62 protein-coding genes and 1 pseudogene (2 of these 63 only partly in view) are annotated in these 55,637 nt (G+C 60.7%); 35 read left to right on the forward strand and 28 right to left on the reverse strand.

Features of this window, described 5'->3' with window-relative positions:
- On the forward strand, positions 1-388 hold the 3' portion of the coding sequence (locus NL532_RS17835) for a Crp/Fnr family transcriptional regulator (RefSeq protein ID WP_023830196.1). The gene continues 314 nt to the left of window position 1, outside the view; 388 of the gene's 702 nt are visible here — the last part of the coding sequence; its start codon lies beyond the left edge, outside the window; it ends in the stop codon at positions 386-388.
- A gap of 3 nt (positions 389-391) precedes the next feature.
- Here the strand turns inward: NL532_RS17835 and NL532_RS17840 are convergent, their stop codons facing one another.
- The 3 genes from NL532_RS17840 to NL532_RS17850 form a co-directional block, all read right to left on the reverse strand.
- On the reverse strand, positions 392-607 hold the full coding sequence (locus NL532_RS17840; RefSeq protein ID WP_023835436.1) for a DUF1858 domain-containing protein: 216 nt from the start codon (positions 605-607) through the stop codon (positions 392-394).
- A gap of 170 nt (positions 608-777) precedes the next feature.
- The gene (locus NL532_RS17845; RefSeq protein ID WP_023830194.1) at positions 778-1,473 is read right to left on the reverse strand and encodes a VIT1/CCC1 transporter family protein; all 696 of its coding nucleotides are present in this window, start codon (positions 1,471-1,473) and stop codon (positions 778-780) included.
- A gap of 4 nt (positions 1,474-1,477) precedes the next feature.
- Positions 1,478-2,047 (reverse strand): cytochrome b, encoded by a 570-nt coding sequence (locus NL532_RS17850; RefSeq protein WP_245270432.1) that lies wholly within the window; start codon positions 2,045-2,047, stop codon positions 1,478-1,480.
- 164 nt (positions 2,048-2,211) lie between these two features.
- Here NL532_RS17850 and NL532_RS17855 point away from each other — a divergent pair, with 164 nt between their 5' ends.
- The 3 genes from NL532_RS17855 to NL532_RS17865 are packed head-to-tail and all read left to right on the forward strand — an operon-like array spanning position 2,212 to position 5,235.
- Entirely contained in the window at positions 2,212-2,979 is a 768-nt protein-coding gene (locus tag NL532_RS17855) for an FMN-binding protein (RefSeq protein ID WP_245270431.1), read from the forward strand.
- A 25-nt stretch (positions 2,980-3,004) separates the two neighbouring features.
- Complete coding sequence (locus tag NL532_RS17860) at positions 3,005-3,727, forward strand: FAD:protein FMN transferase (RefSeq protein WP_023830190.1); 723 nt, start codon at positions 3,005-3,007, stop codon at positions 3,725-3,727.
- Positions 3,724-5,235 (forward strand): RnfABCDGE type electron transport complex subunit D, encoded by a 1,512-nt coding sequence (locus NL532_RS17865; RefSeq protein ID WP_023830189.1) that lies wholly within the window; start codon positions 3,724-3,726, stop codon positions 5,233-5,235. The genes NL532_RS17860 and NL532_RS17865 overlap by 4 nt, the downstream gene beginning before the upstream one ends.
- 7 nt (positions 5,236-5,242) lie before the next feature.
- Here NL532_RS17865 and NL532_RS17870 read toward each other — a convergent pair whose 3' ends face one another.
- The 3 genes from NL532_RS17870 to NL532_RS17880 form a co-directional block, all read right to left on the reverse strand.
- Positions 5,243-6,505, reverse strand: a complete 1,263-nt coding sequence (locus tag NL532_RS17870) for a sensor histidine kinase (protein ID WP_245270429.1) — start codon at positions 6,503-6,505, stop codon at positions 5,243-5,245.
- An 80-nt stretch (positions 6,506-6,585) separates the two neighbouring features.
- Positions 6,586-7,251, reverse strand: a complete 666-nt coding sequence (locus NL532_RS17875; protein ID WP_023830187.1) for a response regulator transcription factor — start codon at positions 7,249-7,251, stop codon at positions 6,586-6,588.
- Positions 7,251-7,520, reverse strand: a complete 270-nt coding sequence (locus NL532_RS17880; RefSeq protein WP_245270427.1) for a PepSY domain-containing protein — start codon at positions 7,518-7,520, stop codon at positions 7,251-7,253. The genes NL532_RS17875 and NL532_RS17880 overlap by 1 nt, the downstream gene beginning before the upstream one ends.
- 185 nt (positions 7,521-7,705) lie before the next feature.
- Between NL532_RS17880 and NL532_RS17885 the strand changes: the two genes are divergently transcribed.
- The 3 genes from NL532_RS17885 to NL532_RS17895 all read left to right on the forward strand — a co-directional run bounded on the left by NL532_RS17885 (position 7,706) and on the right by NL532_RS17895 (position 9,354).
- A complete protein-coding gene (locus NL532_RS17885) occupies positions 7,706-7,939 on the forward strand; it encodes a hypothetical protein (protein ID WP_023830185.1) in 234 nt (77 codons plus the stop codon).
- Positions 7,940-8,058: 119 nt separating this feature from the next.
- Positions 8,059-8,526, forward strand: a complete 468-nt coding sequence (locus NL532_RS17890; protein WP_023830184.1) for a DUF2231 domain-containing protein — start codon at positions 8,059-8,061, stop codon at positions 8,524-8,526.
- Between the two features lie 129 nt (positions 8,527-8,655).
- The gene (locus NL532_RS17895) at positions 8,656-9,354 is read left to right on the forward strand and encodes a CBS domain-containing protein (protein WP_023830183.1); all 699 of its coding nucleotides are present in this window, start codon (positions 8,656-8,658) and stop codon (positions 9,352-9,354) included.
- Positions 9,355-9,472: 118 nt separating this feature from the next.
- Here the strand turns inward: NL532_RS17895 and ccmE are convergent, their stop codons facing one another.
- The 5 genes from ccmE to NL532_RS17920 all read right to left on the reverse strand — a co-directional run bounded on the left by ccmE (position 9,473) and on the right by NL532_RS17920 (position 14,316).
- On the reverse strand, positions 9,473-9,916 hold the full coding sequence (gene ccmE / locus NL532_RS17900; RefSeq protein WP_023830182.1) for a cytochrome c maturation protein CcmE: 444 nt from the start codon (positions 9,914-9,916) through the stop codon (positions 9,473-9,475).
- Positions 9,917-10,050: 134 nt separating this feature from the next.
- Positions 10,051-10,320 carry a DUF6455 family protein gene (locus NL532_RS17905; RefSeq protein ID WP_023830181.1) on the reverse strand — a complete coding sequence of 90 codons (270 nt, stop codon included), beginning with the start codon at positions 10,318-10,320 and terminating at the stop codon, positions 10,051-10,053.
- Positions 10,321-10,382: 62 nt separating this feature from the next.
- Positions 10,383-10,856, reverse strand: coding sequence for an NUDIX hydrolase (locus NL532_RS17910; protein WP_023830180.1), 474 nt, complete (start codon positions 10,854-10,856; stop codon positions 10,383-10,385).
- 23 nt (positions 10,857-10,879) lie between these two features.
- Positions 10,880-13,504 carry a magnesium-translocating P-type ATPase gene (mgtA, locus tag NL532_RS17915; protein ID WP_023830179.1) on the reverse strand — a complete coding sequence of 875 codons (2,625 nt, stop codon included), beginning with the start codon at positions 13,502-13,504 and terminating at the stop codon, positions 10,880-10,882.
- Positions 13,504-14,316 (reverse strand): universal stress protein, encoded by an 813-nt coding sequence (locus tag NL532_RS17920; RefSeq protein ID WP_023830178.1) that lies wholly within the window; start codon positions 14,314-14,316, stop codon positions 13,504-13,506. The genes mgtA and NL532_RS17920 overlap by 1 nt, the downstream gene beginning before the upstream one ends.
- Positions 14,317-14,518: 202 nt before the next feature.
- Here NL532_RS17920 and NL532_RS17925 point away from each other — a divergent pair, with 202 nt between their 5' ends.
- From NL532_RS17925 to NL532_RS17940, 3 genes are all read left to right on the forward strand, one after another.
- Positions 14,519-16,075 (forward strand): PAS domain S-box protein, encoded by a 1,557-nt coding sequence (locus NL532_RS17925; RefSeq protein WP_023830177.1) that lies wholly within the window; start codon positions 14,519-14,521, stop codon positions 16,073-16,075.
- Positions 16,062-16,679: a response regulator FixJ gene (fixJ, locus tag NL532_RS17930; protein ID WP_023830176.1), complete on the forward strand. Its 618-nt coding sequence runs from the start codon at positions 16,062-16,064 to the stop codon at positions 16,677-16,679. Before NL532_RS17925 ends, fixJ begins: the two co-directional genes overlap by 14 nt.
- A 682-nt stretch (positions 16,680-17,361) precedes the next feature.
- Complete coding sequence (locus NL532_RS17940) at positions 17,362-17,748, forward strand: hypothetical protein (protein WP_023830175.1); 387 nt, start codon at positions 17,362-17,364, stop codon at positions 17,746-17,748.
- A 123-nt stretch (positions 17,749-17,871) separates the two neighbouring features.
- On the opposite strand, the gene NL532_RS17945 is transcribed toward NL532_RS17940, so the two are convergent.
- Positions 17,872-18,219 carry a c-type cytochrome gene (locus NL532_RS17945; protein WP_031203596.1) on the reverse strand — a complete coding sequence of 116 codons (348 nt, stop codon included), beginning with the start codon at positions 18,217-18,219 and terminating at the stop codon, positions 17,872-17,874.
- A gap of 295 nt (positions 18,220-18,514) precedes the next feature.
- On the opposite strand from NL532_RS17945, the gene NL532_RS17950 reads away from it, so the two are divergent.
- From NL532_RS17950 to NL532_RS17970, 5 genes are all read left to right on the forward strand, one after another.
- Complete coding sequence (locus NL532_RS17950) at positions 18,515-19,339, forward strand: universal stress protein (RefSeq protein ID WP_023830173.1); 825 nt, start codon at positions 18,515-18,517, stop codon at positions 19,337-19,339.
- A gap of 271 nt (positions 19,340-19,610) precedes the next feature.
- Positions 19,611-20,888, forward strand: a complete 1,278-nt coding sequence (hemA, locus tag NL532_RS17955; RefSeq protein ID WP_286487396.1) for a 5-aminolevulinate synthase — start codon at positions 19,611-19,613, stop codon at positions 20,886-20,888.
- Positions 20,889-20,976: 88 nt separating this feature from the next.
- Positions 20,977-21,441 (forward strand): DUF2267 domain-containing protein, encoded by a 465-nt coding sequence (locus tag NL532_RS17960; protein ID WP_245270365.1) that lies wholly within the window; start codon positions 20,977-20,979, stop codon positions 21,439-21,441.
- Positions 21,442-21,444: 3 nt separating this feature from the next.
- Complete coding sequence (locus NL532_RS17965) at positions 21,445-22,173, forward strand: phosphoribosyltransferase (RefSeq protein ID WP_023829805.1); 729 nt, start codon at positions 21,445-21,447, stop codon at positions 22,171-22,173.
- Between the two features lie 11 nt (positions 22,174-22,184).
- A complete protein-coding gene (locus NL532_RS17970; RefSeq protein WP_023829806.1) occupies positions 22,185-22,631 on the forward strand; it encodes a pyridoxamine 5'-phosphate oxidase family protein in 447 nt (148 codons plus the stop codon).
- 71 nt (positions 22,632-22,702) lie between these two features.
- Here NL532_RS17970 and NL532_RS17975 read toward each other — a convergent pair whose 3' ends face one another.
- Positions 22,703-23,539, reverse strand: a complete 837-nt coding sequence (locus NL532_RS17975) for a universal stress protein (RefSeq protein ID WP_023829807.1) — start codon at positions 23,537-23,539, stop codon at positions 22,703-22,705.
- Between the two features lie 185 nt (positions 23,540-23,724).
- Between NL532_RS17975 and NL532_RS17980 the strand changes: the two genes are divergently transcribed.
- From NL532_RS17980 to NL532_RS18000, 5 genes are all read left to right on the forward strand, one after another.
- Entirely contained in the window at positions 23,725-25,578 is a 1,854-nt protein-coding gene (locus tag NL532_RS17980; protein WP_023829808.1) for a heavy metal translocating P-type ATPase, read from the forward strand.
- Positions 25,579-25,606: 28 nt separating this feature from the next.
- A complete protein-coding gene (gene trxC / locus NL532_RS17985; RefSeq protein WP_023829809.1) occupies positions 25,607-26,056 on the forward strand; it encodes a thioredoxin TrxC in 450 nt (149 codons plus the stop codon).
- Between the two features lie 13 nt (positions 26,057-26,069).
- Positions 26,070-27,323: an MgtC/SapB family protein gene (locus NL532_RS17990; protein WP_023829810.1), complete on the forward strand. Its 1,254-nt coding sequence runs from the start codon at positions 26,070-26,072 to the stop codon at positions 27,321-27,323.
- 86 nt (positions 27,324-27,409) lie between these two features.
- Entirely contained in the window at positions 27,410-27,796 is a 387-nt protein-coding gene (locus tag NL532_RS17995) for a hypothetical protein (protein ID WP_023829811.1), read from the forward strand.
- Positions 27,797-27,826: 30 nt separating this feature from the next.
- Complete coding sequence (locus NL532_RS18000; RefSeq protein ID WP_023829812.1) at positions 27,827-28,417, forward strand: NAD(P)H-dependent oxidoreductase; 591 nt, start codon at positions 27,827-27,829, stop codon at positions 28,415-28,417.
- A gap of 180 nt (positions 28,418-28,597) precedes the next feature.
- Here the strand turns inward: NL532_RS18000 and NL532_RS18005 are convergent, their stop codons facing one another.
- Positions 28,598-29,074: a plastocyanin/azurin family copper-binding protein gene (locus NL532_RS18005; protein WP_031203498.1), complete on the reverse strand. Its 477-nt coding sequence runs from the start codon at positions 29,072-29,074 to the stop codon at positions 28,598-28,600.
- Positions 29,075-29,515: 441 nt separating this feature from the next.
- Positions 29,516-29,745, reverse strand: a pseudogene (locus NL532_RS18010) (alcohol dehydrogenase); the annotation flags it as partial.
- 108 nt (positions 29,746-29,853) lie between these two features.
- Here NL532_RS18010 and arcD point away from each other — a divergent pair.
- The 6 genes from arcD (at position 29,854) to NL532_RS18040 (ending at position 35,743) form a co-directional block, all read left to right on the forward strand.
- A complete protein-coding gene (arcD, locus tag NL532_RS18015) occupies positions 29,854-31,320 on the forward strand; it encodes an arginine-ornithine antiporter (protein WP_023829814.1) in 1,467 nt (488 codons plus the stop codon).
- A gap of 13 nt (positions 31,321-31,333) precedes the next feature.
- The gene (locus NL532_RS18020; protein WP_023829815.1) at positions 31,334-32,548 is read left to right on the forward strand and encodes an arginine deiminase; all 1,215 of its coding nucleotides are present in this window, start codon (positions 31,334-31,336) and stop codon (positions 32,546-32,548) included.
- 16 nt (positions 32,549-32,564) lie between these two features.
- A complete protein-coding gene (gene argF / locus NL532_RS18025) occupies positions 32,565-33,566 on the forward strand; it encodes an ornithine carbamoyltransferase (RefSeq protein WP_023829816.1) in 1,002 nt (333 codons plus the stop codon).
- A 1-nt stretch (position 33,567) separates the two neighbouring features.
- Complete coding sequence (arcC, locus tag NL532_RS18030) at positions 33,568-34,488, forward strand: carbamate kinase (RefSeq protein ID WP_023829817.1); 921 nt, start codon at positions 33,568-33,570, stop codon at positions 34,486-34,488.
- A gap of 132 nt (positions 34,489-34,620) precedes the next feature.
- Positions 34,621-35,511, forward strand: coding sequence for a putative universal stress family protein (locus NL532_RS18035; protein WP_245270366.1), 891 nt, complete (start codon positions 34,621-34,623; stop codon positions 35,509-35,511).
- A gap of 55 nt (positions 35,512-35,566) precedes the next feature.
- Positions 35,567-35,743 (forward strand): hypothetical protein, encoded by a 177-nt coding sequence (locus NL532_RS18040; protein ID WP_023829819.1) that lies wholly within the window; start codon positions 35,567-35,569, stop codon positions 35,741-35,743.
- Here the strand turns inward: NL532_RS18040 and NL532_RS32405 are convergent.
- Positions 35,703-36,098, reverse strand: a complete 396-nt coding sequence (locus NL532_RS32405) for an exopolysaccharide production repressor protein (RefSeq protein ID WP_081726219.1) — start codon at positions 36,096-36,098, stop codon at positions 35,703-35,705. The genes NL532_RS18040 and NL532_RS32405 overlap by 41 nt on opposite strands.
- Positions 36,099-36,310: 212 nt before the next feature.
- Between NL532_RS32405 and NL532_RS18045 the strand changes: the two genes are divergently transcribed.
- Complete coding sequence (locus NL532_RS18045) at positions 36,311-36,958, forward strand: helix-turn-helix domain-containing protein (protein ID WP_023829820.1); 648 nt, start codon at positions 36,311-36,313, stop codon at positions 36,956-36,958.
- A 67-nt stretch (positions 36,959-37,025) separates the two neighbouring features.
- A complete protein-coding gene (locus NL532_RS18050; protein WP_023829821.1) occupies positions 37,026-37,541 on the forward strand; it encodes a GNAT family N-acetyltransferase in 516 nt (171 codons plus the stop codon).
- On the opposite strand, the gene NL532_RS18055 is transcribed toward NL532_RS18050, so the two are convergent.
- The 6 genes from NL532_RS18055 to NL532_RS18075 form a co-directional block, all read right to left on the reverse strand.
- Positions 37,530-37,808 carry a hypothetical protein gene (locus tag NL532_RS18055; protein WP_023829822.1) on the reverse strand — a complete coding sequence of 93 codons (279 nt, stop codon included), beginning with the start codon at positions 37,806-37,808 and terminating at the stop codon, positions 37,530-37,532. The two genes, NL532_RS18050 and NL532_RS18055, sit on opposite strands and share 12 nt — an antisense overlap.
- Positions 37,805-38,236, reverse strand: coding sequence for a DUF2493 domain-containing protein (locus tag NL532_RS32220; RefSeq protein ID WP_081731065.1), 432 nt, complete (start codon positions 38,234-38,236; stop codon positions 37,805-37,807). The genes NL532_RS18055 and NL532_RS32220 overlap by 4 nt, the downstream gene beginning before the upstream one ends.
- Positions 38,237-38,345: 109 nt before the next feature.
- Positions 38,346-38,897 (reverse strand): terminase small subunit, encoded by a 552-nt coding sequence (locus NL532_RS18060; RefSeq protein WP_023829824.1) that lies wholly within the window; start codon positions 38,895-38,897, stop codon positions 38,346-38,348.
- A 133-nt stretch (positions 38,898-39,030) separates the two neighbouring features.
- A complete protein-coding gene (locus tag NL532_RS18065) occupies positions 39,031-40,236 on the reverse strand; it encodes a helix-turn-helix domain-containing protein (RefSeq protein WP_155923872.1) in 1,206 nt (401 codons plus the stop codon).
- A 562-nt stretch (positions 40,237-40,798) separates the two neighbouring features.
- Entirely contained in the window at positions 40,799-41,989 is a 1,191-nt protein-coding gene (locus tag NL532_RS18070; RefSeq protein WP_023829825.1) for a tyrosine-type recombinase/integrase, read from the reverse strand.
- A 314-nt stretch (positions 41,990-42,303) separates the two neighbouring features.
- On the reverse strand, positions 42,304-42,465 hold the full coding sequence (locus tag NL532_RS18075) for a hypothetical protein (protein ID WP_023691300.1): 162 nt from the start codon (positions 42,463-42,465) through the stop codon (positions 42,304-42,306).
- A gap of 186 nt (positions 42,466-42,651) precedes the next feature.
- On the opposite strand from NL532_RS18075, the gene NL532_RS18080 reads away from it, so the two are divergent.
- Positions 42,652-42,843, forward strand: a complete 192-nt coding sequence (locus NL532_RS18080) for a DUF3606 domain-containing protein (RefSeq protein WP_023668952.1) — start codon at positions 42,652-42,654, stop codon at positions 42,841-42,843.
- A 347-nt stretch (positions 42,844-43,190) separates the two neighbouring features.
- Here NL532_RS18080 and NL532_RS18085 read toward each other — a convergent pair whose 3' ends face one another.
- The gene (locus NL532_RS18085) at positions 43,191-43,919 is read right to left on the reverse strand and encodes a hypothetical protein (RefSeq protein ID WP_023829826.1); all 729 of its coding nucleotides are present in this window, start codon (positions 43,917-43,919) and stop codon (positions 43,191-43,193) included.
- A gap of 431 nt (positions 43,920-44,350) precedes the next feature.
- Here NL532_RS18085 and NL532_RS18090 point away from each other — a divergent pair, with 431 nt between their 5' ends.
- The 6 genes from NL532_RS18090 to rimO all read left to right on the forward strand — a co-directional run bounded on the left by NL532_RS18090 (position 44,351) and on the right by rimO (position 49,825).
- A complete protein-coding gene (locus NL532_RS18090) occupies positions 44,351-44,740 on the forward strand; it encodes a sugar 3,4-ketoisomerase (protein WP_023696117.1) in 390 nt (129 codons plus the stop codon).
- A 64-nt stretch (positions 44,741-44,804) separates the two neighbouring features.
- Positions 44,805-46,004: an FAD-dependent oxidoreductase gene (locus NL532_RS18095; protein ID WP_023726567.1), complete on the forward strand. Its 1,200-nt coding sequence runs from the start codon at positions 44,805-44,807 to the stop codon at positions 46,002-46,004.
- Positions 46,005-46,931, forward strand: a complete 927-nt coding sequence (locus NL532_RS18100) for a glycosyltransferase family 2 protein (protein WP_023829827.1) — start codon at positions 46,005-46,007, stop codon at positions 46,929-46,931. It abuts the gene before it with no gap.
- Positions 46,932-47,041: 110 nt separating this feature from the next.
- Positions 47,042-47,449 (forward strand): DUF930 domain-containing protein, encoded by a 408-nt coding sequence (locus NL532_RS18105; protein WP_032894508.1) that lies wholly within the window; start codon positions 47,042-47,044, stop codon positions 47,447-47,449.
- A 262-nt stretch (positions 47,450-47,711) separates the two neighbouring features.
- Entirely contained in the window at positions 47,712-48,371 is a 660-nt protein-coding gene (locus NL532_RS18110) for a TerC family protein (RefSeq protein ID WP_023668959.1), read from the forward strand.
- Between the two features lie 140 nt (positions 48,372-48,511).
- Positions 48,512-49,825: a 30S ribosomal protein S12 methylthiotransferase RimO gene (rimO, locus tag NL532_RS18115; protein ID WP_023691314.1), complete on the forward strand. Its 1,314-nt coding sequence runs from the start codon at positions 48,512-48,514 to the stop codon at positions 49,823-49,825.
- Positions 49,826-49,964: 139 nt separating this feature from the next.
- On the opposite strand, the gene NL532_RS18120 is transcribed toward rimO, so the two are convergent.
- From NL532_RS18120 to NL532_RS18140, 5 genes are all read right to left on the reverse strand, one after another.
- A complete protein-coding gene (locus tag NL532_RS18120) occupies positions 49,965-51,032 on the reverse strand; it encodes a BMP family ABC transporter substrate-binding protein (RefSeq protein ID WP_023682527.1) in 1,068 nt (355 codons plus the stop codon).
- Between the two features lie 50 nt (positions 51,033-51,082).
- Positions 51,083-52,003: an ABC transporter permease gene (locus NL532_RS18125; protein WP_023829828.1), complete on the reverse strand. Its 921-nt coding sequence runs from the start codon at positions 52,001-52,003 to the stop codon at positions 51,083-51,085.
- On the reverse strand, positions 52,003-53,127 hold the full coding sequence (locus NL532_RS18130; RefSeq protein ID WP_031193354.1) for an ABC transporter permease: 1,125 nt from the start codon (positions 53,125-53,127) through the stop codon (positions 52,003-52,005). Before NL532_RS18130 ends, NL532_RS18125 begins: the two co-directional genes overlap by 1 nt.
- On the reverse strand, positions 53,124-54,701 hold the full coding sequence (locus tag NL532_RS18135) for an ABC transporter ATP-binding protein (protein ID WP_023682524.1): 1,578 nt from the start codon (positions 54,699-54,701) through the stop codon (positions 53,124-53,126). Before NL532_RS18135 ends, NL532_RS18130 begins: the two co-directional genes overlap by 4 nt.
- A gap of 216 nt (positions 54,702-54,917) precedes the next feature.
- Positions 54,918-55,637 carry the 3' portion of a quinone oxidoreductase family protein gene (locus NL532_RS18140; protein WP_023682523.1) on the reverse strand. It continues 258 nt past the right edge of the window, so 720 of the gene's 978 nt are visible here — the last part of the coding sequence; its start codon lies beyond the right edge, outside the window; it ends in the stop codon at positions 54,918-54,920.

The raw sequence follows: 55,637 nt of genomic DNA on the forward strand, positions 1-55,637 counted from the left end.
ACTGGCTTGGCCCAACGCCCTATGGCCTGATCTGTCGAGACGCTTCCCCGTGTTTGGGGCAGCCACCTACAGGACGGTTGGAAGCAGGCTGCAGGAGACGCAGACGCGGGTGGTGGAGATGTCCACGGAACAGGTGGAGCAGCGGGTTGCGCATGCGCTGCTGCGACTGGCTAACCAGACCGGCCGAAAGACCGACAGTGGCATAGAGATCGACTTCCCGATTTCGAGGCAGGACATTGCGGAGATGACGGGAACGACGCTGCACACCGTCAGCCGGCTCCTCAGCAAATGGGAAGAGAACGGAATAATTGTCAGCGGGCGCCAGAGAGTCACGGTCAAAGATGCGCATCGCCTTGTGGTTCTGGCCGAGAACCGGGTAAAAGACTGATCGTCATCGTTCTCCTCGAATGGCCAATTCGAGTTCGACGAGAAAGTCGCCCTCATCGACTTGATGTTCACGGCATGCCTCAGTCACCGTATGGAAAGTGCCTATCGGACAGCCGACGCAGAGCATCTTGTGTCTCAGCACCACAGCGACCGTTGCCGGCCATTTCCTCATGATTTCGTCGACGACCATATCGGGTTTGATCGAACTGCGCTGTTTCATGATGACGTCTCCGCGATTTGCGAAGCCCTCTTCATAAATCCGGCTCGGACTGCCTTCGTTGCGCTTACGCAACTTCACAGCAAATGCGCTGAACCGCTCTCTGAGCAGGACTGTTTTGCGCGAGGAACAAGTGTTCGGTCATCGACAGAGATCAACGCCGGACAAGCGGATCAGATGGCGGTACCAACCGCGGCGCCAATGCCGGCGGTCAGCGCCATGGCCAGCGCTCCCCAGAAGGTGACGCGAACAGTTGCCCTCAACACCTTGGCGCCGCCCGCCTTGGCTCCAATGGCCCCGAGAATCGCCAGGAACAGGAGCGAGGCAACAGACACGGTTGCGGCAAGCCACGCGGCTGGTGAAACGAACACCATTGACAACGGCATGGCCGCGCCAACCGAAAATGCCGCCGCCGAAGCCAGCGCCGCCTGGATTGGTCGCGCCGTCGTCACTTCCGAAATGCCGAGTTCGTCGCGCGCGTGGGCGCCAAGCGCATCCTTCGCCATCAACTGGGTGGCGACCTGCAATGCGAGCGTTTGCTCCACACCACGCTTGACATAGATGTCTGCAAGTTCCTGTCGCTCGAAGTCTGGCTGCGTTGCCAACTCGCCTCGCTCACGGTCGAGGTCGGCTCGCTCGGTATCGGACTGCGAACTGACCGAGACATATTCGCCGGCCGCCATCGACATCGCACCGGCGACCAACCCGGCGACGCCGGCCACCAGAACGTTGGCGGCCGCTGCATTGGCCGCCGCGACGCCCACGATCAAGCTGGCCGTCGACACGATGCCGTCATTGGCGCCAAGCACGGCGGCGCGCAGCCAGCCGATGCGCGATACAAGATGGTTTTCACTGTGCAGGCGGCTCATGACATCACGGCGCGCGCCGTCCGGCGGGTCGCAGCATCCTCACCAGCACATCCGATTTCACATAGAAATGTTGCCACAGCGCCGCTACGGCATGGAGGCCGACGACAATGATGATCACCGGCTTGGCGAGTTCGTGTATCTCACCCATCGCTCGAAAGCTGAAGAACCATGCCAGGGCCCCAGTGATCGGCATCCCGAAAATGAAAAGATACAGCAGGAAATGGGCGGCCGCGGCAATCCGTTTCAGCCAGACGCTTTCTTCGGGCGGCGCCGCCGGTACACCATGCCGCAGACGGACCGCAAACCGCCAGATGGCCAGCACCAGAACGGCCAAACCGACATAGACATGAAGGTTCGCGTTGAAGATGTCGTCAGCTGCCGGCTCGGTGCCGCGCGAGAATGCCCGGTAAGCCGGCTTGATGTCCTCGCCAATTAAAAGCTGAAGGACGATCAGCACTGCGATAGTCCAATGCAGCACTATCTGGGTTCCGGAGTATCCGGTCGGCTCGTTGGCAACAGTCACAGGCAGTACCTCGCTTGAGAGAACCTTCCTACCACGCTGCTTATGCGACAACCTTGATCCAGGACAAGTCAATTTGCCGCCTCCCTTGAGCTTTCACGGGCCCCTCGCAGCTCGACTTCGGCTGACAGCCAGTTGTCAGCTTGGTCGTGGGATATTGCATCCGAAGCGGGCCAGACGGATCGCCGTGCGAGATTCAACGTGGAAACAAAATTCCGATGAAACAGATTGCCTTGTCACTTTTCGTGATCGCCGCCTCTGGCGCTTATGTCTGGGATCAGGCCGGCAAGGAACCGGCGAACGATATGCTTGGCGAAGCGCTGCCGGCCAACGCAGCCGAAGCGCCTTCCGTGCAGCCAACAGAGCCGGCATCCGCTGCTGCTTCGCCGGTGCTTCGGACCTTGCCGGCGCCCTCACCCCAGTTCAGAACAAGGTTCCCGGTCGCCAGGGAAACGACGGCTGGCATAGCAGCGCCCGCCGAACGGTCAAATGATCCAGTCAAGCAGACAGTGGTTCCAGTGGCACCACAACCGTTACCAATGCCGCCGGCGCAGCCAGTGACGCCGGCTGTCACAGATACTGCGTCGTCAGCGCCTTCATTCGCCGTAACGCCCGTCTACATACCAGTCGCGCAGCCGAGGCCGGCATATCCGGAAGCACCAGCACGTGTCGTCCGGGTGGGCATGAAGCTCGCCGCACAGGGCTATGCCGATGGCGTCTACACCGGCCCCACGGCCGATGCCTACTACGGCATCATCCAGATTCAGGCCCTCGTACAAGGCGGGCAGCTTACAGCGCTGAAAGTGCTGAAATATCCATCCGACCGCCGCACCTCCGTCAGCATCAACAGGCAGGCGCTGCCCATGCTGCGCGACGAAGCGATCAGCGCACAGAGCGCCAATGTCGACATTATTTCGGGAGCGACGCTGACCAGCAGGGCTTTCATCCAGTCGCTTCGCGGCGCGCTGAAGCAAGCGTCGTCGTAGGTCCATGCGCGAAACGCGAATTTTGATGGGCATGCCCATCACGGTCGATGTCGGCGGCGCGTCGAACGGGGAGCTGATCGACACGGCCTTCGGCTATTTCGAGCATATCGACCTGCGCTTCAGCACATACCGGGCCGACAGCGAGATCACAGCCATCAACCGCGGCGACATTCCCGTCGTCGAGTGGAGCGGCGAGATGACCGAAGTGTTTGCTCTCGCACGGCAGACGAAAGACGAGACGGACGGCTACTTCGACATTCGCAAGCCCGACGGTTCGCTCGATCCTTCCGGCATCGTCAAGGGCTGGGCCATCCGCAACGCGGCAGCCATCGTTCAGCGAGCCGGTATCAGCGATTTCTTCATCGAGGCGGGAGGCGACGTCCAGTCCGGCGGCAGGAATGGCTCGGGCCAGGACTGGAGCGTCGGCATCCGCAATCCCTTCAACGGCCAGGAGATCGTAAAGATCGTCTATCCCCGTGGCCGCGGTGTCGCGACCTCCGGCACCTATGTCCGCGGTCAACACATCTACAACCCGCATGCAATTGGCAGTCCAATTCAAGACATCGTCAGCCTGACCGTGATCGGCGCCGATGTGCTCGAAGCCGATCGTTTCGCCACCGCTGCCTTCGCCATGGGGCGGGACGGCATTCTCTTCATCGAGCAGACGCCTGGCATGGAGGGCTATGTCATAGACACCAATGGCCGCGCTACGCCGACGACCGGGTTCGGAGCCCTTTGCCTGCCATGATCAAGACCATCGACCGTTTCCTCGATCACCTGACAATGTACAGGCTGGTCCTCTACTATCTGATGGCGCTGGTCGGGGCGGCGTTTGTGCTCGGCTTCGTCAAGCTGGTGCCACATGATCCGATTGCGCTTGCCTTCACGACAGCGCTTGCGCTGGCCGCCTGCTGGATCACCAACAAGGTCTTTGCGCAAGTCTTTGCAGTGCCGGCGAACAACGAGTCCGTCTATATCACCGCACTCATCCTGGCACTCATTCTCGATCCGGTAGCAGTCACTGACATAAAGGGGATTGCGGCGGTGGCATTCGCAGCCGTCTGGGCGATTTCGTCCAAATTCATTCTCACCATCGGCCGAAAGCACCTTTTCAATCCGGCTGCGCTGGGCGTGGCGCTGTCCGCGCTGCTGCTCGACCAACCGGCCACCTGGTGGGTTGGCGGCAACCTGCCGCTGCTTCCGCTTGTTCTCTTCGGCGGCATGCTCATTGTGCGGAAACTGCGCCGGCTTGATCTTGTGTCGACCTTTGTTGTCGTGGCGCTGGCGACCATTTTGGCAACAAGCGATCCGTCGCAGTACGGGACCGCGCTTACGGAGACCCTGGGTTCGTCGCCCATGCTGTTCTTTGCCTTTGTGATGCTGACCGAGCCGCTGACGGCGCCGACGATGCGTTGGCCGCGCATTGCCTTTGCCGCGATTGTCGGCTTTCTGTTTGCTCCCAACATCCATATCGGCTCGTTCTATTTCACGCCGGAACTGGCGCTGCTCGCCGGCAACCTGTTTGCCTATGCGGCCGGCCCGAAGGGACGGTTTGTGCTGACGCTCGAACGCATCGAACAATCGGCTGTCGACAGCTTTGACTTCATCTTCCGGTCACCGCGCAAGCTCGCCTTTGAGGCCGGCCAGTATCTCGAATGGACGCTTGGCCTCGATCGTGCCGACAATCGCGGCAACCGCCGTTATTTCACGGTCGCCTCGGCGCCGACGGAGGGAACGGTCCGCCTCGGCGTCAAGTTCTATCCGCAATCAAGCGCCTTCAAGCGCGAACTGATGAACATGAAGCCCGGCGGCACGATCCACGCCGCGCAACTGGCCGGCAGCTTCACGCTGCCCGCCCGGCGTGAAACCAAGATCGCGTTCCTGGCCGGAGGCATCGGCATCACCCCGTTCCGCTCAATGCTGCAATATCTGCTCGATCGCAAAGAGCGGCGACCGATCGTCATCCTCTACGGAACGCAGGGACAGCAGGACATCGCATATCGCGACGTGCTTGGCGCGGCCAGGCAGGAACTTGGTATCAAGACGGTCCACGCCGTGGCGCGCGGTGCCGAGCGCGGGCAGTATCCCGGCTACATTGACGAGCGCCTGATACGTCTGGCCGTACCCGACTATCTCGAGCGCACTTTCTACATTTCCGGCCCGCAGGCGATGGTCAAGGCGCTGCGTCAGAAGCTGCTGGCCATGGGCATTCGCCGCTCGAAGATAAAGGTCGACTACTTCCCGGGTTTTGCCTGAAGCAGGCTCAACTGTGTCGCGGCAAGGAAATGGTCACGACCAGACCCGGATCGGCGTTGGCCATGGCAAGGCGTCCGCCATAAGCTTCGACGATGTCGGAAACGATGGCCAGGCCTAAGCCGCTGCTGCCGCCCTTGCTGTCGAGCTGGACGCCACGCGACAAGGCGGATTCGCGATCGGCATCCGGTATACCTGGGCCATCATCGGCGACAGCGACGATCACCTCGCCCGAGGTGGTGGATGCGTCGACACGGATCGACGACTTTGCGTAGCGTGCGGCGTTCTCGACCAGATTGCCGAGGATCTCGGACAGATCACCCTCGTCGATCGGTGCTGTCAGGTCCTCTGCGATGTCCATCCTGAAGGTAAGCAGCTTGCCACTCGGCGTACGTCTGACGACTGCGATGACGCCAGCCGCGACCTCCGATACGCGGCATGAGGCCTTGCCTGAGACCCCGGGCGCGAGGCGGGCACGCGCGAGCTCCCGCTCGACATGGCGCCGGATCGCTGCAGCGCTCTTCTCGATCTCGTCGGCCAGATCCGTCTCGCCTTTCTTGCGCAAGGCACGGATGTCTGCCGACAGAACTTGCAACGGCGTCTTGAGGCCATGCGCAAGATCGGTGGCGCGCGAGCGGGCTCGCGCCAGAGCCTTCTCCTGCGCATCGAGAAGACGATTGATTTCTTCAGCGAGCGGCTGCACCTCGCTTGGTGCCACCACATCGAGCCGCGCTGATCGCTGCGCAATCACGCTCCCGACGGCGGCCCGCAAGGTCTCCAGCGGTGCAAGGCCAATGGTGATCTGGATGAAAAACGCGGCCATGAGAACTGCAGCGAGCATCAGGAGAGCCGGAGCGAGATCACGAACATATTCGCTTACAGACGTCTCAACGGTTCGATGATCCTCCGCCACGATGGCACGAAAGGATCGACCTCCGGCATCGATGACCGTACGCTCGACCGCGATACTGAGTTCTCCGCCCGGGCCCATGAACTCCTCCACCGTTCGCAGCCCACCACTTGCGCTCCGGGCAGGCAGGAGCAGCTTGGCGTCCCACAAAGATCGCGAACGCTCGAGGCTGCCGGTGGCGATGTCCTCCACCTGCCAGTAGTAACCGGACAGTGGATTGGCAAACCGGGGATCGGTCAGCACCGGCGTCACGACAAGGCGGCCATCGCTTGTGAAGGTGGTCGCGCCGATCAACTCGTTGAGGTCGACTGTCAGTTCGCCCACCACGCGCCGCTCGACGTGCAATTCGAACAGATAGCGCAAGCCGGCGCCGGCGATGCCCAGTGCGACAAGAATCGAGATGGTTGCCGCCAACCACAGCCGGAAGCGGATCGAGTTACCCATCAGGCGGCATCGTCGGGCATCAGATACCCGAACCCTCGCCTTGTCTCGATGACATCGCTGCCGAGCTTCCGTCGCAATCGCGCTACAATGACCTCAATCGCGTTCGGATCGCGGTCGTTGCCTGAATCGTAAAGATGCTCAGCCAGTTCGGTCGGCGCCACCACCCGTCCTGCATGATGCATCAGAAACGCCACGAGCCGGTACTCCAGCGGCGACAGGGAAACGGGAATACCGCGCAGCGATATCCGCATCTGGCGCGTATCCAAGAGCAACGGCCCGGACCTCAACACGGGTGCCGCCTGCCCCGCCGAGCGACGCAGGATCGCCCGCAACCGAGCAAGCAGTTCTTCCATTTCAAAGGGCTTGGGAAGATAATCGTCAGCACCGGAATTGATGCCGTCGACGCGTTCGGTCCACATGCCTCTGGCGGTCAGGATGAGAACCGGAAACCTGCGCTCATTGGCCCGCCAGCGCTTCAAGACCGTAAGACCATCGAGCTTGGGCAATCCGAGATCCAGAATCGCGGCGTCATAATTCTCGACATCGCCTGCGAACCAGGCAGCTTCACCATCCTTTACGATATCGACGGCCATTCCGGATGCCTTGAGGGCGGTCGCGATATCGGCAGCGATACGGGGCTCGTCCTCGGCCAGGAGGATCTTCATCAGTCACCCTCACCATCGCGCATGATGACACCGGCACCGGCGTCGACGTCGACGGTCCTTCGCCGGCCATCGGCACCGACGACCTGGAACCGGTAGACCCATTTGTTGGCCTTGCGGATGAGATCGACCGCCACGACATCGCCGGGAGCTTTGGCGCGGACAATGTCCAGTATATCGGCAAGGCCTTTGATTTCGCCGTGCTCGTACAAATCGCGCGCCCGGTCATGGTCGCCGTCATCGTCCTCATCGGCGCGAGCAGCGAGAGGCATGGCCAGGACAAATCCAGCGAGACCCAGCACCGCCAAACGCTTCAACCGGCTTTTCATCGGCAAGGCATGTCGCACGTTCAAGCTTTCAATTTGCTGTCAATCATCCTCAGCCCGCAGCAAGCGAAGGGTCCATATCAAGGCATTATCGCGTCCAATCATGGCCGCGCCGAGAAGGATACCAGACCATGCGCAATTCCATGCTTGTCCTTGCAGCACTTGCAGGCCTCACAATCTTTGCCCTGCCGGCGGTCGCTGAATCGGACGAAGGATCGTGTGGGGCGCCATCGTCCGTCGACCAGTCCGGCCCGATCGACCTGCAGGCCATCCCGATGCAGGACGCCACCACTCCGAAAGCCATCAAGGGTGATGACGATGCGTGTGATGACCGGCAGGGCGATGAGGCCGACGAAAACGACTAGATCTCTCGCTCGCAGTGCGTGACCCGTCACAGCACATAACGCGCACAAATGTCATCGACCAAGGCTCGCTGCAAGGCTGGCCATTATCCCAAGTCCCTACCAACTTCTGGAGAGTTTTCGTGGTTCCCATTCAGCACATCCACCCCATTCTTGTTCATTTTCCTATCGTTCTGATCTACACGCTTGCGGCTATCGACCTTGTGGCGCTGGCCGGCGGTAGCGCCGTCACCAGGAAATCGGGCGCCGGCACGATCTCAACCTTCGTGGCCCTGGCTGCCGGAGTGTTCGCCATTGGGACCTGGTTCTTCGGCGGTCTTGCCCTCGATCACGCCGAAGCAGCCGGCTTCAGCAGCGATATCGCGGAAATCCACGAGAGCCTGGGGGGTATCACTGCCTTTGCCTTCCTGATCTGGGGACTGGTGCGGCTCGCGCTTTGGATGCGGAATCGCGAGTTTCGGGCTGTGACGATCGCCATACCTTTAATCGAAATTTGCGGAGCAATTCTGGTCACTGCGACGGCCTACTATGGTGGACTGCTTGTCTACGAGCTTGGCGTGAACGTCGCCAAGGCCGCGATCGCTGGCTAACGGGAACGCGCCCGTTACTTGCGAGCCAACCTTTGGACCATTTGCCTCGATGGCAAAATGATTCAGATCAAGGCGCCTCGTTCAGCAAACTTCTAAGAAGTCGGAGAATTGGAAACTCCGGAGAGCGACATGCAAGCCGAAGCCATTATGAGCAAGCCGGTCATCGCAATAGATCCGTCCGCATCGATCGCGGAGGCGGCCGGATTGATGCTCACCAACAAGATCAGCGGCCTTCCCGTCATTCGCAGCGACGGTGCCCTTGTGGGGATCGTCAGTGAAGGTGATTTTCTTCGCCGCAGAGAATTGGGCACGCAGCGCCAGCGCCCACGCTGGCTGGAATTTCTGGTCGGCCCGGGAAGCCTTGCGCAGGAGTATGTCCTCGCCAATGGACGGTTGGTCGAGGAGGTTATGACCGACAGCGTCCTGACCGCTCCTCCCATCGCGTCGATCGAGCAGATCGTCGAACTGATGACCAAGCACCGCGTCAAACGAATCCCGATCGTCGAGCACGGAATGGTCGTTGGCATGATTGCCCGCTCCGATCTGCTCCGCGCGCTGTTGCGTGTTTCGACAAGCGCGGCGTCAAACACCGTCAGCGACAACGAGATCCGGCAGAATATTGTCGCGGAGTTCTCGGCACAGAAATGGGCCAATGCCGATTTGATCCGCGTCGTCGTGGAAAATGGCGCGGTCGAACTGAGTGGCGCCATATTCGACGAACGCCAGCGCCAGGCGGCCATTGTCGCCGCGGAAAACGTCGCCGGCGTCAAGATGGTGAAGGACAATCTCTTCTGCGCCGGGCCGATGTCCGTGCTGCTGGTTTCCTGAACTGGGGAACCGTGCGTCGCGGACGCACCGCGAGATCGGTGTAAACCAGGCTGGCGGCCGAGCCACTGGCTGCGACCGATTAGTGTCGCGCTGAGCGGCGACTTTTACAATCACCAGGCTACTCACCGTTGCTTTCTTGCCAGACGCCCTTGGCCTTGAGTCCGTCGGCCACATCCTTGGGCATATAGCGCTCGTCATGCTTCGCCAGAACGCTGTCTGCGACGAATACGCCATCCGGATTGAAGGAGCCCTCGGTGATGACGCCCTGCTCCTCACGGAACAGATCAGGAAGGATACCGATATAGGTGACCTTGACCGATTTTTGCGTGTCGGTGACCGAGAACGCGACGGTTGCGCCCTGCCCGCGGGTGATACTGCCTTTCTCGACCAAACCGCCCAGCCTGATGCGCTGGCCGGGTTGCACACTGGCAGTGGTCAGCTCGGCTGGCATGTAGAAATAGGAGGCTTTCTGGCCGAGCGCATAAAAGGTCAACCCGGTGGCCGCGCCGAGGAAGGCCAGCCCTCCGATGATCACAGACAGTCGCTTCTGCTTGCGGGTCACGCCAGGTTACTCCGGCGCCGCCACGCCAAACGCAGCGGGGTCGGCGTTAAATCCATCAGTTTTGTCATCATTCACAGCAGTGCTGCAATTGAGCGATGACGTCCGTCGAGCGGCCGTGTCCTGTGTAGGAGCCGCTATCGCTCGCCAGATACGTGTTGCAACCGGGCAATCAGGTCACGGTTGTGGCAATAGTCCGGTGGCTCGCTCGCATGCTCGTGTTCATCGAGCCAGGTCATACATTCGTCCTGATGGCCGCAGGCACGGCAGCGGTTCACCGCCCGATTGGTGACTGCGGCATGGTCTGCCACGACCTTCAGGTGTCTGTCGACGCCGAGCGTCCGCATCATGCGACCCATCAGAGCCGTTCTGGCGTCGACCGAAATCAGGTAATCGAGAAAGCTCATATTGATCACTCCTGCCTACTCGCCATTATTGCCATGTTGGCGGCAGGTGGCGTTGATCTCGATCAACAGGCTGTGTGGCGCAAAACCGAAGCGGCAAGGCGGTCGAGAAAGGGTCGCTGACCGGCAAGCAGTTTTGTCCGGCCCAGATCTAGATCCAGCCATTCACCGCGATCCACCTCGGGAAACGACTGCACGCGGCCGCTGCGTCGTGGCCATTCCATCTCAAACATGTTGCTGCGCAACGTCGCGGTGTCGAAATCGCCTTCCAGCGCGAAAGCAGTAATGAGTTTGCTCTTTCGCTGGCGCAACTCTCCCAGATTGAGCAGGATCCCTTTGGGCTCCCAGCCTGTCTCTTCCTGGAATTCGCGCCGCGCTGCCGCTTCCGGCAGTTCGCCTTCACCGTACTCGCCCTTGGCGATGGACCAGGCGCCAAGATCTCGGCTTTGCCAGAAGGGGCCGCCTGGATGGACAAGCAGCACCTGCAGCCCATGGATCGATCTGCGAAAGGGCAGAATGCCCGCGCTTCTTTTCATCATCGCTTGAAGCCTTCCCTCATGGCCTATGATCTCGGATAGGCCACGTGAGGCTTGAGCTCTCCGTCGATCAGCTGCCCCGCCCTCCTCCGGTGCGACTGGCGGCTCTCTTGCCCGAAGAACCAGCGCTTGGTCGCCTCCGAGGCCAGGACATAGAGCGCAGTGATTGCGACAAGCCCGGCAAGCACGGGCAGCGGCAAAGGCACGAAGCCGAACCAGGCAGCAAACGGCAGATAGGGGATGATGATCGCGACAACCCCGACAGCCAACGTAAGCCAGGCGAGCAATGGGCTCGGACGGCTGGTCCAGAAAGCTCTGTGCGTGCGCACAATGAGCACGATCGCAAGCTCTGTCAGCAACGATTCGACAAACCAGCCCGTCTGGAAGGCAGCCGCCGTGGCGTGCGCGACGAACAGCAGGAACGCGAACGTGGCGAAATCGAACAGCGAACTGACCAGGCCAAAGCTGATCATGAACCGCCGCACGAAACGGATGTCCCAGTGGCGCGGCCGGTGCAGCTGGTCTGGATCCACGTTGTCGCCTGCGATGGCGAGAGAAGGAACGTCGGAAAGGAAATTGTTGAGCAGGATCTGTGTTGCCAGAAGCGGCAGGAAAGGCAGGAAAAGCGAGGCGATAGCCATGCTGATCATATTGCCGAAATTGGCACTGGTGGTGATTGAAATATACTTCATCGTGTTGGCGAATGTCTTGCGGCCATCGTCGACGCCGCGCACCAGCACGCCCAAATCCTGCTTGAGGAGGATGATATCGGCGGCCTCGCGCGCGACATCGACAGCGGTGTCGACCGAGATGCCGATGTCAGCCTCATGGAGGGCGGGCGCATCATTGATGCCGTCGCCAAGGTAACCAACGACATGGCCCCTGCTCCGCAAGGCCTGAACGATGCGCTCCTTCTGGTTGGGATCGATCTCGACGAAAAGATCGGTGTGCTGCACGCCTGCAAAAAGCGCGCTCTTGGTCAATTTCGACAGCTCCTCGCCGGTCATGATCCTGTCGGCTCGCAGGCCGACCGCCTGGGCAAGATGCGCGGCAACGTAGCGGTTGTCGCCCGAAATGACCTTTACCGCGATGCCGCGACGGGCGAGCTCTGCAAGTGTCTCCTTGACGCCTTTCTTCGGCGGGTCGAGGAAAAGCAGGAAGCCCGCGAAGGCGAGATCGATTTCGTCTTTCCTGCTGAACGTTTTCCGGCTCTCAAATCGTCGGATCGCAACACCCAGCACGCGGTAGCCGTCCGCGCTCCAGCGCCGGAATTTGTCGTCGATCGCCGCTCGGTGCGTTGCATCAAGGGGTTCCAACCCCTTGGCTGTGTGGACGAACGCGCAGATTTCGAGGACATTTTGTACGGCGCCTTTGGTGATCAGAAGGTCATCGGTGCTCCGCACAATGACGGATAGACGCTTGCGGATGAAATCGTAGGGGATCTCATCGACCTTCGTGAAGGCAGCCAATGATGCGCCCTCGCCCGGCGCACCGGCGATCGCCTCGTCCAGCGGGTTCTTCAATCCGGTCTGCAAGGTCGCGTTGAGACGTGCCCACAGCAGGATGTCGGCTGACGCATTGCCGTCGACATCGAGCCAACCGTCGAGATGGATGACGCCTTCCGTCAGTGTGCCGGTCTTGTCGGTGCATAGAAGGTCCATGCTGCCCAGATTTTCGATGGCGTCGAGACGGCGCACGATGACGCCATTGGCCGCCATCGCGCGGGCACCTCGGGCCAGCGTCACACTGATAATGGCCGGAAGCAGTTCCGGCGTGAGGCCAACCGCGAGCGCCAGCGAAAACAGCAGCGATTCAATCAGCGGTCGATGCAGCATCAGGTTGGCGAAGAACACCAGGATGACAATCGCCAGCATGATCTCGGTCATCAGATAGCCGAACTGTCTTATCCCCCGGGCAAACCCCGTTTCGGGGATCTTTCGCTCCAGGGCCGCGGCGATCGATGCGAATTCGGTGCGGGCGCCTGTCGCCGCGGCAAGCACAGTCGCGGTACCGCTGCGAACCGATGTGCCCGTGAAGACTGCATTGGTGCGCTGGGAAAGCGAAGCCTCTGGCCCCGACCGCCCCGGTGTCTTCACCGCGGGAAAGGTTTCACCGGTCAGCAGGGCCTCGCTGACATTGAAATCGCGCGAGTCCAGAATGATACCGTCCGCGGGGATGAGGTTTCCTGCTGAAAGCCGGATGACGTCGCCCGGCACGATGTCTTCGGCAGCAATCGAACACTCGACGCCGTCACGCAACACAATGGCCTTGCGCGAAATACGCTGTTTCAGGGCCTCGGTCGCCCGCGACGCGCCATATTCCTGGGTGAAGCTCAGGATGCAGCTTGCCAGCACTATCGCACCGATGATCGCAGCCTCCTGGCCCTCACCGACGAAAGCCGACACGCTGGCTGCGAAAATGAGGATCAGGACAAGCGGGCTGCGGAACTGGCGGGCAAACATGACCATGGCCGACGCGCTCGACTTCGACGCCGGTGTGTTTCGACCGAATTTTGCCAGCCGCGATGCGGCCTCGGAGGCGGCAAGCCCCGATGGCGACGTCTCGAGGCTCCGCAGGAGGTCATCAGTCTCGATCGACCAATAAGCGGCGCCGTCCGGCGGCACGGATTGCTGGTCAGCTTCGCCTGTCATCAATACGACAGGAAGCGGCTGATGCGGCTCTCTTCGATCAGCGTGCGGGTGACGCCGCCAAACGCCCATTCCCGCAAGCGGCTGTGGCCGTAGGCGCCCGAAACGATCAGGTCCGCGTGAATCGAGCGTGCGAAAGTCACCAGCCGGGCGCCATCAGCCTCGCCGGAGATCAACTCGGTTCGCGCCTTGATGCCATGGTGCCCAAGAAAGGCGGCGACATCGTCGAGGCTGTTGCGAATGCTCTCGTCACGACTGTTGTCAATTGTGGCGACGACAACCTCGTTCGCCTTGGCCAGAAACGGCAGTGCATCGGCTATCGCCCGCCGTGCCTCCCTGGTGTCCTTCCAGGCAACCAGCACGGTTTTCGCGCGGATATGCTCCATATTGCCGGCAGTGACCAGAACTGGCCGCCCGGTCCCGAGTGCTAGGCTGCCAATGTCGACAGCGCGAAAGACATTGTCTCCATCGCCACCACCGGTGACGATGAGATCGGTCGCGGCCGCTTTTGCACTGAGCAGGCGGGTTGGACTGCAGACCGCTTGCCCCCATTCGCTTGTGATCGAAGCTGGGACAAGCGTCTCGAACACGTCACGTAATTCGGCGAGCCGCTTTTCGATTTCCGTTCGTTGGATCTGCATGACCTCGCCCTCGTAGACCATGCCGTCGCCTGTTGCGACCAGAGGCGGGACGTCAGCGGCCGCCAGGCCGATCAGATGCGCTCCAAATCGTTCGGCAAGTTCGATCCCAACCTGAACAATGGGCGCAGGAGCCCCATCGATGGCGAGGTTTACGATAATTGACTTGTAGGACATTGCGGATGCCTTTCGATGAAACGGTGCAATTGCGTGATGGATCGCATTCGTCAGCGTCCGGTGCCTTGATGCGCGTCAAAGACCCGCCAATTGCGCCTACCAACGGAATCTCTTGCGGAACCGCCGTCGCGATCTGTTTTGCCTGTGCGATGAGAAGTGATAGGTAGCCCCGGTAGCACCGTCTCGAACCCAGGAATTTCAGGTGATCAAAGACGAAGCGCTCAGTTTGTCGCCCGGTGGGACGACACTGAAAGCCCTCTTGTCGCGGATGTTCGATCAGGCTCCGGGCTTCATCGCGCTCATGCGCGAGCCGGGTCACGTTTTCGAACTGACCAATGCCGCCTACCAGCGGTTGATCGGCAACAGGCAGGTGATTGGAAAGACAGTCCGGGAAGCCTTTGCCGAGTTCGAAGGAGATGAGTTTTTCGGACATCTGGACCAGGTCTACACGACCGGCGAGCCATACAGAGGCCAGGGCGTAAAGGTCGGCCTTCGCAACAAGGCCGACGGGCCGCTCGAAGAGCGCATCCTTGATTTCGTCTATCAGCCCATCAAGTCCGACGATGGCCGTATCACCGCGATCTTCATCGAAGGCACGGATGTCAGCGAACTCTCCTTTGCAAACGCAGCTCTTCGGCTGCGTGAGGACCATTTACGATCGATCCTGGCAACAGTGCCGGATGCAATGGTCGTCATCGATGAGCAAGGCGGGATCCAATCGTTCAGCACAGCCGCCGAAACATTGTTTGGCTATCAGTCAGGTGAGGTCATTGGCCAAAACGTGAAAATGCTGATGCCCCCGCCCTACCGCGACGAGCATGATGCCTATCTGCTTCGCTACCTGACCACCGGAGAGCGCCGGATTATCGGGCTCGGGCGCACCGTCACCGGGATGCGCAAGGATGGTTCGACCTTCCCGATGGAGCTTTCCGTCGGCGAAATGAATCCTGGAACCGGACGCTTCTTTACCGGCTTTTGCCGCGACCTGACTGAACGCCACCGGGCGGAAGCAAGAATCCAGGAGCAGCAGCAGGAGTTGCTTCACATGGCGAGGTTTACCGCACTCGGCGAAATGGCCTCGACGCTTGCTCATGAGATCAACCAGCCGCTTACCGCCATCACCAACTACCTCAAAGGCAGTCGTCGGCTGCTCGAGAAGAGTACGGAAGAAAACGCGCCTATGCTGCGGGATGCCGTGGAAAAGGCAGCTGAGCAGGCCCTACGGGCAGGAGACGTCATCCGTCATCTCAGGGATTTTGTTGCAAGGGGCGAAAGCGAGCGTCAGGTCGAACGATTGCCAGCGCTGATTGAGGAAGCCTCATCGCTGGCCCTGGTCGGGGCGAGGGAGACAAATGTCCTCGTCAGCTACAAGCTTGACCCTGCCGCCGAACTGGTCTTGACCGACCGCATCCAGATTCAGCAGGTTCTGCTCAACCTGATGCGCAACGCGGTGGAGGCCATGCAGGATGCACCGCGCCGCGAATTGAAAGTCACAACCGTTGCTCGGGATGATGGGATGGCAGAGGTAAGCGTGATCGATACCGGCCCAGGTCTCGCGCCGGAGGTCTCGGCTCAACTGTTCCAGCCATTTGTCACCACAAAGAAGCAAGGCATGGGTGTCGGCCTTTCCATTTGCCGCACCATCGTGGAATCGCACGGTGGTCATATATGGGCCGAGGCAATGCCGGCCGGCGGGACCGCTTTCCGCTTCACCTTGCGCATCGTAGATAAGGAAGAGGTCACAAATGGCCGAGAGTGATCTGGTGGTACACGTGGTCGACGACGACGTCGACGTTCGCAAGTCGCTCGGTTTTCTGCTGGCCACGGCAGACTTCGCTGTACGCCTGCACGAATCGGCCACAGCTTTCCTCTCGACGGCGACGGGCAGTCTCGACGGCTGCATTGTTACCGATGTGCGCATGCCGGGCATAGACGGCATCGAGTTCCTGCGCCAGCTCAGAGCAGGCGGGCATAGAATCCCGGTCATCGTCATGACTGGCCACGCCGATGTGGCGCTAGCCGTTCAGGCAATGAAGGAAGGCGCTTCCGATTTCATCGAGAAGCCGTTCGACGATGAAATGCTGATCGAAGCGATTCACTCCGCTCTGGCCAACCGCAATCAGCTCAATGCGGCGCATCCGCAGTCAGCCGATATCCGCGGGCGTCTGTCGACCTTGTCGGAACGCGAGCGGCAGGTCCTCGACGGGCTCGTGTCGGGTCTGCCGAACAAGACGATCGCCTATGACCTAGGAATCAGCCCGCGTACAGTCGAAATCCATCGTGCCAATGTCATGAGCAAGATGGGCGCCGGCAGTCTATCACATCTTGTGCGCATGGCGTTGATCGTGGAATCCAGACCCTAGGGAGAACCTTCTAAAGGATTGCCAGTTCTGGCCTGAACCTTCTCAGACTCCCACTCGCGCCAGTGCGTCGGCCGGATGTCAACACGGGCGCCGGTGGTGGCGTTCTTCCAGCCTTCTCGACTCCTTACGCACGGAAATACCAGTGCATGCGTCCCCTCTTCGTCGAAGACGGCGAGTTCGAGGTCGCGACCATACGGTGCGCTTAGGATTGGGTTCCACATCGTCTTAGCTTTGAGGAAAACAGCGCAGCGCGCTTTGACATGGATCATTTTCGAGGATTGCTGAACTTTTGTCCGCAAGACGGCACCCTGCCTTGATCTTGATCAAAGACGCTTCCGTCGAGCAGTCTATCGTTCCATTTCAAAGGAGAATTGCGATATGCAGAACATCAAGGTCGACGGGGCGCTGTGGGCGTCCAGTATGTTGCCCGAGGGCATATACCGGAGCGTTGGTTCATTGCCAGCGGCGACACAATCAAGGCCAGCGAGCGAATAGCCGAGTTCGCGTCGAAGACGCGCTTCACGAGATTGTCGCGCCGGCAGGTGGCCGCGCGACGATTGTCGCCGCAGCAAATGCCGTTATCAAACCCGGCTCGATCCTGGCAACGCTGGAGTTCCAATCCGCGTGAAGCATTCGAGCGCGACAATTGCGCTCATCAACAATAACTCAAGGACGTTAAGACATGCAGACCCAACATGCCGTCGCTTGGCTCGACCATCGCGAAGCCAAGGTGTTTTTCTTCAATCGTGAGTCAGCCGAAAGCGTGAGGCTTGCCACTACGCTGGCGCATCATCAGACTCATAACAAGGCAGGCAGCATCGACGGCAAGCGTGCGCCGGAAAACGAAGCCTTCTACCACGATGTGGTCAACGCCCTGCAGCCGGCCAAGGAATGGCTGATCGTGGGACCAGGATCGGCAAAGGATGAGCTGGCCAGGCATATCCGCGACCACCATGCGCACTTGAAGGACCGCATTCTCGGTGTTGAACCCGCGGATCATCCTACGGAGGCCCAGATCGTGGCGCACGCGCGGTCGTTCTTCCGTGCCGCTGACCGGATGTTGCGCTAGCTCCATCTGGAGTCGCTCTGATGGAGACTGCAAGGTCGATTACATGGTACAGAGCGACCTGGATAAACTCCGATCGCGCTGCGATCTGTCAGGCTCGGTCGGTCGCTGCGCCTATGACCTCGATCACGGTTGCTGCAAGCTGCCGATGTAAGCGATTATCGCCTCGATCTGGTCAGGGCTCGCAACCCATTCGGGCATGTCTGGATGGCCCGTCGAAATTCCCTCGGCGAGGGCTTCCTCGAGATCCGCGATCGGATAGCGCTTCGACAAGGTGCGAAACGCCGGTGCGTCGGGATGGGTGCTTTTATCGGTTTTTCCAATGGAGTGGCAGCGGGCACAATTGAACTCGACCAAGGTATGACCGCGTTCCGTCAGGCTGTTGGCCTGTGCGGGCAGCACGGAACCAACCAACACCACCGCAGGGGCGCAAACCGATCGAAACCACCGCCGCCAGCAACGCCCTTTGCCCATATTGCTGCTCATGGTTGCGCCCTTCGATTTACGCGACTGTCTTCGCCGCAGCGTCCTCGATTGCTGCATGCCGAATTGCGACGGTCGGGGATGGGTCAGCATGATCGGCACTCCATTGTGATTGGTGCAAACAAAAGTGTTCGCCATGCGACGCTAACACTGTTCGTCGCCAAGTCGTTGATCCGGATCAACAGATGCTATCGGGCCCACCGATATCGTTCCCGCGTTTGACACGCATCAAGGTCGCTGCCCGTTCTGCCTGGCTAGCTCGGTTGAACACAAAGGGGCTACCGCGATGGCTTTCAAGACGATCATGGTTCAACTGGACGTGGACACCATCGCCGCGCCACGCATCTCCATGGCTTGGGATCTTGCTCAACGACATAATGCCGATCTGATCGGATTCTGTGCAGCCGAGCCGCATTTTGTCATGCCAACCGGCACCGATGACCAGGCCGCGACCAAGGCGTTGTGGTGTCAGGTGGAGGAGATAGAGGGCCGCCTCAACTGTTTGAGAGAGGAATTCCTGAGCACGGTCAACGGCAGCAATCGTGCCTCGTGGCGCGGAAAAATAGGACACCCCACTCGCCAGCTCGCACTCAATGCGCGTGCCGCCGACCTGATCCTAACTGGCTCGCCGGCGGTTGACCTGATCGTCGACCACCATCGTATGCTGGATCCGGCAAGTCTCATTGTTGCAGCCGGCCGCCCGATACTTGTGGCGTCGGAAACCTCTGCCCCGATCAGAGCTGAAAGCATCCTGATAGCATGGAACGATACGCGGGAAGCACGCCGCGCTGTCGTCGACGCAATGCCCCTTCTGGTCGAGGCCAGAAATATTGTGGTCGTCTCCGTAAACCGGGGAAACGCCGCGCCTCCGGACGATGTTGCGGACGTCAAGCGCTTCCTGGCACGCCACGGGGTGAAGGCCAGATCGGAAGTTTTGGTTGCGCACCGCTCCGAGCCGGCGGACCTGCTCCTCCAGATTGGTAGGGAGAATGCCGCTGATCTGATTGTCCTGGGTGGCTATGGCCACAGCCGTGTCCGTGAAATGACCTTTGGCGGCGTCACGCGCTCAGTGCTGCGCAGCGGATCGTTGCACCGCTTCATCTCGAACTGAGCAAAAAGCCGTCTTGGCTCCATGACGTTGACATGGATCAAGGTTGGCCTTTCCGGCGAACAGCTACATTAACCCTGCCAAGTTGAGCGTAGCCGGTGATTTGAGGGCGCAAGATACCGGGCAAACGCGGGCGCGCAGAGCGATCATCATGCAGACGACAAGACTTGGTAAGGGGCCGCCGCACTGTCCTTGCGCCAACGCATGAAAATCCAGGCGGCGGGATGGTGCGGCGGCACCAACGGATTGCTCGACAGCCATAGGGATTGCCGACATGAACTATCAGGGGTTCTTCGAGGAAGCGATCGACCAGCTCCACACCGAGCGGCGCTACCGGGTTTTCGCCGATCTCGAGCGCATTGTCGGCAAGTTTCCGCGCGCCATCTGGCGTTCCAACGGCCGCGCCGAGGAAATCACTGTCTGGTGCTCCAACGACTATCTCGGCATGGGCCAGAACCCCGATGTCATCGCCGCGTTCCAGAATGCAGCCGGCAAGATGGGTTCGGGCGCCGGCGGCACCCGCAACATTTCCGGCACCTCGAACCCGCTCGTCGAGCTCGAGCTGGAACTGGCGGACCTGCACGACAAGGAAGCGGCCCTGGTCTTCACCTCCGGCTTTGTCTCCAACGAGGCTTCGATCTCGACCATTGCGCGGCTTTTGCCCAATTGCCTGATCATTTCGGACGAGTTGAACCATGCCTCGATGATCGAAGGCGTACGGCGCTCGGGCGCCGAAAAGAAGATTTTCCGCCACAACGACGTCGCGCATCTCGAAAGCCTGCTGCAGGTGGCGGGCCGCGAACGCGCCAAGCTGATCGTGTTCGAGAGCGTCTATTCGATGGATGGCGACATCGCGCCGATCAAGCAGATCGTCGAACTGGCCGAACGCTACAACGCCATGACCTATATTGACGAGGTCCATGCCGTCGGCATGTACGGACCGCGCGGCGGCGGCATCACCGAGCGCGAGGGGCTGGCCGACCGTATCGACATCATCGAAGGCACGCTGGCCAAGGCGTTCGGCACGCTGGGCGGCTATATCGCCGGCAACAGCGCCGTCATCGACGCGGTGCGCTCCTATGCTCCGGGCTTCATCTTCACCACGGCGCTGCCGCCGGCGATCGCCGCCGCCGCCACCACGTCCATCCGCCACCTCAAGCGGTCGCAAGCCGAGCGCGATGCGCAACAGAGCCAGGCGTCGCGGACCAAGGAGGTTCTGTCTGCAGCTGGCCTGCCGGTGATGGAATCGCCGACACACATCGTGCCGGTGCTGGTCGGTGACCCCGAACTCTGCAAGATGGCCAGCGACCGTCTGCTCGGCGTGCACGGCATCTACATCCAGCCGATCAACTATCCGACCGTGCCGCGCGGCACCGAGCGGCTGCGCATCACCCCGACGCCGTTCCATACCGATGCGCTGATTGCGGGACTTCAGGACGCGCTGATCGAGACATGGGATGCGCTCGGCATTCCCTACGGCTCCGCCGGACGGCCCACTGTCGCCAAGAGCGACCGGATTGTGCCGCTGCTGGTGCCGAAGTCGGGCGGCTGAAGCCGCCGGCCGGGAAACCGATGCCTAGCCAGTCCAGCTTGCAGCTATTTGATCCCGCTCAATGCTGAGAGCGTCTCGATGCCTCACAATGAGCTTCAAATTGTCGAGGAGCTTCATCATGGGCCATAATTCTCACACATCCTTCGCTGACTTCACGCACGCTGCCCAGCAGGCCCAGCAATGGGTCAGGGAGCTTGCCGGCGATCTCTCCTGGAGCGAACCGAGTTCCTGCCGCCTCCTGCGATGCGTTCTGCACTCGGTGCGCGACTGGTTGTCTCAAGCGGAGATGGCTGATCTGTCAGCACAGCTGCCTGTTCTGGTTCGTGGCATCTACTTCGAAGGCTGGAAGCCATCTGCGCCTGCGTGTGAACGCACGAAGCGCGACTTTATTCTCAGCGTCAGGAACAGTTTTGGCTACGACGACGAGATCGACTTCGACGTCGCCATCAACGCGGTATTCAAGCTCCTCGATCGTCACATTTCGCATGGTGAGATCGTCCAGGTCAGGAACTCGATGAAGAAGTCACTGCGCAACCTGTGGCCGGTGAATTGACCGATGTTTCGCGACCGCGAAGACGCTGGAGCGAAGCTCGGCCTGGAGCTCGGCAGGCTTCAATTGCATCACCCCATCATACTGGCCTTGCCGCGTGGCGGCGTGCCTGTCGCTGTGGAAGTGGCAAAGATCCTCAACGCTCCTCTTGATCTGCTTATCGTCTGCAAGGTCGGCGCCCCAGGTAATCCCGAGCTGGCGGTTGCAGCAATCGTCGATGGCGACCCCGGGGAGGTCGTGTTGAACCGGGAGATCGTCGAGGCCTATGCGCTCGATCGAGGCGAGCTACGCGTGTTGATTGCAAATGAGCGTCCAGAACTCGAACGCCGGCGCGCTGCCTATCGAGGGAAGACCAAACCGATCTCGATCGCGGGAAAGACCGCGATCATCGTCGATGACGGGGCCGCGACGGGTACAACCATGAAAATCGCGATCCGCGCCATCAAGCGCCGGTCACCGAGGGAAATCATCGTGGCAGTTCCTGTTTCGCCGCAAGAGACGGTCGCTGAACTGGCACGCGAAGCGGATCGTGTGGTTTGCCTAAGTCAACCAGGACAGTTCCGTGCCCTGAGCTACCATTACATCCGGTTTCCTCAGCTCTCGGACGGTGATGTCGTCGCTGCCATGGGCGAGGCTGTCCGGTCGCAAACCGACAGGCAACAACTCAGTGCGCAACACGCAGCCGGTTCGAAAGTCGCCACGAAATCAATGCCACGGAACAACCCAGAGACGTAGGAGATCACCTCATGCTGGTCCGAACACTTTCTGCCTTGGAATGCACCAAGATTCTGACGGCCAATCGCGTTGGCCGCCTGGCATGCGCGAAGGACAGGCAGCCTTATGTCGTGCCCCTCTACTACGCCCATTCGGATGCTCATCTTTATGCGTTTTCCATGCCGGGCAAGAAGATCGAATGGATGCGAGTCAATCCGCTGGTGTCCCTCCAGGTCGACGAACATGGCCAGGGCCGAGGATGGAGAAGCGTGGTTGCCGATGGCCGGTACGAAGAACTGCCTGACCACATCGGCCACAAGCTTGAGCGGGACCATGCCTGGTCGTTGTTGAGCAAGCATACCGACTGGTGGGAACCTGGTGCACTCAAGCCCGTCACTCCTCCCACAGCCGACAGTGCACCGCACGTCTTCTTTCGGATCCTAGTCGAACAGGTATCCGGCCGGGAAGCGAGCGAGTAGTCGTCCCATCGGATCTTGCGAGAATGCAAAGGGCCGGCGCAATCTGCGCCGGCTTTTCTCCTGTTGAACTGCTATCGCGCCATCAACACAGGCACTGACGAGCTCTCAAGCATCGACTTAGTCACCCCGCCAAAAATCCGCTCGCGCAGCCGGGAGTGTCCATAGGCGCCCATGACCAGGAGCTCGGCAGCCATGTCGCCGGCACGCTGGCGAAGCACGTCGGCGACCGAATGGTTCGCGCTCGGCAGTCGTTCGACAGTAACCTTCACGCCATGCCGGGCGAGATAGGCAGCGGCATCTGCCCCCGGCTCCGCACCGTGATGGAACTCGTCCTCGATCGGGTCGACCATAGCGAGGTGAACCTCTTCGGCGCCCTTCAACATATCGAGCGACTCGCGGACGGCGCGCGATGACTCAAGGCGGGCGTCCCAAGCGACCAGGATGCGTTTTGGTTTAAGGGTCGGGCGCGAGCCATCGGGAAAGAGCAGAATGGGCTTCCCCGACGAGAACAGCGTGCCCTCGATGACTTTGTCCTTCAGCGCATGGCTTGCCAGCAGATCTGGTCCCAGAATGGTCAGATCGGCGTAGCGGGCACGTCTGCCAACAACATCGTCCGCCCATCCCGTGTCGGGATAGTCGTCGCTCAGATCAGCCGATACCCCGGTTTTGGAGAGAAAGCCAGCGACGTCGGAAATTCTCGTCTTGAGCCTCTTGATCTCGGCCTGACGCTCCTCCAGCCAGGCCGGTGAGACGACAGCACCATATTCAACACCCGAGGGCGGTGCGGCCACCTCGAGAACGAGCACGGAGAGATGGGCACCGATTTGTTCGCACAAGTCAGCGGCGAGCTTCAGATCGCCCTCCCCCTGGTTCGGTCCGGTAACCGTAAGCAGCGTCTTGAAAGTCACAGCAGCAACTCCTCAGTTCGAGTGAAGGTTCAGTTGATGCTGAAGCGTAAGCGAGAGGGGTTGGGGCGTTCATTGCGCTGAATCAAAGCGTTCTCCAGTTCTCGCGATTAGCTGTTGCCCGAGTTCGACGCGCCGGTCGGCGGTGGCTAAAATTGGCGAGCATCGACCAGATCGGAAGACATCGGATGAACGAGTCTACTCTACGACGCACATTGCTGGTCATCGCCATCCTGGGCCTCGCCATTGGTTTAGGGGTCTGGCGAACCAGGCTCGGCCCCTTTGAAGCCGACATGATCTGGACGGTGGCCACCTTGCCCGTGGTGGCAGCTCTCGCGATTTCCATTTTGCGTGATTTCTGGATCGGCCGCTTCGGCGTCGATGCGATTGCCTTGGTATCGATGTCCGCCGCGCTTCTGCTCGGACAACCCCTGGCGGCCGTGGTGGTGGCAATCATGTATGCCGGCGGCACGGTGCTTGAGGATTTTGCCCGCGGCCGCGCGGAACGCAACCTCAAGGCCTTGACCCACCGGTCACCGCGTGTCGCCCATCGAACGTCAAAGCTGGAGACCGAGACCATCTCCGTTGAAGACGTTGCCGTGGGCGACGAGCTATTGGTTCGGGCCGGCGAACTGCTTCCCGTCGATGGCATCCTGCTTGATAATTCGGCCTCTCTCGACGAGTCCGCCGTGAGCGGAGAACCGCTGCCGGAAAGGCGGACAGCGGGCGATATGCTCCGCAGCGGCACCATCAATGCGGGCGAGACCTTCAGGATGCGGGCCTCTGCTCAGTCCGAGCAGAGCACCTACGCAGCGATCGTTCGCATGGTTGCTGCAGCGCAGACCGTGAAAGCGCCTTTCATCCGCATGGCCGACCGCTTCGCGCTGCTCCTATTGCCAGCGACTCTGCTTGTCTCCGGTGGCGCCTGGTACATGTCTGGCGATCCGATTAGAGCATTGGCCGTGCTGGTCGTCGCGACGCCCTGTCCGCTTATCCTTGCTGCGCCCGTTGCCTTCATCGGCGGCGTGTCACGGGCGGCCCGCAGCTGCGTTCTGATGAAAGGCAGCGCGGCTCTGGAGGCGCTTGCACAAGTCCGGACCGCAATCTTCGACAAGACGGGGACCTTGACCATCGGCGGAGCTGAGCTCATCGAAATCGAAGTGGCGACCGGTCGCGACCCCGACAATCTGCTGCGGCTACTCGCGTCTTTGGAACAGGCCTCGCACCATGTGCTCGCCGACTCAATTATCCGGGCGGCGCGTGGCAAGCAGTTGACGCTTTCGCATCCGCGTGATGTCCACGAGCGTCGCGGTGCGGGCCTGAAGGGCCGGGTCGACAACATCTCGGTCACCGCGGGGTCGCGGGATCTCGTGCTCGCCGACAAGCCGCTGCCCGGCTGGGCGAAAAGCGGCGAGGAGAAATACCGGGAAGAGCCGGTGCTCAGGGTTTTTGTAGCACTAGGCGGACGGCTTGCCGGTGTTTTCACGTTGGGCGACGCCCTGCGTGTTGATGCGCGTGATGCACTCGGCAAGCTGCGCTCCGCTGGCATTGGGCGCATGATCATGCTCACAGGCGACGACGCCGTGGCTGCCAAGCGCATTTCCGCGTTGCTCAACCTCGACGCCATAGTCGCCGATGCGACCCCTGCCGATAAGGTCGCGACGGTCGAAGCCGAGAAGTCCGTGGCACCGACGATGATGGTCGGCGACGGCATCAACGATGCCCCTGCCCTTGCGGCCGCAACGGTCGGTATTGCCATGGGCGCACGTGGTGCGACCGCCTCCTCCGAGGCGGCTGACGTCATCGTACTGACCGACAGGCTGCAGCCGGTCGCCGATGCAGTTCGGATTGCACGGCGAACGCGATCGATCGCCTTGCAAAGCATCATTGCCGGGCTGGCGCTGTCGGGGCTGGCAATGATCGCGGCGGCCATGGGGCAGATTACCCCGGTTGCCGGAGCGCTGCTGCAGGAAGGGATTGACGTGGCGGTCATCCTGAACGCGCTGCGCAGCCTTGGCGATGGCCATCGGTGGCGCGCATAGTGGACGAACAGTTGATCGGTGAATTGCCATGGCACAGCAGAATCTGGTGGTTTGCAGCAAATGCGGTGGGGTCAACCGCCTGCCACCAGGCCGCAATGCCATGGAGGCGAAATGCGGAAAGTGCGGGAACAGGCTTTTTTCGGGACATCCCGAAGATGTCGATGCCGCGATCTTCGATAATCAGATCGGGCGCAGCAGCCTTCCAGTTGTCGTCGACGTCTGGGCACCATGGTGCGGCCCCTGCAAGATGATGGCTCCGGCTTATGAGGCGGCAGCAAATGAACTTGAGCCGCATGTCCGCCTGATCAAACTCAATTCCGACAATGAGCAGGCCGTTGCGGCGAAGTTTGGCATTCGAGCCATCCCGACCATGATCCTCTTTCATGGCGGACGCGAGATTGCGCGCACATCCGGCGCAATGACGGCAGGCCAGATCGTCAGGTGGGTTCGCGACCGCCTGCCGACGGTTGCCGCCTGAACGTCGCCGGCCAATGGATCCGCTCATCGCCCGGCTCGGACTTGCCCTCGCAATAGGTCTGCTTGTCGGCTTGGAGCGTGGCTGGCAGGAGCGGGATGCACCCGCTCGCAGTCGCACAGCCGGCATCCGGACATTCGGCATATCCGGCCTGCTTGGCGGCGTGCTCGCCGCACTCGCCAACGCACTCGGCGCAGTATCCGTACTGGTCGGCGGTTTCATCGCCTTTGCGGCAATCTTCGCTTGGTACAAGGCGCGTGAGGCTGCCCATGACGAGGATTTCAGCGTCACCAGCGTGATCGCTGGCCTTGGCGTTTTTGCGCTTGGTGCGCTTTCGGTCGCCGGCGATTATCGGGCTGCCGCTGCCGGTGGGGCGGCACTGGCGGCAATCCTGGCCAGCCGAGAAGTCCTGCACGGCCTTCTGAAGCGCCTGACATGGGTCGAACTGCGCTCGGCGCTGATCCTGGCGGTGATGACGGCAATCATCTTGCCCCTGCTGCCAAACCGGACAATGGACCCATGGGGCGGTTTCAATCCCTGGGAGGTCTGGTTCCTGACGGTGCTGATGGCCTCGATTTCGTTCGCCGGCTACGTGGCTGTTCGCATACTGGGCAACACGCGTGGTCTGCTGGTCAGTTCGCTCACCGGTGCAATCGTCTCTTCCACAGCGGTGACCTTGGCGCTTGCCCGCAATGCCGCATCGGCAAGCAATCCGCTACCGCTCGCCGGGGCGGCATCCCTGGCTGCAATGGTTTCAGTGCTCCGCGTATGCGCCGTGGTTCTGATCGTCGAGCCAAGCGTGCTCGCATCGGTCGCCATTCCGGCGATTGCCGCGGCGCTCGCCTTCGCTGTCTGCGGCGCGTTGCTGCTGTCTCGCGACAGCGGGAACGGTGAAGGCAGCGCGATCGCGCGCAATCCATTCGAACTGGGCCCGTTGCTGCTCTTCGCCTTGCTCTTCGCCATCGTCGCGACCGCGAGTGCGGGGCTGGCCGCTCAATTCGGTGGGCGCGGTTTGCTGGCGAGCTCGGCGCTGGCCGGCGCATTCGATGTCGATGTTTCGGTGCTTGGCGCGCTGCGCCTGGTCAAGCATTCCGTCTCCGTCGAGACCGTGGGCCAGGCCGTGCTCGCGGCACTGGCGGCAAACGCCATTGGTCGCCTGTCGCTTGCGGTATTTGCCGGGCCGGTCAGGTTCTGGTTGCCAATGGCCGTCGCAACTCTCATCGCCGTCACCCTTGGTATCTGCGCCCTTTTGTTGCTTGCTCCTGGATAGAAGCGTTGTTCTCGATCCATCTTTGATGCGGATCAATGGCCAGGCCCTGACACCGTTCTATGGGACTCCATGAAAAGGAGTTCGCAATGACCAATCAAAAAGATCTCACCCCGAAATTCCGCCATGTCCGGCTGTTGCTCGCGCGCGAGAAAGGCCGTCCGGAAGGGAACCGCGAGGAGGGCTATGACGTGCTGGCTCCATTGACCGGCGAAGGGCGGATCGATGCGGAAGAGTGGAAATCGCACAGCGCCTCCTGCCGTGTTCGCCGGTTTCGCACTGGCGAGCAGGATCTGATCGGCCGGCTGAGGCGCGAGCCCGGCGGACAGTGGTATTTCGACTACGCGGAAGGCGACCGCGATGACGAAATCGGCTTCCATCTCGGCGACGAACGGTTCGTGACCGGTGAATATGTGTCGATCGAGCGCAACGGCGCCATGCACACCTACCAGGTAGCAAGGGTCGAGCGGCCCTGACAGCAACGCCAAGCTCCCTGGGAGAAGACCATGTCACGACGCATCCTGATTGTGGTCGGCCATCCCGACCCATCCCCCGACCGGCTCTGCCGCGGTCTTGCCAACGCCTATGCCGAGGGCGCGGAAAGGGCGGGGCACGCCGTCCGACGGGTCGATCTGGCAGCACTCGACTTTCCGATGCTACGCACGATGCAGGAGTTTGAGCACGGTGCTGTGCCCGACAGCCTCAAGGACGCCGCCCAATCGATCGTTTGGGCCGAGCACATTGTCTTTGTCTTCCCGCTATGGCTCGGAACCATGCCGGCCATGCTCAAGGCATTCCTGGAACAGGTGATGCGGCCGGGAACGGCTTTTGCCTACCCGGACAAGGGCGGTGGATTCACCAAGACGCTGCTTCGCGGCCGTTCTGCGCGCGTCGTGGTTACGATGGGCATGCCTTCCGTTGTTTACCGGCTATGGTTCCTCGGACACGGCATCGCGGGCATGAAACGAAGCATTCTGCGTTTTGTCGGCATCAGTCCTGTGCACGAGACCTTGTTCGGCATGGTCGCTGGCGGCAACGATGCGACCCGTGCGAAATGGATCGGACAAATGCGCACGCTTGGTGAGCGTGGGCTTTAGCTGGTAACCCAGAAGCCGGGACAGCGGTTCAAAGGCATCCTTTGCCGGAGCCACAAACAAGCCAGAGCTTATGCGGCCGCCAACCGGAAATCGCGCGAGTTTTGGATGACGCGGGGATACGCATGCGAAATGAGAAACCCGCCACACCTTGGCGCGACGGGCGTCTCATCAAGGCGCGCCTTACTTGACCAGGATTGTCGCCCACATTCCGTTCATAAAGTGGCCCGGAATATTGCAAAAGACGGCATAGCTGCCGGGCTTGAGGTCGAGCGTCAGAGATCCGGTCTTGCCCGGATCAAGTTCGGAAACCTCGCCAAGATGGCCCGCCGCATCCTCGTTGACACGATTTTCATTCGGCACATATGGCAGGGTTGTCTTCTTGGCATCGGCGATCGGCACGACGATCATCTCGTGGACTGTATCCTTGGAGGTATTCTGGACTTGAAAGGTCACCTTGCCTGCGGGTACGAAGGTCTTGTCCAGCTTGACCCTCATGGTTGCCATGCTCATGTTGGCCGGCATGCCCATGCCCATTTTTGCATCGGCGTTCACCACCCCTTCCTTGTCCCATAGCTTGACGTTCACGGTCGTGTTGGCGAAGGCGGGTGCCGAGGCTGTTAATAGAACGAGGACCAGTCCGGTCTTGAAAGGCTTCATGTCTAAATGCTCCTGATCGCTCGCGGCGACCCCGTGAGCGCTGTTTTTGGAATCATTCCCGGTCGCCGCACCCGGCTAGAACAGCCAAGCTGACAACACGCTGACAGCGGATACAAACGGCGACCAAGATGCGATGGACCTTCACCCGAAGCGCTGCGTGTTTCACGGACTTATGGATCGACCGTGAACTCCGTCCACATGCCCGCGCGTAGTGACCTGTCACGTTAGAGACAAGGAGGTATTTTCCAGCCTAGATCGACGGTCGGCGTGCCTGACTTGCCGGGCCGAGTTCTGATACATCGCCATGTCGCCAGCTTATCTTCATCCACCCGATTTTCGGACTAAACATATACGGAAGCGGCTTGCCGGGATCGGCAAGGTACATCACGATCTTTCATGGACGGTGGGAGAACCGGCCAGATAATCCTCGTAGATTGTCAATCACGGTACCAGGACAGCGGCGCCGCTCAATCTCCCTTGCCTCAGATCGTCCAACGCCCGATTTGCCTGTTCCAGCGGATAGGCTTTGGTATGAGTGCGAGCCCGCGCACTCTTCGCAACGGGAAAGAACTCTTCCGCGTCGTGGCGCGTCAGGTTTCTACCGATATTAGTTCCCGCTCTTCCCAGAGCAATTCGTAGGACGTCGCTGGGATGTCACTCATGCGTGGACCCTCAACTTCACCTTTGGAAATCAAACTTTCATTTGACCCGCATCAAAGCTGCCGGCTCGTTCTTCCTATTCATTGCCTCCCATCAGAGCCTCAATCTGGGAGAGCATCATGACTACGGCTGATTTCAACATCCCTGTTCCGAAAGTCGCGACAGCGGCGCCAACGAAACTTCGACTGGGTTCCCTGACCGCATTGGTCATCGGTTCCATGGTCGGCTCCGGCGTGTTCAGCCTGCCGCAGAACATGGCAGCCGGTGCCGGTCCTCTCGCCATCCTGATTGGCTGGGCCATCACTGCGGTTGGCATGCTGGCGCTGGTCTTCGTCTATCAGTCGCTTGCCACCCGCAAGCCGGAGCTCGACGCCGGGCCCTACGCCTACGCCAAGGCCGGCTTCGGCCCCTTCATCGGCTTCAACAGCGCCTGGGGTTACTGGATCAGCGCCTGGGTTGGCAACGTTTCCTACGCTGTGATCGTGTTCAGCGCCCTGTCCTATTTCTTTCCCGCCTTCGGCGATGGAAACACCTGGCAGGCGGTGCTCGGCGCGTCGATCCTGCTGTGGCTGATCCACATGCTGGTTCTCGCCGGCATCCGGCAGGCGGCGATCATCAACCTCATTGTGACGGTGGCGAAGATCGCTCCGATCGTGCTGTTCGTCGGGGTTGTTGCCGTCGCCTTCAAACTTCAGGTCTGGTCTCTCGACTTCACCGGTCTCGGCAACGCCAGTCTCGGCTCGATCACCGCGCAGGTGAAAAGCACGATGCTGGTGACCCTGTGGGTCTTCATCGGCATCGAAGGAGCCAGCGTCTTTTCCGGTCGCGCCGAGCACCGCAAGGACATCGCCACGGCGACCGTTCTCGGCTTCTTCACTTGTCTCGCGCTCTACGCCCTGGTGTCGCTGCTGTCGCTTGGCATCCTGAACCAACCCGAACTCGCTGCCTTGAAGAACCCATCGATGGCCGGTGTCCTGGAGGCGATTGTCGGCCCTTGGGGTGCCATCCTGATCAACATCGCGCTGGTCGTGTCCGTGATCGGCGCCTTCCTGAGCTGGACACTGCTCGCCGCCGAAATACCGCATGTCGCCGCCAAGGACGGGACGATGCCAAAATTCTTCGGCCGCGAAAGCGACCGCGGCGTGCCGTCGATCTCGCTTCTGATCACCAACCTGCTCGTGCAAGCCTTCCTGGTGATCACCCTTTTCGCGCAGAGCACGTACCAGGCGCTGTTCTACATCGCGTCGGCCGCAATCCTGGTTCCTTACATCTTTTCCGGCGCTTACGCGGCCAAGCTCGCGCTGACGGGAGAGAGCTACGCGAGTGGCGAGCAGCGCGTCGGTCCGCTATTTGCTGGGTTGCTGGCAACGGTCTACGGGCTGTGGCTCGTCTACGCTGCGGGCCCTGCATACCTGTTCATGTGTGCGATCCTCTATGCGCCCGGCATCATTTTCTACATTTGGGCTCGCCGGGAAACCAATCAACGCGTGTTCCATCCTGTTGAAGCAGCTCTCGCCGCAGCCCTGGTCGCAGTCGCCCTCCTCGCCGTCTACGAGATGTGGACCGGCGCTGTCAGCGCGCTGTGAAGGGGTCGGCACGATGACAAGCCTGGGTGTTCACTCCGAAGTTGGCCGTCTGCGTGAAGTGATGGTTCATCGTCCCGATCTCAGCCTGCGCAGGCTGACACCGGAAAATTGCAAGGCGCTGCTCTTCGACGACGTGTTGTGGGTCAAGCGGGCCCGCCAGGAACACGATGTCTTCGTCGATGCGTTGCGCGAACGCGGTGTGTTGGTGCATTCCTTCGGGGAACTCCTGGCTCAGACGATGAGCCTGACCAAAGCCCGCGACTGGCTTCTCGACCGCCGGGTTCATCCCGGCGTCGTCGGGCTTGACATGGTCGACGAGCTGCGCGGATGGCTCAACGAGATGCCGTCAGAGCAATTGTCATCTTACCTTGTCGGGGGCATTGCCCGCGCCGAGCTTTCTTTCGAACCCAAAGGCCTGACGGGAAGGACGCTCGCCCCCCAGGATTTCGTGCTGCCGCCGCTACCGAACCAGCTTTTCACCCGCGACAGTTCCTGCTGGATCTACGGGTCGGTGTCGGTCAATTCCATGTACTGGCCGGCCAGACGTCCGGAAGCTGCCAATGTCGAAGCCGTCTATCGTTTCCATCCCCACTTTCGCGACAGTGGCATTCCATTCGTGTCGCCAGACTTGGGAACCGGCACCAGCCTGGAAGGCGGCGACGTCATGCCGATCGGGGGTGGAACGGTTCTCGTCGGTATGGGGGAGCGCACCACCCCGCAAGCCGTCGGCGGCCTTGCGCGCAGCCTGTTCGCGGCGGGTGAAGCGACCCGTGTGATTGCCGCGCTAATGCCGCGGGACCGCAGCTTTATGCATCTCGATACCGTATTCACCTTCTGCGATCGCGACCTTGTCACATTGTATCCGCCGGTGGTTGACCGGCTGCGTACCTTCTCGCTGCGGCCGGGCGATGGAGCGGCGGCAGTCGAGGTCACCGATGAGACGAAACCGTTCACGACGGTGGTTGCCGAAGCCCTTGGCCTGAATTCGCTGCGGATCATCGCCACCGGCGGCGACCGCTACGAGACCGAGCGCGAGCAATGGGATGACGGCAACAATGTCGTGGCAATCGAGCCCGGCGTAGTCATCGGCTACGACCGCAACGTCTACACCAACACGCTTCTGCGCCGTGCCGGAATTGAAGTGATCACGGTCGAAGGCGCCGAGCTTAGTCGCGGCCGCGGCGGCGGTCACTGCATGACCTGCCCGATTGCCCGCGACCCGATTTGACCCGAAAGGAAATACGATGTCGATCAATCTTCACGGCCGCTCCGTCCTGACCCTCGATGACCTCACCGCCGAAGAAATCCGCTTTCTTCTCAAGCTGGCCGCAGACCTCAAGGCGGCCAAGCTGGCCGGACACGAGATCCCGCGTCTTGTCAGAAAGAACATCGCTCTGATCTTCGAGAAGGATTCGACACGCACACGGACGGGGTTCGAAGTGGCGGCCTATGACCAGGGCGCTCACGTAACCTACTTTGGCCCTACCGGCAGCCATATCGGCCACAAGGAATCCATGAAGGACACCGCTCGCGTCCTCGGCCGCATGTATGACGCGATCGAGTTTCGCGGCTTTGGCCAGCACCAGGCCGAAGTGCTGGCTACATATGCCGGCGTGCCGGTCTACAACGGCCTCACCGACGAGGCGCATCCGACGCAGATCCTCGCCGACCTCATGACCATGCGTGAATTCACGCACAAGCATCTTTCGGACATGACCGTCACCTTTGTTGGCGAGGGCCGGGACAATGTCGCACGGTCGCTGGCGTTGGGGGCAGCGAAGGTCGGCATCGACATGCGCATCGCCTCGCCAAAGGAACTCTGGCCGGATGAGGAATTCTGCGCTCATGTCCGCGACCTGGCGGAGCGCAGCGGTGGCCGCTTCCGACTCGACGAGGACGTGACGGGGTGCGTCCAGGAGGCTGATTTCATCTACACTGATGTCTGGATGTCGATGGGCGAGGACAAATCCGGCTGGACCGAACGTATCCGCCTTTTGACGCCCTACCGGGTTACGAGCGAAGTGATGGCCGCCGCCCGCAACCCCCACGTCAAATTCATGCATTGCCTGCCGGCATTTCACGACACCGAGACCGAGATCGGCGCCTTCGTAGCGAAGGAATACGGCACGGACTGCATGGAGGTCACCGACGAGGTGTTCGAGTCGGCCGCGTCGGTCGCCTTCGATCAGGCCGAAAATCGGATGCACACGATCAAGGCTCTGCTCGTGGCAACGATCGGCAACTGAGATGCTTATTGTCGTTGCACTCGGCGGAAACGCACTGCTGCGTCGTGGAGAACCGATGACGGCCGGCAACCAGCGCGCCAACATCGTACGCGCTGCGTCCGTGCTGGCCAAACTCGTCAGCGAAGGGCATTCGATTGTCGTCACGCACGGCAACGGTCCGCAGGTGGGACTTCTGGCCCTGCAGGCAGCTGCAACCTCGGATGGCCGCACATTTCCACTCGACGTGATTGGCGCCGAAAGCGCAGGGATGATCGGCTACGTCATTGAGCAGGAACTCGGCAACCTCCTCAAAGAGAGGCTGTTTGCGACCCTGCTGACACAGGTGAAGGTCGATCCACACGATCCCGCTTTCGCTCACCCGACGAAGCCTATCGGCCCGGTCTACGATGAGGCAACCGCAACCAGGCTTGCCAGCGAGCGCGACTGGCAGATAGCACCCGATGGCGACAAATGGCGCCGCGTCGTGCCGTCGCCCAGGCCGCTGGAGATCCTGGAAGCTGCAGTGATCTCGTTCCTGGTCGAGCGCGGCGTGATCGTCATCTGCACCGGTGGCGGTGGTGTTCCAGTGATAGCCCGCGACGACGGCAGTCTTTTCGGCGTGGAAGCAGTTATCGACAAGGATCTGGCAAGCTCACTGCTCGCTCGCCAATTGAAAGCCGACATGCTGCTCCTGTTGACCGATGTCGACGCCGTCTATGTCGATTACGGAACGGCGACTGCTCGGGCGCTCCGGCGCGTGGATCCGAAGGAGGTGTCGGGGTGGAATTTTCCCGCCGGCTCCATGGGACCGAAAGTCAGCGCTGCGGCGGAGTTCGCTGAAGCAATGGGCAAACCTGCCGCTATCGGCAAGCTCGATGACGCCGTCGAAATTGTCAGGGGCGAACGCGGTACCTGGTTCAAAGCCAGTTGGAGCGTGGATTGATGCGTTTCAAGGCCGCTTGAACGCCTAGTGCCATGAGCGGTGCCGGCATCAGGCTTCGCTTCGGACCATCCCGGCGGTGCGACGGGTCCATGACGATGTAGCCTGAGGGACTGGCAAGATGTGCAGGCTTTGATGCGCATCAAGGCGGAAGGTCGCACCTCGGGCGATCCTGCAATAAAGCTCATCGGAGGAACGACAATGACCTTCAACACCATCATGGTCCAACTCGATGTCGATTCCCCGGCAGTGCCGCGAACGACCTACGCGCTGGAGTTGGCGCGACGCTTCGAGGCTACGCTGATCGGTTTTGCGGCGGCTGATGCATATGTGTTTGTTCCTGGTGACGATGGCGACACGGCGGCGGCTGAAATTATGCGGCAGCGCCGGAACGGGATCGAGGATCGCCTGAAGATCCTGAAGGAAGAATTCCTGAGTGTCGTTGTCGGACACGATGCCTCCTGGCGCAAGGAGGTCGGCGATCCAACATGTATGCTGGCGATGCATGCGCGCGCAGCCGACCTCATCGTGACCGGGGCTCCCGCACGAGGAGTTCCGAGCGACCGTCACCGGATGGTCGATGTCGGAACGTTGGTACTGTCGGCCGGGCGGCCCGTGTTGCTTGCGGCTGACAAGGTTGCGCCGCCTAAGTCCGAAAATGTTCTGGTGGCTTGGAAGGATACCCGCGAGGCGAGGCGCGCGGTCACCGATGCGATGCCCTTTTTGACCGGTGCACAACATGTCCTTGTGGCGACGATCGAGGAACAGAACCTGAGAAACGCACGCGAAAGCGTCGGGGACGTCATCCGGTTCCTGATGAGACATGGCGTCGAGGCAAGATCGGAGGTTTTGGACGTCGGCCAAGCGGACGCTTGCGAAGCCGTGTCCGAAGTCGCCCGGGCGATGGGTGCAGATATTGTGGTCGCGGGCGGCTATGGCCACAGTCGTATCCGCGAATGGGCTTTTGGCGGCATGACCCGCTCCTTGCTGAAGCAAGGGGCGATTAACCGGCTGCTCTCGAACTGACCCACTGGGAGCAGGGATACGCAGAGTCGAGGCGAATGCGAGCGGGAGACCAATGATGGCAAAGAGAACGGACAAGGTCGAGGTTGGCATGGATCTGGCCGCGAGGTGCCGCGTTACCGAAACTTGGCAAGACGATCTGGGGGACCGGTGGGCCACGGTTCTGATCGAGGGCCACGACATCCCGGTCACACTCAAGGTAGTCCACTTTTACCCGTTCGATGACGGCAACTAGCGCGTGACCAGGGCATATGGCGGCGCGACTGTGGGACCTGATCTCTTGAAGCCGCGGCTGGATTTGGGAAGGCCGTTGGCGGATGAGTCACACGGTCTGGCGGCTCTAAGAGTGCATGCCGTCGCGGCGGAAATGGCTTAACGTGGCTTGGCGGTGCCGAATTTGCTGCAGCGTCTGCAGTCGTGCGTTTGTAAACAAGGCGTATGACAAAGGCGAAGTATGCGACCTGCAGAACTACAAGGTCGATAATCGCCCAGCCTACCGCGGTCCAGATTGACCCGGTTGCCGCGTAAGCCCACAGACACACAATACCCGAGGTCAAAAACATTCCGAGCAGGAATTGCGCAAGATACATCGCGGTCCACCCAGCCGTTCGACGAAGGATTTCGAAACGACTCTATTGCTGTCGCCCAAAGCGAACGAGGTCTTAAGCGACCGGCGCGCCTGGCCACTTGATGTGGATCAACAATCCGCGCGAGTAGGTAGTTTCCCGTAGGGATATAACCGAATTTCGCGACCCGCGGATTCGCGCGATTGCTGTGTCACGGAACAACCGGGAAAACAGCCATGCACGCTTACACCGCTTCCAGAATTTCATTGCCGACGCATTCTGCTCAGCCGAGCCTGCCAGCGGTCTTTGGCTCGGAACCGCAACTGCCCGTCAACTTCTTTCCCGCCGGTTCGGAGATTTATGCTCAAGGTGAGAAGGCCGGCGCTCTCTACCAGGTCGAATTCGGCGCCGTGCGCATCTACCGCCTGCTCGCGGATGGCCGCCGGCAGATCAGCGCCTTCCACCTCGCCGGAGAGACTTTCGGCTTCGAAGCCGACACGAAGCATCATTTCTTCGCCGAGGCTATCAACGCCACCGGGGTACGCGCCTTCCGCATCGGCACTGGAGCGGACATGTCCCATCAGCTGTTGCCCCTGGCGCTCAAGGGCCTGACGAGGGCGCAGGAGCACCTCCTGGTGCTTGGCCGCCAGAACGCTATCGAACGCGTAGCCGCTTTCCTCGTGGATATGGCGGAGCGGCAGGGCGGCTTGCGGCAGGTTGAGTTGCCAATGTCGCGTATGGACATCGGCGACTATCTCGGCCTCACCATCGAGACCGTATCGCGGGTGTTCACCCGGCTGAAAGACAAGGGCGTCATCCGGCTGCTCAACCTGCGCAGCATTGAAATTGTCAAACACGACGCGCTCCATTGCATGAGCGAATGAAGCGCCTGCCTGCGCAAGAGACGACAATGACGCCGCAAACCGGCCTCAGTTCAAGGACCAGATGACGATGGACAACACACTGACCACCCATACCGGCTTTCGCTTTGAAGTGCGCCGCGCGCGCCCGGATGATGAGCCAACGCTGGTCGAGTTCTTCACCCATGTGACCGCAGACGACCTGCGCTTCCGCTTTCTCGGCGCTGTGAAGGAAGTCTCGCATGAACGGCTGGTCGCCATGACGCGTTCAGACGACGCCCATATCCATAATTTTCTAGCATTCTCAATTGACGGGATGCTCATCGCGGTTGCGACGTTGGCAAGCGATCGAGCCGATCGAAGCGGCGAGGTCGCGATCTGCATTCGCCAGGATCGCAAGCATCTGGGCGTTGGCTGGGAGCTCCTCGCCTATGTTGCGAAATATGCCGAACAACTCGGCCTCAAAGCGATCGAGTCGATCGAGAGTCGTGAAAATCGTGCTGCGATCGAGGTCGAGCGCGACATGGGTTTCACCGTCACGACCGATCCCGACGATGCGACGCTTGTCCTGGTTCGGCGGGAGCTGGGGGCGCGATCAGCCGCTTAGCTGCCCCTTCCGGGCCGTTGTGGGCGTGGCAGATCGAAAGACGAGCATCTCCGCGGCCACAGCGCTTTCTTCATCCGCTGGAATGACAAGGACATCGACGCGGGAATTTGCAGCGCTGACTACCTCCTCGCCTCTTCGGTTGCGCTCGTCGTCGAGACCTACTCCAAACCAGGCCGCGGCGGCGCTGATCCCACGCGTCCGCAGGCCCAACGCAAGGCGTTCGCCGATGCCCTGTCCCGGAAGCGGCTTTTCTACGCGTCCTATCATCTATCCGTCTGGCCCGCATGAGACGCGTCAACCTCCATGACCGAAACACCGGCACTTCTTGATTGAAGCACCATGTTGGCCGTGCCTCTTCCACCGGGAAACGCGACGACTAGATCGGGAGTGCCTTCGTCTAGCGTTTGCTTGTTTCGGATCGGCCCGGCTGCGCGACGATGAGTTTCCCAATCGGCTGGGAAAGCCCGTACGGGGATTTGCCGGCTTTCGGCCAACGTACCCGACAGACGATCGGCACCGTCAGCATCGCCATGAATGACTATCGAAATAGCGCGCTCCTGATGTAGCCGATCGAGAGCTTGGAACAAGAATTTCCGGTCTTGGTCTGCTCTGATCAAATCGACATCGCTTGGTAAATTTGGCCCGTGATCGAGAGGCACTCCGAATTGGCGCCCTCCACACACAAGAACGATCATGCACACCTCCTTTCCTGGAACCACGAGGATCCAATTTCTGCCCCCTCACCGCCTGTGCGTAGCCTAGGAATGCAGAGATGCGAGTTCAGTCGATCATCCGAGCTCGCTTTCAATTGATCTTCGGTCGTATCGAATTGCCCATTATCTCCGCAAAGAATTGGTCAATGGCGTCACCCGTCGGGTGTTCGCCTTTGACACCAAAGGCATTCACCTTGGTGTGCTTTCCGATGAGCTCAAGGATCCGAGCTCGATCACCGAACTTGATCTTAGTAATGCGCCCTACCGGCACTTTCGTGCCACCTTCACCGCGCTCGTAACGCTCCTCTGACTCAATACCCCGGACAAGACCTTGGCGCCAGACGGTAGGCCATTCATGAATTGGCTTGATTGTCCCATCCCGATTGAAGAGATCGCCAAGGTCGGCATTCACCTGGTCCCTCAGTTTCTCAAGGAGGTCGTCCGAGCTGAACTGGACTCGCTGGGAGCGTTGGCGTTTTAATTCTTCAATGAACGCGCTTACGCCAGCATGCTTGAGCAGATCACAGCCTTCGACATCGGCTCGCTTTGCGGAATAGCCGGCCCGGATAGCGGCCTGCGTCGCGTTCAGATCGACGAGGTACTCGTAGGCAAACTGCCGCTGCTTCTCGGTGAGTTTTTTCACAACCTAACTTTTCCCAACCGTTTTACCAAACTCGAGCTCCATCCGTGGATGGCACTCCCCAACATTCCAAGGGGATGCCAGCCCGTCGGCTGCTATCTCACTTCAAGCGAAAGATGTGCGTTTCCAGATCGCCTTATCCGCCAGCCCAACGAGCTGAATGTTCGTGTTTCCCTTTCACGGCTTCCTCGAAAGCCTTCAATCTGACAGGCCCGCCTGCTGGAAAATAGGCCACTGGCTGATCGCCTTGGGACGATAACCAAGGCCAGCCTCGCCTCTGGTGTTCAGCCTCCCAGGCAGCCCAGAGCGGCGTTCCGGGGCGAACTTGTTCTAGAGATGAACCAACGACTTCCAGCATTGGCATGTCTGCGGGAACGGGTGTTCCGTTGCCGTTGTCAGCCTGAACATCCATGCGGTTGACCATCGGCCATCCATGCCGCGCCTGGTATGCCAAACGCTCACGATGTCCGGCTGCACCGTCGTCAGCCATCAACTTCCCAAGGAAAGATCTTGGCTTGGGCAACTGCTGCGGCGGAAGGAGTAGCCAACAAAGCCTGATCGCGCACCAAATGCTCCCGAATGGCTGGGCCATTAGTATAGATGACCCCTTGGCCACTGATAATGCTGAAGTGCGAAGATGCTTCCATTTCCGATCTTTGAAATACGTTCCAAGCGCCAGCGCTTTGCGCCCACAATGGGCAAGATAGGCAGATGCTTTCGCCTCTGCTTCGGCTCTTTCCGTATCTGACAATTCCGCGAAGCACGCTACTGTCCAATCCAGGGGCGATTTCGCCCAATGCGGCCAATTCAAGCTTTCGGCGAGATGCGTAACCCGTGCTTTGAACCCCGCCGGATCGTCCGCCTGGGGCTCACATTCTCCCTTGTCGTCGCGGCTTCGCTCTCTCTTTTGATAATCCGTAATTGCTTTAGGATCAGTCTTTACTAGTGCCGCATTTTCCGTCGACGGATTTGCCGTCGACCGTTTTTCGGGCTGCGGTAAGAATGCAACACTTTCCGACGTCTCGTCGCCTCGCTTAGACCTAGGTTCATCGAAAATGACCAAGCTAAGGGGAGCAAATCGTCCGTCGGCACGAGGTTGCTCTCTAACCGCATAACCAAGCTCGACAAGCTCACTGACCATCCGCTGTGCCTTGCCACGGCCACATCCCCCTTTGTTGCGAATGTCACCTATGACAACCTTCCAGTTGTCGGGTTTTGAAAGGAGATACCCCAGTAGCCAGCGCGCCTCCATCGATAGGCGTTGGTCTTCAAAGACATGGTTCGGAACGGTTGTGTAATTCGTAGTGCGTGGCCCACGCCTGATGGTAGGTTCCGAACTCACGCAACCCTCGTACGGTTTGCCGAGTTCCAGTCAGAGGCTGCGTGGCTATTGACGGGAACAGAACGGAGGCTGTCAACGGAGGTCTGGTCGAGCCCTGCCCGACGAAGATTTGAGGCCGTGTGGGCCAAACCCGTTGGTGTCGAAGCGTTCCGACTTGGGTTCCTCATTTTGCAATCTTGTCCGACGCGCGAGCCGAAGCCAGCAGGCAAGCGCCTGAACTGTTCTCAAAGGCTTCAAGCTCGGTCAGACGCCAACGCGTGCAGCCTGGTCCGATCTTGATAGGGTTAGGGAAATCTTTGCGATGTGAGGTCCATCGCCAAACGCTATTCACGGAGATGCGATAGCGCGCCGCAACGTCGTGAACTGAATAGAATACCTCTTTGGGCAATATCGACATGGATTGCAGGACCCTTGCCGAGGTCTCGCCTCGACATTTGCCCGCACGTCATGCGCAGAAGTTGCTCCTCGATCTCAATCAACGCGAACGATGCGTTTGACCTACAAGAGGCACTTTAGGAGAAGCGATTCCATTGCGTCAGTCAACATGCCATATCGACCCACACTACGGCGCACAAAAATCCGCCCAGTCCTGCATAAGCTGCCGGCGTTTTTCAAACAGATCACCGCGCCGATAGGCTGCCTCAACCTTGTTGCGAATGCTGTGTGCCAGTGCCATCTCAGCTACATCGCTTGGATATGCAGTGCGTTCGGCCACCCAGTCGCGAAACGTAGACCGGAAGCCGTGCGGAACAGCTGCAACACCCATCCGCCTCATCACGGCTGACAGCGTCATGTCCGAGAGCGAACCCCCGCGCGGTGCCGTGAAAACAATCTCCGAATGCAAGAACCTTGGGATGCCATCGAGAACAAGCATGGCTTGCCGTGAAAGAGGTACACTGTGTTCCCTCCCCGCCTTCATTCGATCGGCTGGGACCGTCCAAACAGATTTCTGCAGATCAAATTCGCTCCACTTCGCTTCGCGCACCTCGCCCGACCGGCCAGCTGTCAAAATAGCAAATTCGAGTGCTTTGGACCCCATCCCCTCAATCCGCTTCAAAGCAACAAGAAACTCTGCAACTCGATCAAATGGCAGGGCTGAATGGTGCGATACCGACCTCAGCTTTTTCGGCTTTGGAAGTACTGAATCAAGGTTCCCTTTCCACCTTGCAGGATTCTCTCCGGATCGAAAACCCGACACTGTGGCCCAGGACAAAACGTTCTCAATTCGACCCCGAAGCCTGGTGGCCGTCTCAGTCTTCTCAGCCCAGATGGGTTCGAGAACTTGAACAATGTGCGCAAGTGAGATCAACCCCACCGGCACAGTACCCAATGCCGGAGACGCGTAAGTCAGGATCGTCGTCAGGACCTGTGCGGCGTGCTTTTCGTTCCTGTATTCACGGCGCTTCGACTTATGCCATCGCCGCGCCGCTTCATCGAAGGTAATTTCACTCGCGACTGCAGACAACAGAGCACGCTTGGCTGCCCGCCTTTGTTCGGCGGGGTCGGCCCCGCGATCAACTGCTGCACGCATCTCCCGCGCTTTTTCGCGAACCTGGGCGAGTGTGACGTCCGGATATCCACCAAGACCAATCTCTCGCCGGCGTTGCCCGATGGAGATTCGAAGCAACCAGGAGCGTGCACCGGTATCCTTGACCTGCAACCCCAGACCCGCCACGCCGCCAACGGCATGTAGCCCCGGTTTCGAAAGGCGCTTGACCTCCAACGGTCCAAGCTCTCTAGCTTTGCGCGGCAATCCTACCTCCAAGACCCATCATTAGACCCACCAAAAAATATGCAACACGGTGAGGGCGCATGCAATGGCATAAAACGCTGCATAAGCCTATGGGACTGAATTTAAATGATATTCTATATTGATTGGACCGATATGTCACTGGGGCAAGGCGGACACTCCCTCCGCCAGATATTTGGCTACCGTGCTGAATTGCCTCTGTATTTTCAAAGAGGGCCAAATCTTTCCTAAGTTATTCCTAACTTCCTAAAACGAAGAAGCCTGCCACCGCGAGGCAGCGGGCCAGCGTGAGCGCAAACGTTGCGCCAGCCTCAGGATCAACGTTCGTCCTGGCGATAGAGCCGTTTGGTCGCGCGGTCGCTTTCCATGCGTTCTGCAGGACCACGGTGGCGTCGGGTCATAAGAACGTATGCCATCAATAGGGCCAGCAACAGTGGCCCACCAGCAACGACGATCAACCACATCACGCTTTCAAACATGAGGCATCTCCTTCACGTCACAACCGTCAAGGAGAAGAACCGTTCCGTTCAAAGTTACAGCAACACCAGCACCTCCTGCGACTGAGGGCCGTTTTCCCATGTGACCGTTTCGGAAATCCGGGCTCCGCTGCAACAAAAGGCTGCGGCTGCACGTTGCGGTTGATCATTCAACCAGGAGCAAAGCAAATGGCCGACGACAAAACGAAGACGGACTTCCGCGATCGGGACCGCGTCTCTGCCGATGAGGATTATGAAGTCGAGTATTTCGCCACCAAGGCCGGCATCACCCCGCAGCAGGTCAAGGAATTGATCGCGAAGCACGGCAACCGACGCGAGACGCTGGAGCGGGAAGCGAAGGCTCTGGGGAGCGGTAGGTAGGCCGGCATGCCAGAGTACCAGGTGGAAGAGTGGCATGGAGAGGAGTGTGTCTCAACTCAGGCCACGAGCGCCGATGATCCGTTATCTGCGGTAGAGAAGGTCACGGGCCAAAGGGTGTCGCCTAGAGCGCTTCAGGAGCATTGGTTTCGTGTGGTCGATGAAGATGCGCGAAGCACGCATGAATTCAGCCTTGAGGACGGCGGCCCGGCTGGAGATTTCGCAAAATAGCCATGACCAGAATCTCGGACCTGCATTGGGACCAACGCTGCAGATAGGCGAGAAAGGTGCAGCCGCCGGGCGGACCCGACGGCTTATCGTCGATTGGATCGCTGCCGCCGCATGGGGCCTTAAGGCGCGGCCGGCGCCAGCTTGGCGGCTACTTGGTCGATCTTGTCGGCAAGTACGCTATTGGCCCAATCTGTCACCTCAGGGTCAACGGGCTTGTTGGCCATTTGGGCAAGGGCTGCATCGATCGATGGGACGTTGGCAGCGGCAGCTGTGGCGGCGGTCTGAGCAGCGGCCGCATCCTGGGTGGCCTCATCGAGCGCTGCCTGTGCTGCATCGAGGTCGGCCTGCGTCGGGACATCTTCGGGCGGGGTATTCGGGTCAGCCGCTTTCGCATTCAGCGCGTCGAGCGCCGCTTTGGCGTCGGCAACCGCCTGATTAGCGGCATCGAGCGCCGATTGAGCGTTCTTGGCTATTGCCGACTGTGTCACAAAAGCCTGCACGCCAGCGAAGTTCTTGCTCTTGGAGTGCATAAAGGCGTTGGCGTTGCGCTGCAGTGAGTTCAATCGGCCCAGCTTGGCATGGATATTCTTTTCCTTGGACACTGAACCGGTAGCGGCCTTGGCGACCTGGCCCTTGGCGGATGCCGACTTGCCGAGCGAACCGCCGCCTCCGCCATTGCCGCCAGCATTACCGTTTCCTCCGCTATTGCCATTGCCATTGCCATTGCCGTTACCGTTACCATTGCCATGGCCGTTACCATGGCCGTTGCCACCAGCAGCAGCCAGGGCCGGCGACACCAGAAGCGAGAACACCGCAAATGCAGCAAAAAGGGTCTTTCGGGATGTCATAACTACCTCCGAGATTGCCACCGCCACTAACCGCTATAGCGGGCAACATGAGGAATCGCTAACACAAAGGGTAAACTTGGATATAGCTGTGCTTTCATTGCGAGAACGAAGCGGCCGGCCGGCGAAACGCCAACCAGCATAACTCTTTGAAATTGCTGAAGTAGATCACCCTCGTTGGGACCGGCCGGCCTTCCGAACTCAAAGGTCCTAGACCGCTCGGACCAAGGTCTTAAGCCTTGGTTTCGGCCGCGACTCAGAAGTCGTGACGGCGCGGCGACCTTCGGTAGTCGGCACCGTATCGGCCTGAGGCCGAGCTCGACATCGATCCGCTGCTGAGTCCCAAAACACCGCCTAAGTGGTTGTATTCTCTGTCTTTTGATGTAAGCGCTAGTCTGAGGTAAATTTCGACCGGCTTCTGGCGGGCTTACGTTATGCAGCATCGAACGTTCTTTGGCGGCAAGGTCACCGAGATCCCCACTTCGTTACATTGCGATCCCAGGGGAATGCTGACCGCTATCGAGTTCAGCGGTTACAATTTCCAAGCCGTGCGGGCGTTCGTCGTCACCGCGCCGCGCGGCACGTCGCGGGGCGGACATGCACACGGCTCGGGCCGGCAATTGATGATGCAGCTGTCGGGCGAGATCGGCATCGAATTTCGCTATCAGGAACAGATCGAACGGCTGACGCTCACCGCATCGAACCGCGCGGTGCTGGTCGATGCCCCGGTGTGGGCGCTGCAGACCTATGAAGGCGAGAACCCGTCTTTGCTGGTTTTCTGCGATACCGAATACGACCCTGAAAACTACGTATCGAACCCCTGATGACACTCATCGGGAAAGGAGAGGCCGCGATGCGCGCCAGGACATGACAGCGCCTCGCGGCAGAATGGCTATTCTCGGCGCCGGCATCATGGGCGCCAGCCTCGCTCTCATGATGGCCCGCAGAGGCTACGCGGTGTCCCTCTTCGACAAGGAGAGCGAGCCGATGGCCTGCGCCAGCCGTTGGAACGAGGGCAAGATTCATCTCGGCTATCTCTACGGGAACGATCCCTCGCTGCTGACCGCCCGGCATCTGCTTTCGGGAGGACTGTGTTTCGGCAGGCTTGTTTCCGAGCTGATCGGAAGCAATCTGGAATCGCACACGACCTTTTCGGAAGACCTTTATCTGGTCCATCGCAACTCGATCGTCGCTGCCGAGGCGCTGGGGGCGATCTTTGAACGTGTGGATGTATTGGTGCGCAGCCACGCTGACGCCACCAGCTACCTTGCCGACGTATCGGCGGCGCGGTCGAAACGGCTTTCCAGAACTGAATTGGCCGATGTCACCAACTCGGACCAGATCGTCGGCGGCTTCCAGGTGCCGGAGCGATCCATCAACACGCGATGGGTTGCCGACCGGCTTTGCGCCGTGCTTCGGGGTGAACCCAACATCAGCTTGCGAATGGCGGCCAAAGTCCTGTCGGCAAAGCCGGTGGACGGAATTGACGGGAAATGGCGCGTGGCGGTCGCAGGCGAGAAAAGCGAGGCGTTCGACATCGTCGTCAATTGCCTTTGGGAGGGGCGGCTGGCTGTCGACCGCACGGCCGGCATCGAGCCGGTTCCCGGATGGTCGCACCGCTACAGGCTTTGCCTGTTCGGCCGCACCAGGCAGCCTGTCGATGTGCCGTGCGCGGTCGTCGCCCTTGGCCCGTTCGGCGACATAAAAAACTATGACGGGCGCAACTTCTATCTCTCCTGGTACCCGAGCGGGTTGCTTGCGGAGAGTGGCGAATTGTCGATCGAAACGCCGCAAGCGCTCGATGCCGACGCACGACAGCGGTTCATCGGCGACGTTCGCGCCACGCTCGCCCGGTTGGTGCCCAGTGTTTCCAGCATGTTCGACGATGCCGAGGAGCTTGAGGTACGCGGCGGCTTCGTGTTTGCGCAAGGGCGTGGTTCGCTCAGCGACCCGAAAGCCACAATCCATCGCCGCGACCAATTCGGGGTCAACCGCCTGGGCAACTACATCTCGGTCGACACAGGTAAATATTCGACGGCGCCGTGGCTTGCCGACAGGCTGGCGCGGCAAATCTGCGGGATCGAGTGAATGGGTGAGACAGAACAGGGCGGCGCGAAGCAGGTAGCGCAGAAACAAGTCCAGCTTCGATCCGGCTGGCGGCCGAAGGTCACGGCGCTGGTGCCATGCTACAATTCGGCGGCATTCATTTCGCGTACGCTGGACAGCCTCGCCGCGCAGACCTGGGACAATATCGAGATCCTGGTCGGCGAGGACAATTCGACCGACGCGACATTCGAGATCGTTTCAGCCTTCGCCGGCGGCCGCGACGATGTCCGTATCCTGCGCCGGGACAAAAACCTGGGATGGCTGAAGAACTCCAACGATCTGATGGCCAATGCCAGCGGCGAATTGATGTTCTTTGCCTTCCATGACGACGTCATCGATCCAACCTATATCGAGGCGCTGGTGCGGGCGCTCGATGCCAATCCCGAGGCCGTACTGGCGTTCAGCGACGTCGAAGTGATCGAAGTCAGCGGCGAAAGTGCCACGTGGAAGTTCGACCTGCTGGAGGGCTTGCAGGACGGTTTAGCGCGTGGCCGGGCGATGGCGCGCCAGCCGCATGGATGGTGGGTTCCCAATCGTGGGATATTCAGGGCCTGGGCGTTCCACCGTAGCGGCGGGATCAAGCCCAACAGCCAAGGCGAATTCAGCGCCGACTGGACCTGGCTTCTGCATCTGTCGCTGCTCGGCGGCTTTGTCCGCGTGCCGCAAGTGCTCTGCCACAAATACTACCGGGCGGGCAGCATCAGCCGGCGCTGGGACCGCAACAGCACCCAACGAAGGGCCTTGCGGGCGGCGGGGATAAGGGAGGTCTGGCACAGCGAGGCCGGCCTGGCACAAAGAGCCTTCCTCGCTGTCTATATCGCCTTGCGGCCGTGGCGGTGGGGGCCGCGATCGCGAGAAGCGCAAAGACGGCGAAACAGGCAATCGGTGCATGGCAGCCCGGACAAATAAGAATGGCGCCGGGGGCGCGCCAAAACGGCTGCGCCTGCCCAGCCAACGGCGATTTCCGGGCACATCCGGCTGCCCCAAAATGGCACTCCGGTTGATTTTTCACGTGAGATATGGTCGTTCTCCCGCCCATGAAAAAACTATTCCTTGCGGCGCTGGCTTCGGTGACGCTGGCTTTACCCGCCCACGCGATGGACGCCGCCCTGCGCGCCGGCCTGCTGAAACTCGACCCGGAGACCCGGCTGGAGCAGAGATGCGACGCCGAAGTGCTCGACCGCATCAGCCATGACGACCACAAGTACAAGGCAGACCGCGTCGTCGCCTACGCCTTCGCGACGCCGGAAATGAAGGCCGATGCCATCCGCAGCCCGGGCGCTGCCTTCCGCAGCAAGGGGCAGTGGTACCGGCTGAAGTTCAAATGCGAGACGGCGCCTGACCATATGGAGGTCCTGCAGTTCCGTTACCGCATCGGCGACGAGATTCCGGAAGCCGACTGGGCGAAGTACAATCTCTACGACTGAATTCGCTGCGACCAGAATTCTCTCTGGCAGAACGACCTTCCCTATTCCCGTGGCTTTCAGCGTCGGCCGTTAGAGCGGTTCAGCTTTTTATAGAGCAGCTGACCCACTCTAACTCTTTGTTTTTGCATGATTCCGGACGGAAAACCGCTACGCACTTTTCCTGGAATTGCGCCGGCAGTCTCTTGACGCGCGGGAACCATACACGTTAGGGCGTCGGCATATCCGACGACGAACACGCCGATACAGCAAGGGGCTCCGGTCGATGGACATTTTCAGCGCTGCAAGCATGACGGCCCTCCTCCAGGTCATCGCCATCGATCTGGTGCTTGCCGGCGACAATGCCATCGTCATCGGCCTTGCCGCCGCCGGCCTGCCGGTCGAGCAGCGCAAGAAAGCCATCCTGATCGGCGTGTTGGCGGCGACTGTGCTGCGCATCCTGTTTGCCGCCGTCACCGTCAAGCTTCTTGCCATTGTCGGCCTGCTGCTGGCCGGCGGCATCCTTTTGTTGTGGGTGTGCTGGAAGATGTGGCGCGAGCTGCGGACGTCGCATGCCGACGAGTTCGAGGCGACCGAGGCGCTGTCCGATTCCGACCTCAACAGCGACAGAACGGTGGGTGGCAAGGCGCCGCGCAAGACGCTCGGCCAGGCGGCCCTGCAGATCGTCGTCGCCGATGTTTCGATGTCGCTGGACAATGTGCTGGCGGTCGCCGGTGCGGCGCGCGATCATTTTCCCGTGCTTGTCATAGGCCTGGTGCTGTCGATCGCCTTGATGGGCTTGGCCGCGAGCTTCATTGCCAAGCTGCTGCATCGCCACCGCTGGATCGCCTATGTCGGCTTGCTGATCATTCTCTACGTCGCGATCGATATGGTCTATCGCGGCGTTGTCGAGGTCTGGCCGCATGTCAGTCCTGTGGTGAGCTGACGCTGCCGGTCCCACAGCTTCTGTAGCAGCATGGGTATCTGCCGGAGGCAGTGGTCGCGTTCGCCGCAGCCGCTGCCCATACCAATGCCGCAATAAGTGTGGTACTGGCCGCCGATCCCGAAAAACCCGGATGTTTTCTCATGTCTGCGCCTCGCGTCAGTTTCGTCAGCCTTGGATGCCCGAAGGCGCTTGTGGATTCCGAGCGCATCATCACGCGCCTGCGCGCCGAAGGCTATGAGATCGCACGCAAGCATGACGGCGCCGACCTTGTCGTCGTCAACACCTGCGGCTTTCTCGACTCAGCCCGCGACGAATCGCTCAACGCCATTGGTTCGGCGCTTTCGGAAAACGGCCGGGTGATCGTCACCGGCTGCCTCGGCGCCGAGCCGGACGTCATCCGAGAGAAGCACCCCAACGTCCTCGCCATCACCGGCCCGCAGGCCTATGAGAGCGTGATGGCCGCGGTGCATGAGGCGGCGCCGCCCAGCCACGATCCCTATATCGACCTTCTGCCGCCGCAAGGCGTCAAGCTGACGCCGCGCCACTACGCCTATCTCAAGATTTCCGAAGGCTGCAACAACCGCTGCACCTTCTGCATCATTCCCGCACTGCGCGGCGACCTCGTCTCGCGCCCGGCGGCCGATGTGCTGCGCGAGGCCGAGAAGCTGGCCAAGGCCGGGGTCAAGGAATTGCTGGTCATCTCGCAGGACACCAGCGCCTACGGCATCGACATCAAGTACCAGACGTCGATGTTCGGCGACCGCGAAGTGCGGGCGAAATTCCTCGACCTGTCGGAGGAGCTGGGCAAGCTCGGCATCTGGGTACGCATGCACTATGTCTACCCCTACCCGCATGTCGCCGATGTCATCCCGCTGATGGCGGATGGAAAAATCCTTCCTTATCTGGACATCCCCTTCCAGCACGCCTCGCCGCAGGTGCTGAAGAACATGCGCCGTCCAGCCCATGGCGAAAAGACGCTGGAGCGCATTCGCGGCTGGCGCGAGGTGTGCCCGGATCTGGCGATACGCTCGACATTCATCGTCGGTTTCCCCGGCGAGACCGACGAGGATTTCGAGATGCTGCTCGACTGGCTGGACGAGGCCAGGATCGATCGCGCCGGCTGCTTTAAATACGAGCCGGTCCGCGGCGCCCGCTCCAACGATCTCGGCCTCGAACAGGTGCCGCAGGAGATCAAGGAAGCGCGCTGGCATCGCTTCATGCAGCGCCAGCAGAAGATCTCGGCGACGCAGCTGGCCAAGAAGGTCGGCAAGCGCCTGCCGGTGCTGATCGACGAGGCGCATGGCACGTCTGCCAAGGGCCGGACAAAATACGACGCGCCCGAGATCGACGGTTCGGTGCATATCCAGTCGCGCCGCCCGCTGCGCCAAGGCGACATCGTCACGGTCAAGATCGACCGCGCCGACGCCTACGACCTTTACGGCTCGGCGGTTTAGAAAATTACCAAAAAGGGCGCCTCCGGGCGCCCTCGGATTTTTGGCACAGCCCTCGGCGCGGTTTCGCAGTCGAAGCGTGCAGCCCGCGAAGTGAAAAAGGGCGCCGGGCGGCGCCCCTTCTCTTTTGCGTTTCCGATACTTACTGCGGCAACTTGTCGTCGACGCCCTTCACATAGAAGTTCATGCCGAGCAGCGTGCCGTCGTCGGCTACTTCGCCGTCCTTGAGCCACGGCGTGCCGTCCTGCTTGGCGACCGGTCCTGTGAAGGGGTTCCAGCCATCTGCGATTTTCTTGGCGGTTGCCTCGGCCATCGCCTTCACATCGTCCGGCATATTGGTGAAGGGCGCCAGCTTGACGGCGCCGTCCTTGATGCCGAGCCAGACATTGTCAGGCTTCCAGGTGCCGTCGAGCGCCGCCTGAACGCGGCTGATGTAATACGGCCCCCATTCGTCTGTCAGCGAGGTCAGCTGCGCGTTCGGCGCGAACTTGATCATGTCGGAGGACTGGCCGAAGCCGTGCAGCTTGCGCTCTTCCGCCACCTGCAGTGCCGCAGTGGAATCCGTGTGCTGGACGATGATGTCGGCGCCCTGGTCGAACAGCGCCTTGGCCGCGTCGGCTTCCTTGCCCGGATCGAACCAGGAGTTCACCCAGACGATCTTGGCCTTGAAGTTCGGGTTGACCGACTGCGCGCCGAGCATGAAGGAGTTGATGCCCATCACCACTTCGGGGATCGGGAAAGAAACGATATAGCCGGCGACCCCTGCCTTCGATTCCTTGGCGGCGATCTGGCCGAGCACGTAGCGGCCTTCATAGAAGCGCGCATTGTAGATGCCGAGATTGTCAGCGGTCTTGTAGCCGGTGGCGTGCTCGAACATCACTTTGGGGAACTTCTTGGCGACCTTCACTTCCGGGTCCATGAAGCCGAAAGAGGTGCCGAAGATGATCTTGCAGCCTTCGCGCGCCAGACGCTCGAAAGCGCGATCGGCATCGGGACCTTCCGAGACGTTCTCGAGATAGGCGGTTTCGACCTTGTCGCCGAGCGCCTTCTCCACCTCGAGGCGGCCTTGGTCGTGCTGGTAGGAATAGCCGAAATCGCCGATCGGGCCGGTGTAGACCCAGCATGCCTTCAACTTGTCGGCGGCCTGCGCCGACGCCGCCAGTGACATGGCGGCGGTCGTGGTCATCAACGCGATAAGCAGTTTTTTCATTGTGTTACCTCTCTGAGTTTAGCCTTGGAGCTTCCCGTTTGTTTTTGTTGTCAACGATCCGGAACGAATGGCTGCCCCAAGGAAGCCGGCGTGTTCATCATCGTCAGACGCTTGTTGCGCGAGATTAGAACGAGAACCACCACGGTTGCCAGATAGGGCAGAGAAGAAAGCAGCTGCGAAGGCACCGGAATGCCAAATGCCTGTGCATGAAGCTGGCCGATCCACACCGCGCCGAAGATGTAGGCGCCGGCCAGCACGCGCCACGGACGCCAGGAGGCGAAGACGACCAGCGCCAGCGCGATCCAGCCGCGGCCCGCGCTCATGTTCTCTACCCATTGCGGCGTGTAGACCAGCGACAGGTGGCCGCCGGCGAGGCCGGCGCAGGCGCCGCCGAAGATGACCGCGAGATAGCGGTAGCGGATGACTTTGATGCCGAGCGCATGTGCCGATGTGTGGCTGTCTCCGATCGAGCGCAGGGTGAGGCCGGTGGGGGTCTTGAACAGGAACCACATGACGGCCGCCGTCAGCGCGATCGAGATGTAGAAGATTGGGTCCTGGCCGAACAACAGCCTGCCGACGACGGGAATGTCGGTGAGCACCGGAACGTAGAGGTTTGGCAGCCGCTCGCCCGGCTGGCCGACGAAGCTGGTCCCCATCATGCCGGACAGGCCGAGGCCAAGCAGCGTCAACGACAGGCCGGTCGCCACCTGGTTGGTGGCGAGCGACAGCGTCATCACCGCAAACAGCAGCGAGAACACGGCACCCATGGCGATTGCCGCCAACAATCCGATCCAGGGCGATCCCGTGAGATAGCCGGCGCCGAAGCCGCCGACGGCGCCCATGATCATCATGCCTTCGACGCCGAGGTTGAGCACGCCGGAGCGCTCGACCACCAGTTCGCCGATGGCCGCTATTAAAAGCGGCGTCGCCGCCGTGGCGATGGTCAAAAGGATGTTGACGGCGATGTCCATCAGCGGGCTTCCTTCAACTTCGGCGCGGCTTCAAGCTTCGCCGCGCTTTTCGTCAGCGCCATGCCGACCAGACGGATGCGATAGTGGATGAGCGTGTCGCAGCCGAGCACGAAGAACAAAAGCATGCCCTGGAACACGCGTGCCACCTTGTCGGAAATGCCGAGCGCGCTCTGCACCGCCTCGCCGCCGAGATAGGTCAACGCCAGCACCAGGCCGGCGGCGACGATGCCGAGCGGATTGAGCCGGCCGAGGAACGCGACAATAATGGCGGTGAAGCCGTAGCCGGGCGAGATCACCGGCTGTAGCTGGCCGATGGCGCCGGAGACTTCCGAAATGCCGGCAAGCCCAGCCAGCGCGCCTGACAGCAGGAAGGCGAAGAACACCATGCGGTTGAGGCCGAAACCGGCGAAGCGCCCTGCCCTCGGGCTGGAGCCGAGCACGCGGACCTCAAAACCCTTGAGCAGGCGGCTCATCAGCACCCAGATCAGCACGGCTGCAACAAGCGCGAAGACAAAACCCCAATTGGCGCGGCCGGCATCCGGCATCAGTTCCGGCAGGACCGCCGAGTCGTTGAACTGGATCGTCTGCGGGAAACCGTGGCCCTGTGGATCGCGCCAGGGGCCGCGCACCAGCCAGTCGAGGAAAAGCTGGGCGACATAGACCAGCATCAGGCTGGTCAGGATTTCGTTGGTGCCGAAGCGCGTCTTCAAGAGAGCCGGGATTGCTGCATAGGCGGCACCGCCGACCATGCCGAACAACAGCATCAGCGGCAGCACAAGCGGGCCTTCGAACCCGGGAAACAGCACCGGAATGGCCGAGCCGAAAATGCCGCCGAGGATGAACTGTCCCTCAGCGCCGATGTTCCAGATGTTGGCCTTGTAACAGACCGACAGGCCGACCGCGATCAGGATCAACGGCGCGGCCTTGATCGCCAGCTCATGCAGCTGCCAGACCTGGCTGATCGGCTCGATGAAATAGATCTCAAATGCGCTCAGCGGGTTGACGCCGAGCAGCGCGAACAGAACCGCGCCGGCGATGATCGTTAGGGCGAAGGCGATGAAGGGCGACAGCGCCGAAAAGAGCATCGAGCGCTGCGGGCGTTTGACGAGTTCGAGGCGCATCATGCCGTCTCCAGACCATGTTCGGCGTGGCCAGGCTCGGCGCCGCCCATCAACAGACCGACCTTTTCGAAAGTTGCCTCGGCGATCGGCAGCGGTTTGGACAATTCGCCATTGTGCATGACCGCGATCGCGTCCGAAATCTCGAACAGCTCATCGAGATCCTGGCTGATGACCAGAACTGCCGAGCCGCTGCGCGCCAGTTCGATCAGCGCCTGGCGGATGTGGGCGGCGGCACCGGCGTCGACGCCCCAGGTCGGCTGGTTGACGACCATGACGGCAGGGCTGCGGTCGAGTTCGCGACCGACGATGAATTTCTGCAAATTGCCGCCCGAAAGGGCCGCAGCTTCCGGATCGGGCGCGCTCTTGCGCACATCCATCGCCACGATGATGCGCTGGGCGGCGGCATAGACCGCACCGCTTTTGACGGCGCCGCCGGCGCCGACAAAAACCTTGCCGTCGGTGGCGTGCCGCGACAGAAGCAGGTTTTCCGAAAGCTTCATGCGTGGCGCCGCGCCATGGCCGAGGCGTTCTTCCGGCACGAAGGCAGCGCCCATCAGCCGCCGGCCTGTGATCGAGAGCGAGCCGGCATCCTTGCCGCGGATGCGCACGGATGCGGCGTCCTGCTGCAGCACCTCGCCGGAGACGGATTCGAAGAACTCGCCCTGGCCGTTGCCGGCGACACCGGCAATGCCGATCACCTCGCCGGCGCGCACAGTGAGGTTGATATTCTTCAGCGGAATCGAAAACGGCGTTGCCGGCTTGCGGCTGAGGGCGCGGATTTCGAGCAGCGGCTGCGCGGTCTCGATGCCTTCGGCCGGCGCACGCACCACGGCCTTCACCTCGTTGCCGACCATCATGCGGGCCAGCGACGAAGCCGTTTCCTCGCGCGGATTGCAATGGCCGACGACCTTGCCGTGACGCAGCACGGTCGCGCGGTCGCAAATGCGTTTGACCTCTTCCAGCCGGTGCGAAATGTAGAGGATGGATTTGCCCTCGGAGCGCAGGCGCTCAAGCGTTTCGAACAGCTTGTCGGCTTCCTGCGGCGTCAGCACCGAGGTCGGCTCGTCGAGGATGATGAGCTGCGGCGTCTGCAACAGGCAGCGGATGATCTCGATGCGCTGGCGTTCGCCGACCGAGAGATCGCCGACCAGCGAGTCCGGATCGAGCGGCAGGCCATAGCTGAAGGAAAGCGCCCTCGCCTTGGCCGCGATCGAGCTGATCGGTGAGCCGTCATCCAGAGACAGAGCGATATTCTCGGCCGCGGTCAGCGCCTCGAACAGCGAAAAGTGCTGAAACACCATGCCGATGCCGAGCTTCTTCGCCATGCCCGGACTGGTGATCCGCACCGCTTCCCCGTTCCAGAATATCTCGCCGGAATTGGGCTCCAGCGAGCCGAACAGCATCTTGACCAGCGTCGACTTGCCGGCGCCGTTTTCGCCAAGCAGCGCGTGGATCTCGCCCTTGGCGATGTTGAGGTCGATATGATCGCACGCCGTCAGCGTGCCGAATATCTTGGTCAGGCCACGAACCTCAAGCAGGTTCGCTCCATCATGATCTGCACTCACAGTGCCTCCCATCCGGTTCCCGGACATGTTCTGTGTTCCCGCCAACATCGTATGCGCTGGCCGCTCTCGTGCGAAAGCAGCACCCACCTTGAAAGAGCTTCAAGAATTTCAGCGGAAACTCAAGGGGTAAAGATAGACCCGTTTCGCACAACAAACCGACCGACCGGTTTTTCGTGCAAACAGTGCCTGGGCGCCGCGGCAAAGCACTGAAAGGAAGGCAAACCTCCGTCAGGGGATCAGTATTGTCGTACCCGTGGTCTTGCGCCCTTCGAGATCGGCTTGCGCCTTGCCGGCGTCCTTCAGCGCATAGCGCTGGTTGATCTTGATCTCGACCGCGCCGCTCAACACCACATCGAACAATGCCGCGGCGGAGATTTCGAGGTCTTCACGCTTGGCGTTGTAGACGAACAGCGTCGGCCTGGTAGCGAACAGCGAGCCCTTCTGCGCCAGCACCGACATCGAAAATGGCGGGATCGGTCCAGAGGACTGACCGAAAGAGACGAACATGCCGAGCGGCTTCAGACAGTCGAGCGAGGCCGGGAATGTGTCGTTGCCGACCGAATCGTAGACGACGTCACATTTCTTGCCGCCGGTGATGGCGGCGACGCCGGCGACGAAATCTTGCTCCTTGTAGTTGATGACATGGTCGAAGCCATGCGCCTTGGCGAGCTCGATCTTGTCGGTTGAGCTTGCCGTGCCGATCACGGTGGCGCCGAGATGTTTTGCCCATTGTCCCAGGATCAGCCCGACGCCGCCGGCGGCGGCATGAAACAGGATGGTGTCGCCTGCCTTCACCTTGAAGGTCCGGCGCAACAGATACTCCGCCGTCATGCCTTTAAGCATCATGCCGGCGGCCTGTTCGTCGCTGATGCGGTCCGGTACCTTGACCACGCGGTCGGCGGCGACAATGCGCTGTTCGGCATAGGCACCGACATTGACGGCATAGGC

It is taken from the genome of Mesorhizobium sp. C120A (assembly GCF_030323105.1).
Lineage (GTDB): Bacteria > Pseudomonadota > Alphaproteobacteria > Rhizobiales > Rhizobiaceae > Mesorhizobium.

Coding starts and splice junctions, on each gene's coding strand:
- NL532_RS17840 (WP_023835436.1), bottom strand. CDS start 607: ATGAAACAGCGCAGTTCGATCAAACCCGATATGGTCGTCGACGAAATC.
- NL532_RS17845 (WP_023830194.1), bottom strand. CDS start 1,473: ATGAGCCGCCTGCACAGTGAAAACCATCTTGTATCGCGCATCGGCTGG.
- NL532_RS17855 (WP_245270431.1), top strand. CDS start 2,212: ATGAAACAGATTGCCTTGTCACTTTTCGTGATCGCCGCCTCTGGCGCT.
- NL532_RS17860 (WP_023830190.1), top strand. CDS start 3,005: ATGGGCATGCCCATCACGGTCGATGTCGGCGGCGCGTCGAACGGGGAG.
- NL532_RS17865 (WP_023830189.1), top strand. CDS start 3,724: ATGATCAAGACCATCGACCGTTTCCTCGATCACCTGACAATGTACAGG.
- NL532_RS17875 (WP_023830187.1), bottom strand. CDS start 7,251: ATGAAGATCCTCCTGGCCGAGGACGAGCCCCGTATCGCTGCCGATATC.
- NL532_RS17880 (WP_245270427.1), bottom strand. CDS start 7,520: ATGCCTCTCGCTGCTCGCGCCGATGAGGACGATGACGGCGACCATGAC.
- NL532_RS17885 (WP_023830185.1), top strand. CDS start 7,706: ATGCGCAATTCCATGCTTGTCCTTGCAGCACTTGCAGGCCTCACAATC.
- NL532_RS17895 (WP_023830183.1), top strand. CDS start 8,656: ATGCAAGCCGAAGCCATTATGAGCAAGCCGGTCATCGCAATAGATCCG.
- NL532_RS17905 (WP_023830181.1), bottom strand. CDS start 10,320: ATGAGCTTTCTCGATTACCTGATTTCGGTCGACGCCAGAACGGCTCTG.
- NL532_RS17910 (WP_023830180.1), bottom strand. CDS start 10,856: ATGATGAAAAGAAGCGCGGGCATTCTGCCCTTTCGCAGATCGATCCAT.
- mgtA (WP_023830179.1), bottom strand. CDS start 13,504: ATGACAGGCGAAGCTGACCAGCAATCCGTGCCGCCGGACGGCGCCGCT.
- NL532_RS17920 (WP_023830178.1), bottom strand. CDS start 14,316: ATGTCCTACAAGTCAATTATCGTAAACCTCGCCATCGATGGGGCTCCT.
- fixJ (WP_023830176.1), top strand. CDS start 16,062: ATGGCCGAGAGTGATCTGGTGGTACACGTGGTCGACGACGACGTCGAC.
- NL532_RS17940 (WP_023830175.1), top strand. CDS start 17,362: ATGCAGACCCAACATGCCGTCGCTTGGCTCGACCATCGCGAAGCCAAG.
- NL532_RS17945 (WP_031203596.1), bottom strand. CDS start 18,219: ATGGGCAAAGGGCGTTGCTGGCGGCGGTGGTTTCGATCGGTTTGCGCC.
- NL532_RS17950 (WP_023830173.1), top strand. CDS start 18,515: ATGGCTTTCAAGACGATCATGGTTCAACTGGACGTGGACACCATCGCC.
- hemA (WP_286487396.1), top strand. CDS start 19,611: ATGAACTATCAGGGGTTCTTCGAGGAAGCGATCGACCAGCTCCACACC.
- NL532_RS17960 (WP_245270365.1), top strand. CDS start 20,977: ATGAGCTTCAAATTGTCGAGGAGCTTCATCATGGGCCATAATTCTCAC.
- NL532_RS17965 (WP_023829805.1), top strand. CDS start 21,445: ATGTTTCGCGACCGCGAAGACGCTGGAGCGAAGCTCGGCCTGGAGCTC.
- NL532_RS17970 (WP_023829806.1), top strand. CDS start 22,185: ATGCTGGTCCGAACACTTTCTGCCTTGGAATGCACCAAGATTCTGACG.
- NL532_RS17980 (WP_023829808.1), top strand. CDS start 23,725: ATGAACGAGTCTACTCTACGACGCACATTGCTGGTCATCGCCATCCTG.
- trxC (WP_023829809.1), top strand. CDS start 25,607: ATGGCACAGCAGAATCTGGTGGTTTGCAGCAAATGCGGTGGGGTCAAC.
- NL532_RS17990 (WP_023829810.1), top strand. CDS start 26,070: ATGGATCCGCTCATCGCCCGGCTCGGACTTGCCCTCGCAATAGGTCTG.
- NL532_RS17995 (WP_023829811.1), top strand. CDS start 27,410: ATGACCAATCAAAAAGATCTCACCCCGAAATTCCGCCATGTCCGGCTG.
- NL532_RS18000 (WP_023829812.1), top strand. CDS start 27,827: ATGTCACGACGCATCCTGATTGTGGTCGGCCATCCCGACCCATCCCCC.
- NL532_RS18005 (WP_031203498.1), bottom strand. CDS start 29,074: ATGAAGCCTTTCAAGACCGGACTGGTCCTCGTTCTATTAACAGCCTCG.
- arcD (WP_023829814.1), top strand. CDS start 29,854: ATGACTACGGCTGATTTCAACATCCCTGTTCCGAAAGTCGCGACAGCG.
- NL532_RS18020 (WP_023829815.1), top strand. CDS start 31,334: ATGACAAGCCTGGGTGTTCACTCCGAAGTTGGCCGTCTGCGTGAAGTG.
- argF (WP_023829816.1), top strand. CDS start 32,565: ATGTCGATCAATCTTCACGGCCGCTCCGTCCTGACCCTCGATGACCTC.
- arcC (WP_023829817.1), top strand. CDS start 33,568: ATGCTTATTGTCGTTGCACTCGGCGGAAACGCACTGCTGCGTCGTGGA.
- NL532_RS18035 (WP_245270366.1), top strand. CDS start 34,621: ATGCGCATCAAGGCGGAAGGTCGCACCTCGGGCGATCCTGCAATAAAG.
- NL532_RS18040 (WP_023829819.1), top strand. CDS start 35,567: ATGGCAAAGAGAACGGACAAGGTCGAGGTTGGCATGGATCTGGCCGCG.
- NL532_RS32405 (WP_081726219.1), bottom strand. CDS start 36,098: ATGTATCTTGCGCAATTCCTGCTCGGAATGTTTTTGACCTCGGGTATT.
- NL532_RS18045 (WP_023829820.1), top strand. CDS start 36,311: ATGCACGCTTACACCGCTTCCAGAATTTCATTGCCGACGCATTCTGCT.
- NL532_RS18050 (WP_023829821.1), top strand. CDS start 37,026: ATGGACAACACACTGACCACCCATACCGGCTTTCGCTTTGAAGTGCGC.
- NL532_RS18055 (WP_023829822.1), bottom strand. CDS start 37,808: ATGATAGGACGCGTAGAAAAGCCGCTTCCGGGACAGGGCATCGGCGAA.
- NL532_RS32220 (WP_081731065.1), bottom strand. CDS start 38,236: ATGATCGTTCTTGTGTGTGGAGGGCGCCAATTCGGAGTGCCTCTCGAT.
- NL532_RS18075 (WP_023691300.1), bottom strand. CDS start 42,465: ATGTTTGAAAGCGTGATGTGGTTGATCGTCGTTGCTGGTGGGCCACTG.
- NL532_RS18080 (WP_023668952.1), top strand. CDS start 42,652: ATGGCCGACGACAAAACGAAGACGGACTTCCGCGATCGGGACCGCGTC.
- NL532_RS18085 (WP_023829826.1), bottom strand. CDS start 43,919: ATGACATCCCGAAAGACCCTTTTTGCTGCATTTGCGGTGTTCTCGCTT.
- NL532_RS18090 (WP_023696117.1), top strand. CDS start 44,351: ATGCAGCATCGAACGTTCTTTGGCGGCAAGGTCACCGAGATCCCCACT.
- NL532_RS18095 (WP_023726567.1), top strand. CDS start 44,805: ATGGCTATTCTCGGCGCCGGCATCATGGGCGCCAGCCTCGCTCTCATG.
- NL532_RS18100 (WP_023829827.1), top strand. CDS start 46,005: ATGGGTGAGACAGAACAGGGCGGCGCGAAGCAGGTAGCGCAGAAACAA.
- NL532_RS18105 (WP_032894508.1), top strand. CDS start 47,042: ATGGTCGTTCTCCCGCCCATGAAAAAACTATTCCTTGCGGCGCTGGCT.
- NL532_RS18110 (WP_023668959.1), top strand. CDS start 47,712: ATGGACATTTTCAGCGCTGCAAGCATGACGGCCCTCCTCCAGGTCATC.
- rimO (WP_023691314.1), top strand. CDS start 48,512: ATGTCTGCGCCTCGCGTCAGTTTCGTCAGCCTTGGATGCCCGAAGGCG.
- NL532_RS18120 (WP_023682527.1), bottom strand. CDS start 51,032: ATGAAAAAACTGCTTATCGCGTTGATGACCACGACCGCCGCCATGTCA.
- NL532_RS18125 (WP_023829828.1), bottom strand. CDS start 52,003: ATGGACATCGCCGTCAACATCCTTTTGACCATCGCCACGGCGGCGACG.
- NL532_RS18130 (WP_031193354.1), bottom strand. CDS start 53,127: ATGATGCGCCTCGAACTCGTCAAACGCCCGCAGCGCTCGATGCTCTTT.
- NL532_RS18135 (WP_023682524.1), bottom strand. CDS start 54,701: ATGGGAGGCACTGTGAGTGCAGATCATGATGGAGCGAACCTGCTTGAG.